Source organism: Metabacillus sediminilitoris (genome assembly GCF_009720625.1).
In the GTDB taxonomy this organism is placed as follows: Bacteria; Bacillota; Bacilli; order Bacillales; family Bacillaceae; genus Metabacillus; species Metabacillus sediminilitoris.
The window spans coordinates 2874359-2932029 of the sequence record NZ_CP046266.1 but is presented as its reverse complement, the minus strand read 5'-3'; the positions used below and the strand labels follow the sequence as shown (position 1 = coordinate 2932029).

The window sequence follows — 57671 nt, the reverse complement described above, 5'->3', positions numbered from 1 at the left end:
CTCGCAACGATATAAGATCCATTCCAAGGCACTTCATTTGAGTTAGTTGGTAAACCCCCGAGGCCGCTCACTATCCTTCGCAGCTTCTGCTTGATCTTCGGGAGAAGCATTATCTAATAATTGACTGATAAGTGAACAGAGCATCTCGACATGTCCTATTTCCTCTGTTCCGATATCCATAAGCATATCCTTGTACTTTTCTTCTCCACGACAGTTAAAACCTTGAAAAAGATATTGCATCATGACGGTCATTTCTCCAAATTGCCCTCCTAATATTTCCTGAATCTGGCGGGCAAGCATTGGATCGGGGTTGTCTACCTTTACTTCAAACTGCAATTCTTTTTGATGTCTAAACATATCAAATTCCTCCTTAAGGTATATTTCCTTTCCTAATTATCTTCATTTTTAAAACTACTAATATCAAAAAACAGATGAATTTGAGTGTTTACATAGCTAAGGTCTTTTTAATAAGTAAAGTCTATGTATTTCTTAGATCCATATGTAAGGTACCTCCTTTTTTTTATATGAAATTTTCTAACTATGTCTTTCTTTTACCCAGCAATCTTGAAATAAAACAAATCCAACCAATTCAATACGATAGAACTATGTGTTCAAACAAATTTAATAAATTGTCTAAGAACTACTAAAATTAGTTGTGAAATAACAAATTAAAAGAAAATAGTTAGCTGTATTGCTTGGCACGCAAAAAAGACTGTAGTCACAACGATAAAAATCGAATTTGACTACAGTCTTTAGTACATAATATGGAGTTCCATTTGAAATCTAATTTATTTTGACAATGATGAAATAGAAGATTCCGGAGATGTTACCTTGTCATAGAAATCTACAAATTTGTCACGATCATCACTGTTGCGATAAGCCATGGCAACTCGAGGATGTTCATTTAATGTACCAGAGATCATGTAAGGAATGATATAACCCCACTCCCACTTTTGACGCATTTCCAGCATGTGCTCCTCTATTACTCGAAGAACTGGTTTAACCTCATAGCTTGGTTTTTGTATGTGGGTAACGAGAAGCTCTGTGTGACAGTTTCCAGCTGCACGACCCATACCATAAACAGAAGAATCAAGGAAAGATACGCCATTTCGCATTGCTGTTAATGTATTAGCGAAAGCTAACTGCATGTTGTTATGAGTATGAATACCAAGTTGTTTGTTAGGAAGCATCGCTTTAAACTTTTTAACCTGATGCTCAATATCCATTGGATCTAAGCTTCCAAAGGAATCAACGATATAAACAACATCTACAGGACTTTCCTTCACCATTTCGAATGCTTCAATCAACTGATGTTCAGGAACACTTGATAAAGCCATAATATTAAGTGAAGTCTCATAGCCTAAATCATGGAACATTTTTACAAGCTCCAGACCTTTATCCACTTCACGGATGTAGCATGCAATTCGAATCATATCTAAAACACTTTGTTCTCGTGGCAGAATGTCATTTGGATCAACTCGTCCAATATCCACTAAAGCGGACAGCTTTGTGAACTTTTTTTCAGGGATAATTTCTTTTAAGAAGTTATCGTCAAGAAATCTCCATGGATTAGGCTCAGTGGCATTAAGAAGCTTTGGTGAATTTTTGTAACCAATCTCCATATATTCTACACCAGCTTCACTCAGTCCATTATATAGGTCTTGCACAAAACTCACACTGAAATCCCAATTGTTTACCAACCCGCCGTCACGAATGGTACAGTCTATAATTTTGTTACGATTTTCCATGGTCGTCACTTCCTTCTGTTTATCTTCAAATCATATTTTTAACCTGATGCTTTTTCGCTTTTATGCTTTTATGTACTAAAATGTATATAATATGATTTAAACACGGTTCGTATGAAAGTGTCAATCAATTTTACAAAAAATCATTATTTTCAATTTCATTAGTAAACAAAGAATATCATTTTAGGACTAACTCAATCAACTTTTAATTTTGTATTCTCTCTTCTTTTTAGATAAAATAGCTGATTTAGGAGTTATTGAACTAATTTTTAAATTGATAAGCATTCTTCTTGAATGAATTATTACAAGGAATATTGTTCAGACAGAATCAAATTATTTCACCTTAGGCAACCCAAGCTATAAAAATACTGTTGTCGTTAGTTATAAAAAAGGGCAAATGTTATCTGCTTCAGTTCTAGCATTCCTTAATATGGCAAAAGAGGAATATAAGCAATTTTAATAAAGAAACCTTCCATCGGTAGGCATCACTTGCCTTAAGTGTAATTTATATACCTAAATTGATTTTAATTGGTCCTTTTTCTTTTAGAGCTATCTCCCCCCTTGGAGCAGATTTATACAACTTATTGACCGTGTTTTTATGTTCACCATAGCCCGTCAGCGATATATACGATTCTGAAGCAGCTTACATAAGATCAATAGTATCTCTTTTGACAAAGTGATTGTTTCAGGGAACAATTGATAGTTATATTAATCTACACTAATGCTCACAGCATACTACTCGAACAAGTTCATGTAAGACGTAAAAAAGAGTTCAAGATCTGTAATTTTGATCTTCAACTCTTACGATATGTCTTTTTATTTTCGTACGAGAAATCCACTCTTATCTTTAATGAATATTTTCATACACTCGTTTCTTCTGACTTCTCTTTAGATAAAAACCAACCACCTAAAGCAATAAGAAGCATAACACTCCAAAAGATTGTATTCCAAATAGGTCCTTCAACAAATTCGTGGGAAATGATGTGAACTGCTGGATGTGCAAGAGTATGCATTAATAACTTAACCCCTACCCAACCAACGATAAGCATTGCGGCCGTTTCTAAACTAGGTCGTTTTGTTAATAACTTAACGAAATATCCAGCAGCAAAACGTATTACAATTAAACCAGCGATAGCACCTATTATAATAACAATAAATTGAGCACCATCCATACCGCCAATTTCATTCATTGGTGTATCCGGTAAGGCTATGACAAGAGCTACGGCAGCTAAAATAGAGTCAACAGCAAAAGCGATATCTGCTAAAGCTATTTGTGCGATGGTCATACGATAGCTTTTCCCTTTTTTCTCCTCTTCGCCGTCTTTCTTCTTTAGTAAATGTTTTAAAGCAATAAAAATTAAATAAGCAGCCCCAATCGCTTGGACTTGCCAAACATGGAATAGGTACGAAATAATAAATATTGCGCCAATTCTAAAAATAAAAGCTAAAAGCAACCCAATATTAATTGCCTTTTTTTGCTGTACTTCTGGCAAATGCTTCGCCATGATTGCTAAAACTAAAGCATTATCAGCAGATAATAACCCTTCCAAAAGAATTAGAATAAGTAAAACCCAGCCATACTCTAATAATAAAGATAATTCCATATTTTCCCCCTTAATAATTTAAAGCTTTAAAAACCTAGTGGAAAAGAAATGTCCATATTCAATCAATATATTTACATAAAACCCTACATAAATTTTTATCTTTTTCTAGTCTTGTATTATTCCATTAAACCTAAATGGTTATTCAGCTTCTCTCCCTTTTCCTTTATTCTTACTAGTAATACCTATACATTCTCTCAATTTTAGTATCAATTCCTTCATATATACATTGTGTTTATTTAATTATTCTTAAATACATAAATTTTCAAAAATAGTCTAATAACTGCTTGTTCTTATTTTCAAAACTGACATAAATAAATGAATAAGGACATATATTATATCAATCAAATAGGAAGGAGGGGAAACCAATGGATAATCGGATTTTCTTATTCCTTGCTTCGATTTTAGCTGGTTTTGCACTTATTAGGGTTCCTTTAGCTGATTCATTTCTTGAAAGCGTTTCACCAATTACTAATATACTTGGCATACTAACTGTTCTCGTCTTCTCACTCGTCTTAATTTATAAAGGAGTACGTGGTTTGTTCAGTAAGTAAATGAGTTTAATGGAAAGCACTCATAAAGGGTGCTTTTCTTTTTTTCTTATATAAAATTTCACAACTTTTGTACATGCGGAAAAACATTGAAGCAACAACCATCCAATAAGAGTGAGTTATTTCTGATTGTATGTATTATTTTTGAAGAGTATTTAAATGATATCGTGTATTACCGTTGTATGCTTTACGCTTCGTGTAATAATCAAGACAACCTAAAAACTCATTAACTTGCAGCTGCATTACCTCCAGATCTTCAGTCTTTACAGCTGGGTCACGATGGTCCCATTTTATAAATTTGATAAAGTAATATTGTTTTATTGGGTAAAAAACTACTTTAGAAAGAGGAAATTTATCAAACATAAACTCGATAATTCCCTTTCGCTTGTAAGAGTAGCTTAAAATTTCCATAATAAGATCTTCCCCCCTCTTCTATCTGATTTTTCAATCAAATACTTATATTTTTATTACCCACTCATAGAGTACTTAAACGAAATGATTAAACGCACTGTGAAAAAATAACTTGCTTGATAAGAAAAAAACTCATTAGCATGAAAAATTTAAGTATTAATGAATACTACGTTTCTTTACCAACAGTTTCATTCCAACAACTAATTGCTTCAGATTAACTCCCTATTTCTCTTCCAGTGTGAAAGAAGCCAAACCCACACTTTTCTTTTTCAAACTCAGTCCTAAATAGTATTATTATTGTGTTAGAATAGCAGATTGAACAATTAAAAAGATTATCTCATAGGATAAATTATCTGAAGCGGAGGTAATTTATTTGAAGAGATGGTTAAAAGGAGTTATTTTAACATATCTATCCTTATTGTTTTTTGGCAGTTTTATTATGGTTGGCATGTTGTGGACTGGTACTTTTGAAAGTAAGATTCCACTCATTGCTGAAATAAAAATCTTTTTGTATTATTTCTTCGCTGGAGCTATTGGTGCATCCCTTCGTCATCTTTACATGTTTTGTTCACACTATATGAAAGATGAATTAAATAATTATAGAGAATGGATAATGTACATTTTTTATCCGATTTTTGCAACTGGGACAGCAATAATTGCAGTCACCCTAATTGAAAGCGGCATCTTATTGATACAATTCACAGACTATGAGGATACCCCATTTGCACAAATAAGCATTGCTTTCTTTGTTGGGTTTGGTTTTAACAGGTTTTTAAATAAGCTTAATGCAGTATCAAAAAATTTATTTAAAACAAACGACACTATTCCAAACAAACAAAATAAATGAATTCACTAAAAAGGTATTTTTCTTTCCTGTGTATGTCCCCTTTTTTACCTTGGGGGCATATTCTCTAGACAAAGACAGTCATAACGAGTCACAATAATGAATAGGAAGTTACCTGCTTTTTCAACATGATTCTTTTCAAATTGAGTTTGACAACATGCTATCGATTAAAGGAGTGAATGTTTTTGTTGCAACAGTTGTTAGGCGAGTCAAATTATACAGTTGTCTTCACAGGTGCGGGGATGTCTACAGAAAGTGGACTTCCAGATTTCCGTTCTTCTAAAGGTTTATGGAAGGAAAAAGATCCAAGCCGAATTGCTTCTATAAATTCATTGAATCAAAATGTTCATGAGTTTATTGAGTTCTATCGAGAGAGAGTGCTTGGTGTAAAAGAATACAAACCGCATCAGGGCCATTACATACTCGCCAAATGGGAAAAACAAGGAATTATTAAGTCTATTATCACGCAAAATGTAGATGGTTTTCATCAACAAGCAGGCTCTAAGCAGGTAGCTGAATTACACGGAACATTGCAAAAGCTGCACTGTCAATCTTGTGGTAAAAGCTATAGCAGCGATGAATATGTAAACCGTGATTATTATTGTGAATGTGAGGGTATTTTACGTCCGTCGATCGTTTTATTCGGAGAAGCGCTGCCAGAAGATGCTTTCCAATTTGCTTTACAAGAATCAGAAAAGGCAGACTTATTTATTGTACTTGGTTCATCCTTAACTGTGACACCTGCAAACCAATTCCCCTTGATTGCAAAAGAAAATGGAGCAAAACTTGTTATTGTAAATAGGGACAAAACTGACTTTGATCCTTATGCAGATGAGGTAATTAATCACAAAAGTATTGGGGAAGTTTTAAAAGAACTTAATAACAGTTTTTAAACATCAAAAGCAAACTCCATTTTCGTTAACGGAGTTTGCTTTTGAAATTTCATTTCTTATCTTCCATCGACAACTTCTTTTAAGATTTCATAAGAACGTTTTTGTTTATCAGGATCAAATATATAAGACACTGCCATAAATTCATCGACATTATATTTTTCTTGAAAACTTGTTAATTGATCTCGTATTGAATTTTTACTTCCTAATAAAGTAACACTAGACATTGACGATGCCATTTCTTTTTCATGAGGTCTCCAAATGTGCTCCATACTCTCAACAGGCGGTTTTAACTTCATTTGTGAGCCACGAACAACATTCAGGAAAAACTGCTGCATGGTTGTTGATTCAAATTTTGCTTCTTCATCGCTTTCAGCCGCAATTACATTTAAGCATACAATCATGTATGGTGTGTCTAAGTATTCAGATGGCTGGAATCTATTACGATATATTGAAATCGCTTCTTCCATATATTTTGGTGCAAAATGGGAAGCAAATACATATGGCAAGCCTAATTTGGCTGCTAGGTAGGCAGAATCAGTCGAAGAGCCTAAAATATATAGTGGGATATTTGTTCCAACTCCTGGATAAGCCTTTACATAGCTTTGCTTCTCTTCAGGTCCAAAATATGTAAGCAATGAATTGACATCCTCAGGGAATGTGTAGACAGAATCATTTTGTGTTCTTCTTAATGCACTTGCCGTCATCATATCTGTACCAGGCGCACGGCCGAGACCAAGATCGAGTCGATTAGGATAAATGGTTGCCATTGTTCCGAATTGTTCAGCGATTACCAATGGTGAATGGTTCGGAAGCATGATTCCACCTGACCCAACTCGTATATGTTCGGTATGTTCCAATGTATGCTTTATTAAAATGGAAGTAGCTGAACTACCGAGTGTCGGTGTATTATGATGTTCAGCAATCCAATATCGTTTATATCCCAATTTTTCAGTACTTTGTGCTAAATCCACCATAGCATCAATAGCTTCTTTTGTTTGTTGCCCTTCACGGATAGGCACAAGATTTAAGACAGAAACGGGTATTTGTAAATTTACCATTTAAATTTATCCTTCCTTTGTAAGAATACAATTCTATAGTAACAGGTGGAGCTCCCGAAACAAATTTAAATGCTTAGCAGGTAAAAAAAGTGATGGATCATTTGACAATTTATTAACTTATTATTTTCGATATTAAACAAAAGAATTCCATAATAATGTATGGAATCCTCTCATTTAACAGTATTCTTCTTTTTTAACTTTCTATTTATCTCCTAAATGATGATCTTGTTCTGTATCTTTAAATTCCTTTTTCACCCACTGAAAAAATATTTCATAATCGTTTTTAACTTGTTCCTTGTAAGTTATGGCAGAGAAAACAATCTGAGCACAGAATGTATTGAATTCATTTCCAATAGCTTTTAAAATTTCTACCTCACTATGATGTGAAAATAAATCAGCTTGAAAATCAACATCTGAACGAGCGTGAATTTTCGCCGTAATTCTCCCCATGCAGTCAAGCGTTAAATCAATATCTTCTATCGATTTCAGTTGTTGTGCTTTTACTTTCTTTTTATAAGGAGATCGCTCCCGAACATAGAAATGGCGGTTCTCTATTGTCAAATAGCCTAAATAGGGATCTTCGAGATGATGCATAGCTTTTTGTGTGGCAACAACCCGTTCTCCTTGATGTTCATATTTCTGCCAAAATTTTTCCCTGTAGAATAAAAAGTATGCTGGTATAGGCGTACGTACTTCTTTTACTTCTAATACTAAATCATCGATTCCGTAAGATTCTTTTCCACCTTCAACCAAAATATAATAGCGATCAAGTCCGATTGAGGCTGTTCCTGAACCATGTTTACGAGCCACATCCTTTATCGTATAAAAAGAGCTATCCTTTTTGTTATCATCATCTAATGAATGAAAATAATCCTCTGATATAGAGTCAAGTGTTCCACGTTCGATAGCACTCACAGGCTGTATCTCATCAGACCAAGCGAAAACACGTTTGTTTTCTTCATTTATATACGTTATATCTTTTAAAAGATGATTTCGCTGTCTTTTAACTAATTTTTTTAGAATTTTCTGGACAGGTCCTTTTGTATTATCCTTTGTGAACGTCAATGTGAATGGATCATCCTTTGACTTTACAAATCTGTTTAACTGACGATAGTATGATGTAAGATATGTAATGATTCTCTCCTTTTGTTCTTCTTCACTAAGTGATAGTGCGTCACAAAACAAAGCAATGCTTACAGACATACGTAACACATCATATAAATACGAGCCAATATATCCCTCATCAAAATCATTTACATCATATACAATTTCCCCTAGCTCATTTTGAAATGCTCCAAAATTATCCATATGTAAATCACCTTGAATCCATGTTGGTTTATCTTCTGGAGTATGATAAGAAAAAGGAATTTTCGTCATATCATAATAAAATAAATAGGCACTGCCTCGAAAAAAACGAAAGGGACTTTCCATCATTTTATGATATTTTTCTTTTCTTTCCTTTACATCTAACTTCATACACTGATTATCAAACTCATTCATAATTGTTTCGATGATATGTTTTCGCAAGACATTTTTCGTATTTTTTACACGATCAAGCATTAATAGATTCATAATCCTACAAACACCTTCCTGAAATTAAACATAGTAAATTCGTTTTATTGTTTTAATTCTATACTGATATTATCTCATAAAAAAATATTTAGATTTGACAATGCCTTTATCTAACTTATACCCGTTATAAGCAAGGCTACCATTTATCAGGAGAAGAAGCCTGTTCAGTGCTTTTAGAAATAGTAACCTTTAGCATACATGTTAAGGCAAGAAGCATACTCCCTGCAGCTGTATAAAATAAAATCCCAAACCCAAATAAATCAATTAATAGACCTAAAGATGGTGGTGAAATAATAGCTGCTAAAGATGAAACCAAGTAATATAGACCTGTTCTAGTTCCAAAGCTTTGTTCAGTTCCAGTAGAAACGATAAAAGGATATGCATTGATATTAATACAAGCCCAAAAAATCCCGCCAACTAATAAAAGAGCTCTTAAAAAATAGACAGATTGTATTAAATTTAAAAGGAGAAAAATAAAAACCAAACCTATTATGCCAATTAGAATCATTTTTTTCTTTCCGAATCTTGCACCAAGGATCCCGCTTGGTATGGCGGTTAAGACAAAACTTAAAGAAAAAAATGTTAAAGAAAACGCGGAAGAACTATTTGATAGGCCAAGCTCATTTACACCATACAACGTAAATAAAGCCTCCATCCCTTGAATCGCAAAAAACCAAAAAAAGATTGCAGCTAACAAATAAATTGTTGGTGAATTTAATTCTTTTTTGTAATTAATTTTTGGAGTCATTGTCATTGCCGTTGAAATTGTATCTCTTTTTTCGTTAATAGTTTTAAAAACAACCAATAAAGCAATTAAAAAAATCGCTGAAACGGCTAAAAACGGTAAGAATTCTTCAATATCATATAGGAAAGAACCTACACTAAATGCTAAAATTGCCCCACAACCACCCATGAAGTTAATCACACCATTTGCTTTTGTACGTTCAGGTTCTGGAGTAATATCAGGCATTAATGCAATTGTCGGCGACCTGAAAATGGCCATTGATAAGTTCATACATACCATAAAAATAATTAGTGATACTAAATTAAAATGGAATGGAATAAGGGCAAAGAATAAAGCAGCTAATGGCATGCCGATTAGCAAATAAGGCATCCGCCGTCCGAATCGAGTATTTGTTCGATCACTTCGTTGTCCGATGTATGGTTGTAAAAAGAGGGCGAAATAATTATCAATTGTCATCAAAAATCCAATCAATGCCGTACTAGCAAGATAATGATTAAGAAAAAATGGCACAAATCCATTATATAAAGCCCATCCGATACTAATACTGAAAAATCCAAACCCTAACAGCCATATTTTTTTCATCGCAGTACACCTCGCATGTCGATGATACTATAGAAATATTCAATTAAATCGCAGCTTTCATAGCATGTGCTAAAAATTGATTAATTGTAATATGCCATAATCAGTATGGTTATTTGTTTTTTCCAAAAAAAAGAAGTGCTATTATACTATGCGAATTAGCACTCCCTTTTGCTTATTTTATTTTTTATATGTGTTTTAATCTGATTATGATCCTGCGCATCTGATAAAATCTGAAGATAACATCAAGGGTTTTAATAAATAAATTAGCCTACTAAATAGAAAGATTAGTATTATATCAATTAATGATGCCTAGCTTTTCGAAAACCATCTAACACATTTATTATAGCAGTTACGACAAAAATGAGAATGATACCACCAACTAACCATGCTTGAAATTGACCAGCTGTTAAATTAAATAGATCAGTCATATATAATATAAATTCTTGCTGCAACAAGTCAGGATTAATTACTATCACGGTGGTTACAATTGTTGCGATAACCTCGATAACCGCATTAAAAAGTGCAACTTTTTTCGTCCACTGTCCTTTAATGAATTTATAGATAGCTAATGTTATTTCTAATCCTATGACAATTACAACAATTACCCAATAACGAAACAGCACTTCTTGGTTTAATGCTGGAATGATAAAATCTAATCCGTTTCCAATTCCTTTATATACACCTACAAGATGATTTGCATAAAAATAAAGAGTTGCCCAAATAGCTGTCCACAGTAAACTACCAAATACTTCGCATTTTGTAATCGCTTTTTTCTTTGGAATATATGTGATATTTTTTAAATCATCTGGTGTCCATTTATTAAAACTTGTTGTTAACGGTTGATTATCTTTCCTTTTATCAGTGCGTTCAATAATGGCGAAAACGAGCGTTAACCAGAAAAAAACTTGAAAACCAACTTCTAGAAGTCCCCATATTCCTTCACCCATTATGGCAAGAACGACATTGAGAACTGCTTCTTGCCCACTATATCCAATAAAATATTCTGTGATCATTGAGAGTAACACGACAACACCTGCAATCGGTAAGATCATTTTTAATAATGATAGATAGATATCATAATAACGCGGACCTATAAGGTGCAATGGCTGGTCTCGGTAGCCACTGGCTAATGTTACGGGGTTACCTAATTTTTCAAGCGATAATTTTACATCTTCCTCTGTGTAATTATCAGGCAGCATATCCTCAATTGTTGACCGCAATTCAAGCCCAATGTCCTCACGGCTTTTTTCAGGCAGCCTTCGAGTAACTTCTTGGATATAAATCTCAATCAAATTCTGTTTCATCATCTTCCTCCTCTTTTATTAACCCATATAGTTCTTTAGAATTCTTGATCCATTCTTTTTTTAACTGTATAAAAATTTCTACTCCATATTCACTTAAAACATAATACTTACGTGGTCTGCTCTCTGAAGTATCCCAACTACTTGTCACAAGCTCCTGTTTTTCTAAACGGCGAAGTAATGGATATAGTGTACTTTGGTCAATTGTAATACCTGACTGTTCCAATAATTGTACTAGCGAATATCCATACTGCGGAGTACGTAATTGACTTAATACCGCCAATGTCAAAGTCCCTCTTCTAAGCTCTGTTATTAAAGAATTCAGTAATGTACTCATTCACCCACCTCGTTTTCAAATACTATATGTCATACACTATATGGTTTATACTATGTGCCATACAGTAATGTTGTTACAACATCAATTACAATTTTTATAATTTTATTTTTGTAAGGATTATATCCCATGAAAATGGTTGCGAAAGGAAAATATCTATTTTGTGTCTAAAACACTTAAAAACTTCTTCATAAATTATAAACCCGTATGTTTTAAATTTATGATCTCGGGAAACTGATTAGAAAAAGCATAGGAGAATGATATGAATAAAAAAACCAAACAAAATAACAAACATAGTCTTTATCCAAAAAGACAATATTACTTTCCTGAACAAATAATGGAATCCTTTATGTTAAAAGGAAAAGAATCACTGCAAATGACTGGACGAGCTCAATTTATACTCTCTATTTTGGCAGGAGCGTTTATCACCTTTGGTGCGCTTGCTTCAGTGCTATTGTCCATAAATGTTAAAGACGATGGTATTTATAATCTTTTATCTGGAATTGGCTTTGCTATTGGCTATACAATGATTTTCCTTTCAGGTTCTATTTTATTTACGGAAATAAATGTTTTACTGCCTAGTTACATATTTAACAGTAAGGATCATATAAGCAAAAAACTATTTCAGTTTCTATTGATTTGTTATTTTGGAAACTTTTTAGGGGCTATTTTTGTTGGTTTTTTATTAAATCTTTCTGGGTCATTAGATAAAGAATTTTATGAGGGTCTACTTGTATTTGTAGAAAAAAAAATGCACTTTACAGAACGTGGTACATGGGGCTGGTTTCAAGTCCTATTTTCAGGAATTTTAGCTAATTGGCTTATTGGAATGGCAGCTGTTCTGGCCACTGCTGCAAGGGATGTTGTTGGGAAAATTTTAGGGATTTTTCTTCCTGTTATTATTTTTGAAGCAGGTAATTTCCAACATGCTGTAGCTAATATGGGATATTTCAGCATCACATTGTTAGAAGGATTTAACATTAGTTGGCTACAATTGATTTTATTAAATATCATCCCTGCTTCAATTGGTAATTTAATTGGCGGAGCTATATTGGTATCCCTGCTTTTCTCGATTGCCTTCAAAGAAAATATAAATGATGAAGTGACTGAAGAGGAATAAAATCTATTAACTTTCTTTCTACTTAAATTAAAATAGACCAACCATTGAAAGAACAGGTGGTCTATTTTAATTTTATACAAATATAGTCAGGCATTGACTTTCTATCCATTATTCATAATCATGGCATGTGTATGATTTTTCAATTCCTCTTCCATGACTTCGATATCTTTTTTAAATTTCTCCTCAATAATCTTTTTAGAACCGAATATAAAAATTTGATCCCCTTCATGGATTTCTGTATTATAAACATGCTTTTTAATGATCAAATCACCTCTTTTAATAAATAATATAACAAATTCTAATTCTTCATGACCTTTTATTGCTTGATTTAATGTTTTATCTAGCAAATATGACTCTTTAAAAACATGGAGATTTAACACATGATCATTCTCATCTAATAAAAAAACCTCTCGTATCGGTAAATCAATTACTTCAATTTTATTCCGCATTTTTTCGTTAAATAATGTAGATAACTTATTCTGAATAAAAGATAGTTTTAAGATACCAAGAATAAGTAATAATCCTCCCGCAACGAAAAAAATTTCTTTTGTTCTTAAATCATCTGATAAATATGAACTAATTGTTGAAATAATAACAGCAAGTGAAAATGCTCCAAATAGAATAAGAAAAATGGCTAATTTCCTTCGAATTGGATGACCTAAAATTAGTTCAGATTCTCCTGTCGTAAAACCAGTGCCTGTCATCATAGAGATTACCTGGAATCTAGATACCTCTAACTTTAATCCAGTTGTCCAAAATAAAATAGTATGGATTTCAATTACAGCTATGATGATGATGAAATAGATTAATAAAAATAATATATTCATTTTTACACCTCATTTTAGATTTGAATTGTTTCGGAAAGTTACATTTGGAAAGTTACATTTGGAAATTTTACATCCTTATAGTTTACTAAAAAGTGAAAAATCTTCATAAAATTGGTTGGGGTATTAATACCCCAACCAGCATATAAAAACTATACTTTTCTTTGAAGAACTTACTCTATTGCATTCTCTTCTATTTTGATTACTTAATTACATATCACCTATTTATGTCGTAATCTCGTTATATGATCAATACCCTGTTCAACTAATATAAAACATTGTATTTCGAAGAACTGCTATTCATCATCATCAAGATTAATAGAAAAAATATGACTATAAAAAGGTAGCAATGAACTAAAATTAACTGACTGATCTAATGTATACTTCCTTTCTTATATCTGTAGGATTGTATGACTTCCTTTTATCAATAACATCTTTAAATAATGCCAACGGTCTAAATCGATGTTTTACTAAATAATTTATAAAGAGAGATGAAGAACTTTCAAAAAAAGTTTCTAAATCAGCTCATTGTGATGTGATCAATACCACCTTAAAAGGAGGAGATCAAAAGATGGTTGTCATTCATTATTTTGAAGATAAAACTTTATTATTAAGTCAGCTGGTAAAACAAATACCTTCAATTGATGAAAATATAAAAATTAAAGGCCGCAAAGGTAAGGTTTTAAGTGTAAAGAATGTTGAAGGAAACCATGTCCATGTATATGTAATGTTTGAAAAAGTAGTCAAACAGCAAGCACTGTCAAAAGAAACAAAAAAGAAAAAGAGATAATATTTTTATTAATATGCACAACAATTCATGCTCTTTATAAGAAACTGCTACGAAACATGAAAAAGGACTGTCATATTTTAATAGACAGTCCTTCCTTAACATTGTGTTTAAACGAAATTATGAATGTATCATATATCCTTATAGCTGGGGAAACAGGATCCGGTAAATCAACACAATTACGTTCAAACCTTACAAGTTTGATCCTAACTAAGAAACCGAGCGAATTGGAGTTTAACTAGGGGATTAGGAAGGTTGAACATGTGAAGTGTGTGTTAAATAATGTTAAGGATATTGCTGAAATGCTGCATCATATCAAAAGGTAGTTAGATGAAAGAAGCGATTTAACGGAAATATTCGAGGTAAGTCAGATTGATGACCTTCCAGAAGAACATAAAAAACCTTACATCGTGGTATACATCGATGAATTTGTGATGCTGCGTAAAGATGAAACGGTAATGGATATTTTAACGGATAATGTAGCGATAGGAAGAACGCTTGGAGTGTTCGCTGAAGAATCATCTTGCGATGAGGAAGCAGAAGTAACATTTACAAAAGAAGGAACAGTTCAATGGGTAGATGGAGCAGGAACAAATGCAGGAGAATATGAAGAAAATACCGATAATGTATATACATTTAACTTAAATGACCTTGCCTTTACAGCAACTTTAGATGAAAATCAATCAAACCACAATTGAAGTGGGCGGAGCTAATGTCGAAGAAAGTTGTACATTTAAAAAGCAGAAGGATTAACTGATAAAATGTCTTTAGATCACATAAAAAAGCTGCATAAAACCCCACTTTTTTATGCAGTCGCCAGGATTCTTGAGAAGCCAGAAACGTTGATAAATCAACGATGTATAAAATCATGTATAAACGATAAAATCGGCTAAAAGCCAAACCCTTGAACCATCAGGATTTGGCCTTTTTGCATACTTCTTATAGTTGGTTTTATGTTAACTGAGTCTGTATATAATATACATTTCTTTATTTGAAGTAGATACTGTCAGTATGTCCAATCACCTTTTAACTTGCAAAATAAACTACTAATATAAAAGATTAGTTCTAGTCTTTCATGTTGATTCTAAACTAAAAGAAAGGAGAATGAAAAATGGCTAATCCAAATCGTGTTCGAAATGGTGGATTTGAGCAATCTATCACGCTACCAGCCTTGCCTCCTTTTTGGTCGGGAACTGGTTCAACCGAAACTGGTACTCAATTGTTGGAACATACTAATGCACGGCTTAATCCTGGTGAGAATATCTCGCAGGAATTGTTACCTTTACAGGTTGGTGAAATTTATCAATTCCAAGCCGCTTTTAGCATTATTAGCCCTCTTACTGGTACACTTGATATCGGAATTACTGGGCAGCCAGCTCGACGTTTTCAAGCAATTAATATAGAAGACGGCAATGAATATTCCTACTACAATTTTGACTTCACAGCTACTGTGCCAAGTGCAACATTAACAATCGCAAACAACACCGACGCCGATGTGTTTATCGATGTTGTATCCGTAAAATTAACTAATCCAAATCTCGTTCGTAACAGTGGATTCGAGCAATCTATCACGCCAGCCTTGCCTCCTTTTTGGTCGGGAACTGGTTCAACCGAAACTGGAGGCACTCAACTGTTGGGAGATACTAATGTACGGCTTAATGTCGGTGAAAATATCTCACAGGCTTTGTTACCTTTACAGGTTGGTCAGATCTATCAATTTCAGGTCGCTTTAGATACTACTGCTACTGCAGGTACAATTGATATCGCTATTACTGGCATCACAACTCGACATTTTCAAGCTAACATAAATCCTGGAAATTATTCCTACTACAGTTTTGACTTCACAGCTACTGTGCCAAGTGCAACATTAACAATCACAAACAACACCGGTCCGATCGGAGGCGCAGATGTCAAAATCGATGTTGTATCCGTAAAATTAGCTAATCCAAATCACGTTCGAAACGGCGGATTCGAACAATCCACCCCAACGGCCTTAGCTCCTTTTTGGTCAGGAACTGGATCCACCGAAACTGGAGGCACTCAACTGTTGGGAGATAATAATGCACTCCTTAATCCTGGTGAGAATATCTCGCAGGAATTGTTACCTTTACAGGTTGGTGAGATTTATCAATTCCAAGCCGCTTTTGAAACTGGTGGTGGCGGTACTACTGGTACAGTTGATATCGGAATTACTGGCATTACCACTCGACATTTTCGAGCTGCAAGGATGGTAGATGCTGAATATGCCTACTACAGTTTTGACTTTAAAGCTACTGTTGCAAGTCCAACATTAACAATCGCAAACAACAGCAGCGCCGATGTCAAAATCGATGTTGTATCCGTGAAATTAGCATAAATTAGGTTAAAAGGATCTTCCGTTAGGGGGTGTTGACAAATACCTCTTCAAACAAAAAGAAGATGAATCTCTACTAAATGTAGTGTTCATCTTCTTTTTTATTCACTATATTCTGTATCTAGTAATGAGACTCTTTAGTTTGTCAACAGCCCCATTAGAAGATCCTTTTTCAGTTCCGAAAATACCTCATTATGTAAACTAAGTTTGTATATGATATACATTTCTTTATTGGAAGTAGATCCTTTTTTCAGAAAAAACGTGTAAAAGTAAAGAAACTGTCATGACTCGACAATCTGATAAAAGCACAATTTTACAAGAAAATCTATTCATTTTTATAGAAAACTGTTTTTCTCAATCAGTATGTCCAATCATATATCAACTTACTAAATAAACTATTAATGAAGAAAAATTATTTCTCTTCATTTCGATTCTAAACTAAGAGAAAGGAGAATGAAATATGGCTAATCAAAATCGCGTTCGAAACGGCGGATTCGAGCAATCCACACCACCTGGTGTAGGTCCTTTTTGGTCACCTATTGGCGGTGCCGTAAGTGAAACAGGCGTCCAGCTGTTGGGTGATAATAATGGACGGCTTCCTGCTGCCGGAGATAGTATTTCGCAACCATTAAAACCATTAGAGGTTGGTCAGATTTATCAATTCCAAGCTGCTTTTAGCACAGACAGTGCTAGTACTGGTACAATTGATGTCGATATTACGGGCATCACAACTCGAAGTTTTCAAGGAGCGAATATAGAAGCTAGTGAAGAATATGTCTACTACAGTTTTGACTTCAAAGCTACTGTTGCAAGTCCAACATTAACAATCACAAACAACACCAACTCCAATGTGGTAATAGATGTTGTGTCTGTAAAATTGGCTAATCCAAATCGCATTCGAAACGGCGGATTCGAACAATCCGCCCCGCCGGCCTTACCGCCCTTTTGGTCAGGAAATGGTTCAACCGAAACTGGCGGCACTCAGTTGTTGGGAGATAATAATGTACGGCTTAATATGAGTGAAAATATCTCCCAGACATTGCTGCCTTTACAGGTGGGTGAAAGGTATACATTCCAAGCCGCTTTTTTCACAAATGCTACTACTGGTACAATTGATATCGGCATTACTGGCATCACAACTCGAAATTTTCAAGGCTTTAAAGTAAATTCTTCAGATTATTCCTACTACAGTTTTGACTTCAAAGCTACTGTTGCAAGTCCGACATTAACAATCACAAACAACACCGACTCCGATGTGACAATAGATGTTGTATCCGTAAAATTAGCTAATCTAAATCACGTTCGTAACGGCGGATTCGAACAATCCACACCGCCGGTCTTACCGCCTTTTTGGTCAGGAAATGGTTCAACCGAAACTGGCGGCACTCAGTTGTTGGGAGATAATAATGCACGGCTTAATGTCGGTGAAAATATCTCGCAGGCATTGTTACCTTTACAGGTTGGTGAGATTTATCGATTCCAAGCAGCTTTTGAAGTTAGTGGTGGTGGTACAGTTGATATCGGAATTACTGGCATTACAACTCGACAGTTTAAAGGTGATAGTATGGTAGATGGTAATGAATATGCCTACTACAGTTTTGACTTCAAAGCTACTGTTGCAAGTCCAACATTAACAATCACAAACAACACCCTAGCCGATGTGATTATCGATGTTGTATCCGTGAAATTAGCATAACTTAGGTTAAAAGGATTAGATGTTTTTAAACTATCTGGTGCTTTAATTGAAGAAGCAGCATAAAAGGATGTATAGGATATGCACTTATTTTAAGTTTAACTATTTTTCTCAGTCAGTATGTCCAATCACTTTTCAACTTACTAAATAAATTACTAATATGAAAGATTATTTCTCTTACTAGCCTTTTCATGTTGATTCTAAACTAAGAGAAAGAAGGATGAAAGATGACGAATCCAAATCGTGTTCGTAATGGCGGATTTGAACAATCTGCCCCACCTGCTTTACCTCCATTTTGGTCAGGAAGTGGCGAAACTGAATCCGGTGGTACGCAGTTGTTGGGAGATAATAATGCACGGCTATCGCCAAGTGAAAATATCAATCAGGTTTTATTACCTTTACAGACTGGTGAGCAATATCAATTCCAAGCCGCTTTTTTTAGGATTGGTCCAGTTTCGACTATTACAGAAACAATTGATGTCGATATTACCGGAATCTTAACTCGGAAATTTCAAATAGTCAACATACAATCAGACGACTATATCTTTTATAATTTTGACTTTATTGCTACTGGTACAACTGCATCACTAATCATCACAAACAATTCAAACGTAGATGTGAGAGTCGATGTTGTATCTGTAAAGAGGGCTAGTCCAAACCGCGTTCAAAATGGTGGATTCGAACAATCCATTCCACCAAATCTAAGTCCCTTTTGGACAGGTACTGGTCAAACCTTCACTGGTGATCATGAACAGCTATTAGGAGACAATTATGCAGTTCTTTTTGCGAATGAAAATATTTCTCAGGTATTGCAACCTTTGCAGGTGGGTGAGACCTACACGTTCGAAGCAGCTTTTAGCTTTAATGGTCCATCAGTTGGAGCAGTTGAAGTCAGTGTTACTGGAACCCCCCTTCGAAGTTTTCAAGCAGCTAATATCATAACCACAGCCTATGCCTACTACAAATTCGATTTCGTAGCTACAGTTGCAACTCCAACATTAACAATCACAAACAATTCTGGTGTGAATCTAAATATTGATGTTGTATCTGTTAAATTAGCATAACAGAGGTTAAAAGAATATAAAAAACAAGTAGACATGCCTGCTTTCTCAGATTTTGTCTAAAAACTGAAAGGATCTTCATTTGAAGATTCTTTTTCCTTTAAAGCATGATAATCAACAGAATTATAAAATAAATATCTTTGGCAATGTAGTAGTGGTAAATATAAGGATCAGAGTTTTAGTCAGGAATGTTAATTAAAATATCTAAGCCTTTCAAATGATAAAGAAACAAAAGACGTTTTTAACAACAATAAAAACAAGGTTTCAATTTAATCTTTGCTACCGAGGGTGTCTCGAATTTTATGGAGAGCTGTTAATTAGCGGATCAGGAACAATTGTAAGTAATAATGGAATTTTGTTAGGAGATGGTACATCCTTAATGTGTATATCGTTTAGAGAACAAACTAGTATCTAGATGATGGTTTAATAAATCAGAAAAGCCATGATTTTACCTCATGGCTTTTTAGCAATTATTTTTTAATTGATTTAATAAGCTCTTGTAGTTCAGGATTAAACCCTTTAACTGCTTTCTCTCCAACAACTGTTACGGGTACACCCATAAAACCAAACTTTTCGACTTCTTGCTGGTATTCTACACTTGACATAACGTCTCTTACTTCAAATGGAATTTCTTCATCAGTTAGCATTTGCTTTACGAAGTTGCATTCTACACAGCCTTGTGTGGAATAGACGATGACTTTGTTGCTCATACGTTTAGAGCCTCCTTAATGGAATCTTTGGTAATCTTCCAATGAGAAGTATTCCAGCGAACTTCTCCATCTTCAAATAACAATATTTGTGGAGATTCATGTTTAATCGCAAATTCCTCAGCAATATGATTTGATACAGGTCGATCTTCAATGACCAAGACCATGGCAGCTGAAGCTGATTCATTTTCATTCATATATGCTTGGAATTCTTCATTCGCTTTTGCGCTTATCGGGCACGTTGTACTATGTTTTAATAGTAAGTGTTTCCCTGGTTGTTGAACAAATTGATGTAAATCCTCAATACTAGTAAGTTGTTTAATTGCCATATATGACACCATCCTGCTTATAAAATAGATTTTCCGATTACTAACTTTATCACAAGTTTTAAAATATTACTAAAATATTGCTTATTTTTACTAGGATAATGAAAAGATCCATTTAAATGAAAGGCTGTTTTCGTAAACTTTGTTGCTTTTAACAAAGGATTAGGCGTTGTTGATTTCTGCTCCAGGCTGCTCGCTTTCCGCGGGGCGTGCGGTAAGCCTCCTCGGCGCCTGCCGCCTGTGGGATCTCACCTGTCCCGCTTCTCCCGCAGGAGTCTCGCACCTTCCGCTCCAATCAACTTAACAATGTCTGCTGATCAAAACCTATTTATAAAACAACAATCTTTTAGAAAAGAGCGAAACGAAATGATTATTGAAAATACTCACCAATTTCCATTTCCATCGCTCTTTCCTTTTGCTTATCTGAAACATGTGTATATTTTTGTGTTGTATTTAAATTGGTATGACCTAGTAATTCTTGGACTGTTCGTATGTCTGTTCCCCCTTGAACTAAATGTGTTGCAAATGAATGTCGAAGTTTATGACTTGATATTCTTTTTGTTTTGTAGGTGTCAAACTCGCTTTGTGTTTCTAGGTTTTCGCGGATTCGTTCAGTTATCTCCTGAATTCTTCTTCTTGAAATACGCTTTCCTTTTCGTGAGATAAATACCGCATCTTCATGGCCTTTCATCGGGAGTTCTCTTTCATGCTCAATATAATCGATAAGTTGGTTGAAAAGAACTTGTGGTAAAGGGAGGTATCTGGTTTTATTTCCTTTTCCTACTACCATGATGCCTTTTTTTTCTGTATTTATGTATGAACAATTAAGATGATGAATTTCTGTCACACGCAATCCAGCAAAAGCCATTAAACCTAACATTACTTTATTGCGAATAACATGTCTTGATTGACTAACATGTTCAATTTGGCAGAAAAACATTTTAAGTTCATCTTTTTCTAAATAGATCGGTAATGCCCCTGTTCTCTCTTTTGCACTATCTAATTCTGCAGCCGGGTTGCGACTAACAAGCTCGTATGATAATAAGCATCTGTAAAAAGATCGGACTGAAGTCAATCGACGATTCCTTGTTGTTGCACGATTTCCTCTCTTTGACTTCAACATATTCATATACAGAGTTATTTGCATTTTATTAACATGATCTAGGTCTTTTTTTGTTTGCTGGTTTCGTGTAACAAACTCTAAAAACATAATAACATCCCGCAAGTAGTTGTCGATTGTAAAAGGCGAGTAATCTTTATTATCCATATCTGTTTGGAATATCGCTAATTCTTCTTCATACCAGGATTTTACTAATTCCTTACTAGTCTCCATGATGATCCCCCGAATAATTCAAAATTCAATGATTTTAGTATACTATGAATATCAATAAACCGCACATAAGAGATATTATGCGCGGTAATGCTGTAAGAAGCATTTTAAGGACATTAGATTAAATAGATTGGGTAAAGATCCATTTCTTTCATTATACAAAAATAGGAAATTAGTGGTCTGTTTGATAGAAACTTATGTTCTATAAAAACTTGCAATTATAAAACTAACCAAATCAGTAAGAATTATTTTTATTAAGAAAGGAATAAAAGTCTATGTTATGGTTATTAGAAGTATTAGGAGATCTTGGAAAAACAATGAGTGGCTTCCTGTTAAAGATGCCATTAGAGGAAAAAATAAATAGAAATATTGAAAATTTAAAACGACAAGCTCGTTTCAAGAGATGTTAACTAAATACGAAGAATTCTTTTTAAGGATGAAATCGTATAGGAGGGACAAATAGAGAGAAAAGATTAAAATGTAATAAAAGAATGAATAGATTATAAGAGAAAATCTTAGATGTTGTGAAAAATCATTAAGATATGAAAAAAAGATTAGGATTTCTATTTTTAGAATTCCCAATCCTTTTATTTAGATCATTAACATTTCCCTAATGTCCTCTTCAGTCAGAGTTGACAAATTTTTCTCTTCTGAATCTATGATTTCTTCTACTAAATGTCTCTTTTTGTCTTGAAGGTCATTCATTTTTTCTTCGATTGTCCCTTTGGCAACTAGCTTAATCACTTGGACATTATTTTTTTGTCCGATTCGATGTGCACGATCTGTTGCTTGCTCCTCGACAGCGGGATTCCACCATGTATCAAATAGAATAACGGTATCCGCACTCATTAAGTTAAGTCCTGTCCCTCCTGCTTTCAATGAAATAAGGAAGAAATCTCTTTCTCCTAAATTGAATCGATTGCAGATTTCTACTCTTTCTTCTGAAGGAGTTACACCATCAAGGTAAAAGTAAGGCATTTCTATTTTCTGTAACTCTTGACCGATGAGCGCAAGCATACTTGTAAACTGCGAAAAAATCAACACTCTTCTTCCAGAATACTTTGCTTCCTCTACAATTTGCAGCAGCTGATCAAGTTTCGCAGAACTTCCTTTATACCCATTTATAAACAGCCCAGGATGACAACAAATTTGTCTTAATCGAGTGAGTCCAGCCAATATTTTAATGCGATTTTTTCGTATTGTCTCTTTGTCCAGTTGCTTCAAGGTATCGTGGCGCAGTTTTGCTAAATAAGCAGCATAAAGTTTTTTCTGCTCAGGATGCAATTCAACAGATGCAATTGACTCTATTTTTTCAGGAAACTTTGAAAGTACATCCTCTTTCATTCTTCGCAGTAAAAATGGCCTGATTCTTCGAGCAATCTTTTTCTTTGAAAGTTTACTGAATTCCTTTAATCCTAAGAATAAATCTGGAAATACAACATGAAAAATGGACCACAACTCGACGGGTGAATTTTCAACCGGTGTACCTGTTAACGCAAATTTATGATCTGCTTGGATCTTCTTTACAGCTCGAGCTGTTTGTGTCACTGGGTTTTTAAATGCTTGTGCTTCGTCAAAAAACACAGTATGAAAATTTTGCTTCTCATACCATTTAATATCACTGCGTAATAATGGATAGGATGTAATGACTACATCAATTTCATTTACTTTTTTTTGCAGCTTTTCACGTTCTTTTTTTGAACCATCGATAACAAGAGCTTCGACTTCTGGAGAGAACTTCAGGATCTCATTAAGCCAATTATATGTTAAGGATGATGGACAAACAATTAGGATCGGACTATTATTTTTACGGATTTCAGGAAGCTCTGACACGATGAAAGTTATGCTTTGAATGGTTTTACCAAGTCCCATATCATCTGCTAATATCCCACCATATCCATAATGGGCAAGTGTTTTCATCCACTGAAATCCTAGTTTTTGATAATCTTTTAGGATTGAATCTAATCCTTTTGGAACTGCAAACTCCATACTACCTGGGGATTGAATGGTAGTAAGAAACTGTTTAAAGGATGGCTCAAACTTAAAAACATGACTGCTTTCAACATGATCGAGAAGCTGAAGGCACTTTTCCATTGGTACATGCAAATCATTTGTCAGGTCTTTGTTTTGGAGAAGCGGTGAACGAAGATAACGTTGGATTTCTTCAAACTCTCTTGTCTCTAGTGACAGAAGAGATCCATTTCGCAAACGATAATATTTCCGCTTTTCCTCTAAGGCCTGTAGAACATCTTTTATATGTTCATCACGTATGCCATCCAATTCGAATTTAAATTCTAGCCAATTCGTTCTTTCTTTTTTAAACTTTACCCTTATTTGCGGCTGTACATTTCCTCTGAAAATTCTCATTCTTACCGCTGTTGTTGCATATATTTGGACAAGCTTTTGAAGTTTAGGCACAGTATGATACAAAAATTGATACTCTAATTCTTCATTGTGTAAGAAATATCCGCCATCTGTCATCGTTAACGAGCTTTCATTCATCAAATGGAGGATCACATCTTCTTTTTTTATATCCCTTATCAATAAAGAACTTGTTTGGGGATCTCTATTTTCCAATGGGTTTATCATGATATTTCCATAATGAAACTCAATTCCTACAAGCAGGCGATTCTTCACCCTATCCAAGTAAAGCTTTGCATTCAGCGGTGTATGTAATAATTGCTTAGATATAGAGCCAGGTATATTGATATCGCCCAGTCTCTTTAAACCAGGAACAACTTTTTCGAGAAAAAAACCTATTTGTTGCTTTGATATTGGAATTTGATTTGTTCCTGAAGTTTTAATCATCTGTACTAGTTCTGAAAGTCTTTTACTATCTTGACTCTCCAACTTGATTATCTTTCCCTCAAATAATACAGATTGATAAGCGTTTAAAATAACAATCTGATGTAAACCTTGAATCTTAAGTTGATATTCTCTATCCTTCTTTTCTTCAAAATCGAAAAGTAAAGGGAGGGGTTCATCTGATGCATATAGCCCGGTATAGCTTTGTTTTTTATACTCGACTTTTACATGTGGAGCTTTTAATAGTAAAGGAAAAAGCCTATGCCATGATGATGGTGGAATGACTAACATTTGGTTCCTAATAGCTGTTTTCTCTTGTTTAGTGTCAATATACACTGTTTCATCATGATTTACTTTGATGAGTTCCTGAATAACAGCATCTGTCTCTTTTTCAAAGCATTGTATTCTTTGATCATACGTAAATGAAGCGGAAAGTGAGTAAGGTAAACCATCTCTTACATTTTCAAGAAAGGCTTTTATATCATGAATTTTCATTTGATCTATTCTAATTTCTACACCTAGCATGTTTTGCTCGTTAGATACGTTGACAGGATGGAAAATAAACTCTGTATCAAGGACTTGTCTATGTTCAAAGTGTGACTGATATCCACTTGATCGAACAGGGCGAGTATTGAAAAGAGTAAACAAACCTTCTGTCAGATCATGTTTGATTGAAGTTGGATGATGAGGATCGCTTCCGTGTTGTTGATGAGCATAAATTGTCAATAATGCAGCTGCAATATGCTGACAATCCTTATCAAATGAAGCAAGTTTTGGACAGCTGCATTTCGTGATAATTTGAGCACCTGATCCTTTCTCAATGGTAACGTGGAATTCTTCGGACCCAACCACCCTTGCTGTACATTTAGTACTACTATATTGATCAAACAATACTTTATTTGCACGATAAAAAGAATCTCCTCTTTTGAAGGAGACTGTACCACACATTTCTTTAATGATTTTATGACTTAAATTTATATTCAAATGTCAGACTCCTTCCTTGAGGCATCGTGGTATTTAAAATTGATTAGATTTAATTAAACGTTTGTTTAAAAAGTTTTTATACTATGCATCTTATTAATCATAATCCTTCATTTAAAATATAGCAAAAATTCCTCTTTACCTACTACAAGTGGATTATTCACAGACTATAACTTGTCTAACAAAATTCGCTTTTTTAGCCTCGCAACGATCTACTATTTTAAATTGTGCTTGTTCAATGATTGAATCAATAGGTTCAATCGTGATAATGACCACTTTTTTTGCAATCCGGCGTGCACTTTCTAGCATGTCAAGTTTCTCTTCACTAGAAATAACAGAACATAGATTATATGGCATATCGATAATAGCGACATCGAACGTTTCATTGACGTTTTGTATTTCTCTTAATATTACTTCTCCTTTAAGACCGAAATGTGCTATGTTTTCTCGAGCTTTTGTACAAACAAGTGGATTCCTGTCACTTCCAATAATATCGATTCCCATTGATAATGCTTCAATTAGTACTGTACCAATTCCACAGCAAGGATCAATTACTTTAATTTCTTTGTTGTCAGGTACCGCAATATTTACAATAGCTCTAGCTACTCTTGTACTGAGTGCTGTAGAATAACCTTGGGGCTTCTTTTGATGATGTAACCAAATGGCCTCACTTTTGCAATATTCTCCAAAAACCCAGCCTTCCTTTGTTTGCATGATTCCAAATAAAACCTCAGGTTGCACTAAGTCGACTTCACCCTTAATTTGTAAACCAAGTTTGCGTTCAATCATTCGTCTTGCATCAAAACCTACTTTTTCACTTTTATCCAATTGACTATTTTTTATAAAAATGACTTTGTAAGTTGAGTTCAATATCGTTAACGTCTTCACTTGCTCGACAATTTCTTCCAATGTATGTCCCTTATACATCACAGCAATTCTTTCTTTTATAAACGGACTTCTACTTGGATCAATTCGTATTGAGCTTTCTATCATCAACTCTTGAGTATCAAAACCAAAAAATGAGCGCATTTCCAGTTGACACAAAGAGAGTTCATCTTCATTAAAATATGAATAAGTATATAAATAATGCATATGCTGATTGTTAAAGTCCTCCAAGCCCTTCCCACCTTCTCTTGACTATTTCACTTTGAAAACAAATAAAACTGAAAACAGGTTTATTATATTAATCATCAGTTGTAATCGTCGGTACTATTCCTAAGATAATTTATCATGCTATGTCAACATAGTATTGATTACTTGCGATCATTAATCAAAACGATGATTAAGAAAAAAGTGCTGAGCCTCCAATATGTGAGGTAATTAACACACATCGGTTCTCAGCACCTATCCGGACTATTATTTATAATAGACTTTGTCTACATTGTATTTTGCTTTCAGTGTATTAATCATGTATGTTTCGTAAATATCTCTATCCATTGGTTCTTCTACGATACAAACATCAATTCTGTTTACTTCATCGCGATGATCTTTTAGTGGTGAGACTGTGTCTTCTAAATGCTTCTTAACTCGTTGTCTTAGTTTTCTTGCTTTACCAACAAAAAGCAGTTCATCCTCTTTATTGTAAAACATGATAATGCCGCCCTTATCTCTTGGGATTTTGTGAAGATCAATAAATCCTTCAATCGACTTTATTACTGGCTCATTTTCACTTGGTGATTGCTTTCTTTCAGTGATTGAAACATCCACTGTTGGTAGATCAATTTTTATCATCAATTGTCACGTCCTTTTTTTCGTCCAAGGTAAATAGTATCACATGTTCTGAATAAATACTATAATACTTATGTTTAACAATAACTCTGTTTTTATTTGAGAATTAGCAATTTCTGTTTTCCTACCTTTTATTTACACAGATAAAAGCACGGGATATTAATATTTTTAAATAGATGCAAATCAGTTAGTGTTCCGTCATTACATTTTGACTAATAAAATGATAGAACTTTAAAGTTTCTTCATTAGAAGGAAAGCCAGCTTGAGCTGATTTATCATTTCCTCCTCCTTTTCCGTTAAATTTGTTGAGGTTTACCTTAAATAAATTCCCACATTTCAGTGATTTTGTACCATTGTGCATCAAGACAATTTTGTTTTCAACTGTTGATGCAAACAAGATTAGGAGATCATTTTCTTTTACTAGTTTACTTGCAAGATGTTGCAACTCTTTAAGCGATTTATCTTCAAAGATATGTGCTAAAAAATGATCACTTGCTTTATTAAGAAGTTCTTTTGCTTGATAGGAATGCAGCTGTTCTTTCAGGTTTTCTATATCATTTTCAAGCTGTTTATGTTCTTGTTCCCATTTACCAAAACGATCAAGTATGTCACTTCGCCCAGTATTGAATTTTGATGCAAGAGTTCCTAAAATACGTTGACTTTCCATAAAATCATTAAGAGCACGGTAACCGCATTTAAAGTATATTCTTGTAGATCCTTTTTGTTTTTCTGCTTTTATTAATTTAATGATACCAATTTCGCCTGTTCTAGTTACATGTGTGCCGCCACAAGCGTTGTATTCAATTCCCTCAATCTCTACAATGCGAATATTTCCCGTTACTTTTGGCTTTTTCACTAGAACTATCTCTTTTAATTTCTCATTCGTAACAAAATAACTATGTATACTTCGATTTATATAAATTTGCTTATTTACTTCTTGTTCTATCGAAGCTAATTGGAATTGGGTTAAATCAGGTTGATCAACATCGATACTTGCAAATTCTTCTCCAAGATGAAAGCTAATCGTCTTAGCATGAAAGAGGTTTAGACATACAGCTGAAAGCAAATGTTGTCCACTATGGTGCTGCATATGATCAAACCTTCTATTCCAATTGATTTGACAAGTAACATCGTCATTTTTAGGCATATCCTCAAGTTTATGAAATACTTCATTATCTTCTATAAAAACATCTAGAACAGCAATTCCGTTTATATATCCAGTATCACAGGGTTGTCCTCCACCATTTGGATAAAACGCTGTTTCTTCAAGAACCACATAGTATTCTCCATTTCGATCTAATATATTAATAATTTTTGTTTCCCATTCAGTTGTGTATGATGAAGTGTAATATAGTTTTTTTGTCATCATGTTTCCTTTCTTTACATTGCTAAAATCAATGATATCTGCTGTCGATTTTTAACTTAATCAGTAAAATTAATAACAGCAGATGTTAGTAATGTGCCTTTTATAAGATAGTATTTTGATGTGTTTTGCGTCTATAACTACAATTGAGAAAACTGTATGTAAAAGAAGTATTTTAAGGAACCTAAAAAGTATAACGTGAAAATAAAAAGGTTAAACACTTAACATGAAATGTTTAACCTTTCTCTACTATATCAATATATTTGCAGGCAGTAAAATCACTATTTCATTTATAAGTAAATGGCTAATTCAGCCTCAATATGAGTTCTAATTAAATCTAGACACTCTTCAGCTGTTTTGGCAAAAATTCTTTTTCCATTTACAATTGCATATGGTCGTTTAGCACACATTCCACAGAAAGAAAGACAGCTATTTTCAAGTACTGATACCTCAGGATATTCGGCCTCTAATATTTTTTCTATATCAATTTTGTTGATTAAACTCCCGTCACATATTTCTACTACTACAATTCCCATAGATTTTGACCTCCCATCAATATTCATTCGGTTATCTATGATCGTCGTAAAAAAGCTAAAAGGTACCTATCAGGCACCTCTAAAAACTTTTTATATTAATAGGTATAAAATGTGCTTATATTTTACATCATTACATTGTAAAAAGCAATGAATTCAAAGAAATGATCTCTTCCTTCCAACATTTTATACTATATTGTATAATAAACATATTATGTATGAAGTCACATAGTTCCAATAATAAACGCACTACTTTTTATTTTATACTCTTAACTATCCTGTTTAGAATCGGGGTGCTGATCATAGAAAATGTAAAAAAATCAACAAAAGATAAGATTCTTGAATTGTTAAAAAAAGATGTATCCTTATCAGTTAATGATCTAACTGAACGTTTATATATTACTCATATGGCCGTACGAAAACATCTTAACATCTTAGAAAAAGATCATTTAATAAAATCAATTGAAGTAAAACAGCAAATGGGAAGACCATTGCAACTTTACTCTTTAACAGACAAAGGAGAGCGTCTTTTTCCTAAAAATTATGAAGGGCTAACAGTTGATTTCCTGCATGATATAAAAGAAATACATGGTGAAAATTCGATCAAACAGTTATTTAAAAAACGTGAACAACGTTTGATAAATGAATATTCTCCAAGAATTGTTCATGAACATACACCTAGTGAAAAAATAAAAGAAATTGTTAATATCCAGAATGAAAAAGGATATATGGCAAATGTAACAAAAATTGATGAGAATACATTTGAACTAATCGAATATAATTGCCCTATTCTAGCAGTAGCTAAGGAATTTAAAATTGCCTGTCAATGTGAAACTGAAATGCTAAAAGATGTTCTACAAACAAAGCAAGTAAATCGTATTTGCTGTAAAACAGATGGTGATGATCATTGTAGATTTTTTATTAGATTTTAAAGCAACTCGATTATATGCCTGTTAATTTTTATAAAAAATAGTTCGGAGTATCCTCCGAGCTATTTTCTTTTATTAAAACATTTGTTTGTTAATAAATTCACTACTTGTCATAACCCTTATGTGGTTAATCACCAATTTTTACGTTTACATAAGGAAGTTATATGTGCTAGATGATGATTACCATGCCATGCGTAAATGCCTATATTTTTCCCCACTGATATGACACCTGAATCAGGATGAATAAATGTCTTTTCAAGTTCTACTGGACTAAGATTACGTAAAAGAGCAACCCAGCGTTTATGTAATGCTTGAAGAAGAGATAATGAACTTTCAATTGGTAATTTATAATCCGGTTGTTCCGCCCATTTACCTTCTTCATAAGGCTTGATTACAGGATTTTCTTCTGTAAGAGCTAATTTACACCGAATGTAAGCATTCATATGACTATCTGCAAGGTGGTGTATAACTTGACGAATAGTCCACCCTCCAAAACGATAAGGAGTATCAAGTTGTTCATTATCCAAGTCTCTTACAGCATCTTGTAATAATCTAGGTAAATCCTCAAGCTCTGCTAGCCATGCCGAAATCAAATCGCTTGTAATCTCGTCTTTAAAATGAAATTCTCCAATAGGATATTTTTCTGACATTTTATGGGCTCCTTCTGATTATTTTTTACTTTTAATATATCATTCTATTACAATTTATATGAATAAGATATCAAATTAAAACCTAGACATCATCATTTTATAGTATGAAATATGCTTTCCTTTCTAATATATATATCATTTCAATAGATTTTCAAATCCATTTTCCTCTAATATTGTTAATGCTTTTTCTGATTGCATATAGTTATAAAATATCAAAGCCTCTTTAGGATTTTTACTCTCTTTAATAATACCTAATGGATAAATAATTGGTGTATGTGTGTCCTCTGCTGCTTTTACTTGAACATTAACTTTAGAAGACTTCAATGCATCTGATTGATAAACAATTCCCGCATCAACATTACCGGTCTCTACATAGGTCAAAACTTGTCTTACATCTTTTGCATATACAATATTATTTTCTACATCACTCCATACACCAATTTTTCCCAACGTTTCTTTTGCATATTTTCCAGCAGGTACTGTTTCTGGAGATCCAATTGCTATCCGAACATTATCTTTCAAATCATTAAAGGAAATAATTTCTTTTTCGCTATTTTTTGGCGTAACTAAAACAATTTGATTTCCAACTAAATCGATCATGTTCGCATTGTCGATCAAACCTTTTTCTTGCAATGTATCGAACATATCCTCTGCTGCTGAAAAGAAAATATCAATAGGTGCACCTTGTAAGATTTGTTGTTGCAATGTTCCAGAACTTCCAAAGTTAAATGTTATGTGAATTGTAGGATATTCTTTTTCAAATGAACTTTTAATATCATTTAAAACATCAGTCAAACTTGCTGCGGCTGAAACAGTAATTTCGGTTCTCTCATGTTTGTTTTCTTGTTCTTTATTTTTAAGCTCTGAACTAGAACATCCAATAATACAAAGCAATAATAAAAAAATGTGTGTTAAATATATTAATTTTTTCATTTAAACTTTTTCACCTCTTATACTAGTTATATCTAAATATATTTAATTATAACGAATCATAAAATAGATTTGGTAGATTTTATTACATAATATAATGCGTTCTAACCTTAGCTTTAAATGTATAAGTACCTAAAATTACGGTATAAATAAAAATTGGAAGGCAATGAGAGCGAATTTAAAGGATTTTGATTTATTTGTTAATGGGAGAATAATACAAACGTCAGGCTTAGATCTTTCCTCTATCTAGAAATAATTCATTTTATAAGGTTGATATCAAAAAACACCTTCTATACAAAGAAGGTGTTTTTTAAGTGATTAATTTTTTAAGCCTTAGCTGCACGAAATAGATTGTTAACTTCATTCCAGTTGATTACTTGATAAAAAGCAGAAATATAATCTGGACGCTTGTTTTGATAATTTAAGTAATAGGCATGTTCCCAAACATCAAGTCCTAGAATTGGTGTTTTCCCTTCCATTAATGGACTATCTTGATTTGGTGTGCTAATGATCGATAATTGTCTATTATCAACTACTAACCAAGCCCAACCAGAACCAAAGCGGGTTGTGGCTGCTTTTGTAAATTCTTCTTTAAACTTATCAAAGCTGACGAAGGCTTGATTAATTGCTTCTGCTACATCTCCAGAAGGTGCTCCTCCACCGTTTGGTGAAAGGATTTTCCAAAATAAACTATGGTTAGCGTGCCCGCCACCATTATTACGAACAGCTGTACGAATATTTTCAGGAACAGCATCAAGGTTAGAAATTAACTCTTCAACGCTTTTGTTTGATAAATCGTCATAACCTTCAAGTGCAGCATTTAAATTCGTAACATATGTTGCATGGTGACGATCATGGTGTATGATCATTGTTTGCTCATCAATATGTGGCTCTAAGGCTTTGACATCATATGGTAATGCTGGAAGTTCATATTTAGACATTTAATCTTCCTCCTAATATGTAATGTTTACAATTTTAATTTTAAATTAGATAAGATACTTTTTCAACTAAAAAGTATAAAAATAAAAAATACTAAAGGGTAAATACTATTTGGAGTATTTACCCTTAGTCTAAAATATCATTTTACAGCATTTTCTAATTCAAGTTGTTTTAGTTTCTCTTCAACCTGTTCTTCTGTTAACCCATGTTCTTGTACATATAAATTACGTGGATGAACCCTGCATTCGTGTGAACAGCTACGTAAATATTTATGTTCATTTTCTTCAGTAGAAATATATCGTTTATCACATTCAGGATTAGCACAATTTACATAACGTTCACTTGGTTCACCAGTATAATAATCTTTACCAACAATTACATGTTCTTTTTGATTAATTGGGACAGTGATACGGTCATCAAATACATAACATTGCCCATCCCATAATTCACCTTTTACTTCAGGATCTTTTCCATATGTGACAATCCCGCCATGTAGTTGGCCAACATCTTCAAACCCTTCTCTCACTAACCAACCAGAAAACTTTTCACAACGAATACCACCAGTACAATAGGTTAGTACCTTTTTTCCTTCGAGCATTTCCTTATTAGTCTTTATCCATTGAGGAAGTTCACGAAAAGCTTTGATATCTGGCTTGATGGCTCCTCTAAAATGACCAATATCAAATTCATAATCATTTCTTGCATCAATAACAACTGTGTCAGGACTTTTCATTGCTTCGAAAAATTCCTTTGGACTCAAATAATTTCCTGTCACTTCATTTGGGTTTATATCATCTTCCAAATTTAATGTAACAAGTTCTTTTCTATAACGGACATGCATCTTTTTAAATGCATGAGATTCTTCTTCATCTACTTTAAATACCATATCTGTAAAACGTGAATCTTCCTTCATCGTTTTCATATATTGATCTGTTTGGTCAATCGTTCCTGATACAGTCCCGTTTATTCCTTCGTCTGCTATAAGAATTCTGCCTTTTAGTCCAAGTTCTTTACAAAACTTCAAATGTTTTTTTGCGAACTCTTCAGCGTTTTCGATTGGAACATACATGTAGTAAAGTAATACTCTGTATGGTTTCATTTCTGTCATTCTGTTTTGTTACCACCTATCTAACGTATATTTGCAAGATATATGTGAATTTTGGTCGGATAAATCCACTCATTTTTGTATTATAACATGTTTATTATCGGTTCGCAGAGATAATAAATACAACATTAATAAAACCACATTTCAACAAAAAGCTGAAATGTGGCAGGATCTTATCATTTTTTATGAACAAATTATTCCTCACCAATAATTTTTACTTCTGTTTCTAGATTAATATCAAAATTTTGTTTAACCGTTTCTTTCACATGCTGAATTAACATTAAGTAATCAGTTGATGTGGCATGATTTACATTCACGATAAAGCCTGCATGCTTTTTAGATACTTCAGCACCGCCTACCCTTGTACCTTGTAAACCACTATCAGAAATTAATTTCCCAGCAAAGTGATTTGGCGGTCTTTTAAAGACACTGCCGCATGAAGGATATTCAAGTGGCTGTTTTTCCTCACGAAGAGCTGTAAAAGTATCCATTTTCTCACGTATTTCAGCAGGATCTGAATTAATGAGCTGAAACGTTGCTTCTAAAATAATATAGTTTTCTTTTTGGAAAATACTTTTTCGATACCCAAATTCAAATTCTGATTCATTCAATACTAGGATATCGCCTGATAACGTTATAGCTTTTGCATTTTTAAGCACATAAGATATTTCTCCGCCATATGCACCTGCATTCATGACTAATGCTCCACCGACACTGCCTGGTATGCCACAGGCAAACTCTAAGCCTGAGAGGCTATGCTTTAAAGCTGTTCTAGATACATCTATTATACTTGCCCCGCATCCTGCTATAATTTCATTTTCATTTACAGTTATATCGTTTAAGTATTCAAGATTCATAACGATTCCGCGAATACCTTTATCCCGAATAATAACATTCGTTCCAAATCCAAGTACTGTTAGCGGTATTTCATTCATCTTGGCATAACGGATAATCTTCTGAACATCATTAATATGCTTTGGTTTTATATAGATATCCGCAATTCCACCCGTTTGAATAAAAGTATGATTTTCCATTGGTTCTGAATACTTTATATAGGTTTTCGGACATATTGCTGTCAATTCATTATATTCTTTTAAGTAATTCATGTTGATTAGTTAACTACTGTAAGTAATCATTACAAACAGAGTTAGTTCCTCCTTCGAAAATGGCTTTTATTATTTATAAAAGGTTAAAAATAGATCTAAATTTTTCATAATAACTATTTTATTTTGAGCAAAATACATAGGTGCCTATTTTTTGTTTTTCTTTTTTACCTTTTTCACAGCAAAAATTAATATTTTGCTACATTTCTTCATATAACTGTTTTAGCTTATCTAACAATTCTTCCGAGCTTTCAGCATCTATAAAATTACCATCAACGATCGCATACGGTGATTTTATACATTCCTTACATTTATTTTGACATTCATATTCTTTATAAATAATATTTCTTTTATTTAAAAGCGATTGGTACTGTGAAAAAAGATCATTTGTAACAAAGCGATCAAGATTTTTTTCACAAAAATCAATCTTCATTTTTTTATCCTTCGAAAAAAACTTTGTAAGTAATTTCATCTTAGAAACACCTTTGTTTTAAATGGAATAGATTTATGATTAGATTGCTTTTTATAGAAAACTAGAATTTGATGATAGACACTTGTGTTAGAATACTCCTTATATATTAATTTAAAGTTTTTAACAAATCAAATCTAAATATAACTTTCCATCGATTTTAGAAACCAAAGTAGAAAACGAATGATAAAAACCATATTTTATCGATTTTTTTGTAAGCGAATGATTAGACACTTGAAACCCACCCTAGAGAAAATAAGGAAATTTCTTTAATTTCTGAACCACAAAAAAATCCAGTCCATCCTTGTGTCATTTATCTGACATAAAGAAGACTGGAGATTATTAAAGTCGTGTAAAGAAAACAAATAAATAAAAAGAATCATAACTGTAGTAAAGCATACAAGTTATTCCTTTACTATTTTATCCTTAGATCGATTATCGTTTTCATAGTAAAATTGATGAAACAAATAAGAGATGTAAGAGTTTAACTCAAACCTATCTTTATTTATAAAATCAGATAAGGATAATTTAGTATTATTCTTCATTTTCTTGCACTCCCTTTCTTTTAAAATGTTCTAAAACTATTATTCTTTCATATACTAATGGTCAAAATTGTTTTAATTTTGAGTCTGCGTGTTGTTTTATATAAAGTATGTCTAATAATGATTTGATTTTTATTTAAAATCTTATAACTGGCCCCACCTACGCCAGTTACTTTGATAGCCACTTATGCTATCCAACCTATATTCATTATAATCGTAAGCGCTTACATTTTCAAACCTTTATTAAATACAAGTTTCGACAATAACTAGTTTGTTCAAGTTTTTACTTATATTCTTATGGAGGCCGCCTATTAGCTTCTTGCTCTAATATTAAAACCTACAAACAGAGTTTATTTGTAGGTTTGTTAAAGTTCAGTAATTGAATGATAAATTATGACCGTAATGCTTCTTTTTCAACATTTTGCATGAATTCCTGCACCACTATATTGTTGCTTTTCTCACTTCCTAGCTTTAACATTGCTCTGCCAACAAAATTAACTCCTTTATTCTGGCCTTCATAAATAAATTTCGTGTGAGTATCGTCGATTTTTAGCAAAATAAAGGTAAGCGTAATTTCAAATACTTTTCCAAGTACAATGCTTATTTGTTTTTGTTTTTTGTTTTCAAAATCCTCATATACTAACGTTTCTACAATATAGGTTTCAACACGTTTTCCTTCACGATACGACTGCCGATGTTTCGCACCAACTTCTTCCTCTTTTTTTTCAATTAACGTATGTTCCACCACTTTAGGCATGATTTTCTTGATATTTTCATCAAAAAATAAGCTCCATACTTTTTCAATGTTTGTCTCGATCATAATTTCTTTTTTCCATTGAATCAATTATTCTCCTCCTTCCCAGATGCAAGAAAGTCGTCAATTTCTTCAATCTGAAGAAGCAAGTCTTCGATTTGCAGCTGTATTTTCATTCTTTTTTGTTTAATTAATTTTTCTAAGTTTGCAAATGACTCGTCTTCCATCACATAGATCATTTCCTGAATTGTAAAACCAAATTTTCTTAACTTCACTAATAAAATTGCAAGAAAATAACTTCCATCATCGTAATAACGATAGTTATTTTTCGGGTCAATATAAGCAGGTTCAAGGAGTTTAACCTCTGCATAATAACGTAATGTTTCTTTACTTAGGCCAGTCATTTCAGCAAATTGACTAATCTTGTACATCTTTTTCTTTTTCCTCCCACCTCTATGATAAACTGTGGGGTGCACGACATGGTCAATATATTTTTAGTTCATATTTTTTACTTTTTTTCCCTTTTTCTAACCTCGCCTCTAAAATAACAATCATTACAAATAGTAAATTTAAATGTAGTTGAGAGATGTTTGCCACAACTTTTACATGATTTTGTGGCAATTTGTACTCCTGACTTCAATTTATCGTGGATTTTGTCACTTATTTTTTCACGGACTCTTTCCCAATAATGTGCTTCCGTATTTTTTCCTAGTTTGTATAAGAATAATAGATGAAGACCAACCGATTTATAGGATAATTCGAGTTCTTCCAACCCAGCTTCTTTTATTAACGGTTCAGGTATTTCCTTACCATCGACAAGTGCTTCTAGTTTTTGTTTCCATTGCGCTCTTAACGAAGGCTCGTTTGTTGCAAATGGTAAATGCAAAAAATTGTAAAGATCAGTTATGGAGAGTTTTGCTTCAATTATTGAGTCTTCAACCATGTCATATAATAGCTTTTCTTCTGTAAGACTGGCTTTTTTTGTACCCTTGGGACTTTGAAATTGATCCCATAAATAAAAGAACAATCCAAGTTTGTGGGAGTATTTTTGAAAACGTTCAAATATATTTGCTGTCGGAGCAATTGCAAATCCTTGTAAGGGCTCATCCTCTTGTTCAAGAAGTCTAGTCATTGTTTTAACGTTACTTGTAAATGCCACTCTACCAATATTATAGATCCCTTTTCGTCCTGCCCGTCCTGCAATTTGCTTAACTTCTTGGGAAGTTAGTAATCGTCTCCTTGTCCCGTCAAATTTATCATTTTCCAAGAAAACGATTCGCCTAATCGGTAGATTCAATCCCATACCGATCGCATCAGTTGCAACAATAACAGATGTTTCACCATTGATAAATCGCTGCATTTGCTTTTTTCTTGTCTCTGGCGGCATACTTCCATAAATCATACTTACTTGTAGTCCGTTTCGTTGAAGCTCAGAGGCAGTTTCTAGTACACGCCTTCTTGAAAAGCAAACGAGGGCATCCCCTTTACGAGTATGATTAAGTCGAAAAAATTGCGATTCAACCTTTAATGGAATCTCTCTTAGATATTCATTAATATGTATATCTGATTCACCTAGTAGTTGAAGAATCATTTGTTTCGCATTAAAGCTGCAGATTATATGGACTTCGTTAGCATTTGCTTTTGTCATTGCCTTATACCATGAAAAACCTCGATCCTTATCTGCGATCATCTGTGCCTCATCAATAACGACTACTTCATAAAAATCCTTTTCATAAAACATTTCGACAGTACATGCTATATGAGCCGCACCCGGCACTGTCTTTTCCTCCTCACCTGTTTTTAAAGAACAGGGAACTCCTTCTTCATTTAATTTTTCATAAATTTCAAGGGCTAATAAGCGGAGCGGTGCTAAATAAATCCCGCTACTTGCATCTTTCATTCGTTTGATTGCTTGAAAGGTTTTACCGGTGTTTGTTTCTCCAACATGAAGAAAGTACTTGATATTTCGACCAACAGGCGGATTATACTCTCTAGCGAATATATCCTCAATCATACGTGCTTCTTCTTCATTTTTACGTTTTACTTCTTCTAAATCTTCAACAATCTTTCGTTCTCTCTCAGAAAGATCTTTAGCGAATATCTCTTGATGTACAGCAAGATCAAATGGAATATCAATCAGTTTGATTAGATCAGAAATGAATTCCTCTAACAAATCACTAAAAAACTCCTGACTGAGTTCCGCAAAAAGGTCAAATGCTGCTTCGTTTAAAAAAGAGTCTGTCATCATCTCAAGATTAGTCCGTATATATTCATCAAAAAGGTGAGAAGGAAGATGATCTTTTAGCCAGTTTGGGCCAAAGTCAAATAAATAATTTGCAATAAGCTGTTCATATCTTTCAAACAAATCTTCATTGTAATGTTTTTTACTAAAGTGTAACTCCTGTTCACTTGATAAATAGGAAGAAAAGGTTATTTCATCAGCTGGCAGAATGACTTCTCTTTGCTCAATATCAATTGCAAGTTGGCAACCAATTAAATATCTTACATATAAGTAAAGATCTTCATAATGCTCACCTATTAATTGTTCTATATAATACTCTACTTTTAATTTTAGCTTTCTTTTCACTTCTTTTTGCAGCAGAGTTCTCTCTAATTCCTTTTTTGCTACTCTTGCTCTATCATATAATTGATGCCACTCTTCTGTTTGTTTTCCAAATTTACGATCCAGCCAGCCTAATACATTAAATGGTTCAACCTCTCTTATTTCATTGCGAAACATTTGGTTGATCAGTTTTTTTCCCAAACCTTCAATTTCAAATCCTTTTTCTAAAAGATAAGATTTCTTTTCAGCATATGTTGCATGGCTTGTTGTTGTATTTAACCAAGAGTTTACCCATAGCTGATCTATGTATTGCCCTCGTTCTCTGCTATATTGTTCATAGGTGGGCATACTCTCTTTTGTCTCTAAAAATGTATAGATATCTTCCAAAGCCATCCTTTTTGTGCGTTCGATCGCTTCATTATAATAATTTTCAAAGTTCTCGTTCATGTTAAAACACCTCTAATTAAGCATTATGTTATTTCATTTAGTTTTCTATCGTTTAATCATAAACATGTATAAAAGTTTTTACTATCATTTCTCACAAAGTAATTAAAAAACCAGCATGCAATTTAACATACTGGTTTAAAAATTGTAATTTGAAAACTCAGAGGCTGATTTTCTTTTGGGGATGTTGAGTTAGTTTTTCTTTACGACGGATCAATAATTCTTCTAGCGATCCTGAACCAAGAATTACCCCTGGAACAATTAATAAAAGACCTATAAAATGTGAAGGTAATATTTCTTCTTTAAGAAATAGAGCTGCTCCAATTAAGGAAAAAAACGTGCTTAAGTTTAAAAATATTGATGTTTCAGCTGCACCAATTTGACCAATCACATAATTATAAACCATATTTCCTAAAGCAGTAGCAAGAACAGCAGAAAAAATAAACATCAACCAAATAAACGGACTGCCATGCTGAAGACTAGCCAAACCATTAGGTTCTATTAATAGGCTAGTTACAAATAACATAGCCGAACCAAACAAAAGCATATAGCCTGTTAATAGAAGTGGATCTAACGTTTCAGAAGCTTTTTTAATGAGTATAAAACTAAATGCTTGTGATAAAATTGCAAGAAAAACTTCAAAGTCACCGCTTGAAGCATTGTGAATGCCGCCGCTGCCTGCTAAAACTGTAAAACTTACACCAACTCCCCCAAGCAAGAAGCCAACTAAACGTATTATTGATGGCTTTCTTTTTAATAAAACAATGGACAAAATAGCGGTTAGCATTGGTCCCAGTCCTAAAATTAACCCGCCATTTGCAGCCGAAGTTTTTGCAAGACCTTCTGAGATAAAGTAATGATGGACAAAGATACTAAGAAACGCACCTAGTATAATGTATAGCCATTCTCTATTCTTAGGCTTTCTTACTTTTTTCAAAGGAAAGAGTATGAAAAAAACGATCATTGCAGCTACAAATATTCTGATAGACGTGATTGTTACAGGCATAAAATCACTCACTAATAATTTGATCGCTGATACGTTCATTCCCCAAAGGAACATAACGCCTATTAATACAAAATAAATTTTTATATTATTCAAAGTCAGCAGCCTTTCCCAGAAGAGTAGTTAAACTTTTTAGATAAAATTTTAAAAAAGTGACCCATAAAAGTTGTATTTATAAACAGCTTTCATAAGTCACTTATCATTATATTACTGGTTTAGCATAATTATTTAGCAAATTGTTCTGCTTCCAAACGACCTGCCCCATATAGACGATATGCTCCATGCATTGTTGGACCGACATATTCATTAAGCTTCCAGCCATGTCGAATCGCTTCAGTAATAAAATCTTTTGCAATATCAATTGCTTCTAATACAGATTTTCCTTTTGCTAATTCGGCAGTTATAGCAGCAGAGAACGTACAACCTGCCCCATGAATATATGTAGTATCAATTTTATCATTTTCATACAGTTTAAATTCCTGGCCATCAAACAATAAGTCAACTGCTTTTTCATGCTGTAATTTACTGCCGCCCTTAATTAATACATATTTGGCACCGAGTTCATTTATTTTTACAGCGGCTTCCTTCATTTCATCAATTGTTCGAATTGGACCAGTCTTTGCTAACTGACTTGCTTCAAATAGATTTGGTGTAACAATTGTTGCAATTGGCACCATTACTTCTCGTAAAGCGTCTGCCGTTTCAGGATTAAGGACCTCATCTTCCCCCTTGCAAACCATAACAGGATCAATCACAATATTAGAAATTCCTGATTCTTTAATCCTTTTTGCAGCTGTTTCGATTGTTTCAACTGTACCAAGCATGCCTGTTTTTACTGCATCAATACCTACTGAAAGTGCTGTATCTAATTGTGCTTCTAATGCATCAATCGCAATTGGAAAAACCTTATGGTGCCAATGGTTTTTAGGATCCATTGTTGCTATTACAGTTAATGAGGTCATACCATATACGCCAAGTTCTTGGAATGTTTTCAAATCTGCTTGTATACCTGCTCCTCCACTTGTATCTGAACCAGCGATAGTTAATGCTTTTTTCATTGTCAAATGATGTTCCTCCTAGTTGTAACGATACTGAAGAATCGTATAAAAATTTTGTTGTTTTTTGAAGAATTAGTATGATAATATCACAGTTTTCCCACCTTATATAAGGAAATTCTACGGTCTGTGAAAAAATAGGCACCATTATTTCAAAGGAGGGTAAGCTTTGTTACTTATTTCCAAAAATAGAATCAATTTTTTGGATCTCTTCATTTGTTAGTTGGACATCTAGTGTTTTTAAATTATCAAGTACTTGATCTGCTCTTTTTGCACCAGGGATGACCACATCAATCGAATCACGGGTTAAATACCAGGCTAAGACAACATGTGCGACATCTGCTTGTTTAGATTGAGCAATTCCCCTTAATTTTTCTACATTTTCTAGGTTTTGTGCAAATTCTTCCCCTTGTAAATGCGGCATTTTTGAACGAAGATCGTTAAAAACCATGTCCTTATTATATTTGCCAGCTAACAAACCAGCTGCAAGCGGAAAGTATGGAACAAAAGAAATTTGATGTTCCGCAGTATACGGAAGTAATTCTTTTTCAGCTGATCGTTGCAATAGATTATATTCACCTTGATATACATCTACATATCCATCTTGATTCGCTTCTTTTAACTGGCTAATCGTAAAGTTTGAGACACCAATTGCTTTAATTTTTCCTTCATCCTTTAATTTCTTCAAAGCACCGACAGCCTCATATTTAGGAGTATTTTCATCTGGAAAATGTATGTAAAATAAATCAATATAGTCTGTTTGCAGACGCTTTAAGCTATCTTCAACTGATTTTTTTAAAAAAGATGGAGAGTTATCGATCACTACTTCATTGCCAACGAATTTATGCGCACCTTTTGTTGCTAGGACAATTTTGCTGCGATTTCCAGTTTCTTTTACTACTTCACCTACAAGTTCTTCTGAACGTCCAGGACCATAAATAAAAGCTGTATCAAGGAAATTTACGCCATTATTGATCGCGTCTCTCACTAATTCTTTTCCAACACTTTCGTTTAAATTAGGATAGAGATTATGTCCTCCAACTGCATTTGTACCAAGTCCAATCGGGTTTACAAAAAGTTCTGTTTTTCCCATTTGTGTTTGTTTAGTCATCTTTTCAATACCTCTTTTCAATACCTCTTTTCGATATGTTTTATTCCAATTGTTAAACGTTCCAAGTTATAAGTTTTCTCATTAGATGTCTAGTGACAAGTCTTTTGTTAAATATGTTAATCTCTTATCATATTGAACGAAAGATGGAAGTAGCTATGCAGTGATTACAAATTTTCATCAAAACCTGTAAAATATTTTTTGTTATAAATATCCAATATCTTATTCTATCTTAAATCATCAATCAAATATGAATCAATAAAAGTGCCTTGATTTGTTTAAGTAGGTGTACTTTAACTTCCGTTCATTACTGGCATAAGATTTTTTGTTGGACTAGGCGATGGAGCAGGATCAAGTGTATTTTACTGAAGTGCAAGATTTTGTAAAACAAAAAAAGCAAAAGAAATCATAAGAATTCCTTTGCTTCTTTCGTGTAAAGATTAATTAAAATAAAATAGCGTCTAATGAATAACTTCCAGCACCAGTTAATGCAGCACCCAATGCAATAACTATATATACTAAATTTAGTTCATAACCATTATTAGTAGCCCAAAGACCATTTGCACCGTGAACTTTAATGATCGCTATCAGCATAGTAAAAATAATTAGAAGTGCTGCAACTGGAGTTAGTAATCCTGCTGCAAATAATAAACCTCCGCCGAATTCTGCTAAACCAGCTAACAATGCCATTGTTACACCTGGTTTTACACCAATTGACTCAAAGAAACCACCTGTTCCTTTAATCCCATGTCCACCGAACATACCAAATAATTTTTGAGCACCGTGGCCAACAAAAAGCAAGCCGATTACTAAACGAACGATTAGTAGACCTAAATCTAACATACGATTCATCTCTCCTTTTAAAATAATATTTTGAATTCGAGATAAATATCTAAAAAAATGAAATTATGGCAAAATACGTCTAAAATTTTCTTATCTCGAAATTATTTATCTTGAATTCGAGATTAATTATATTAGCTTATGAATCATAAGTCAACAAAAAGCTTTATAAATATTTATCTATTTCTTTTAAGCGTTTTTAATGATCGGCAATATTTTTTATTTCTCTATGTACCTTACTATTTTATTGTTATAAAAATTAGAAATGTTTACCATACTGTTTAATACACTTTGAAAACATCTTTATTAACTATTATTAATTTTTCAGATGAGGTGAAAGGATATGACAATACAGCGTACATTTATAATGGTCAAACCTGATGGAGTAAAGCGTGGCTTAATAGGAGAGATAATAAATCGTTTTGAGCAAAAAGGATTTACTTTATTAAATGCTGAGCTTATGAATGTTGATCGACAAAAAGCTGAATACCATTACATGGAACTTAAAGAAAAGCCTTTCTTTGAAGAGTTGGTTGACTTTATTACGTCAGGTCCTGTTTTTGCAATGGTTTGGGAAGGAGAAAGTATTATTGAGGTTTCACGAATAATGATTGGAAAAACAAGTCCTTTAGAAGCTATGCCTGGTACAATACGTGGAGACTTTGCATTTTCAAAAGCTGAAAATGTCATCCATGGTTCGGATTCATTGTTAAGTGCTGAACGGGAAATTGCAAACTTTTTTGATCCACTATCAATTTGTTCAGCAAGAGACAAAGATTATCCATTTGATGAAAGAAAATCTGTTTGAGAGGTATTAATAGATAAAAAAATGTCTTTTATCGTCTGTAAATTTTTGGACATAAAAGACATTTTTCACTTTAATAAATTTTAATAACATTAATACACAAATTGTAACAGCATACAATTTTAATCATTTAAAAAACTTATTTTTATAATGACTTAAAGCAAGTAATGGGAAGAGATATTCATAACTATGGTAATGCATATAAAAACCGTTTGGTAACCCCTGCCCTTTCGGATATGTTGTTGTCCAATCATTCTTATGAGATGACTCAAGCAAATAAGTAATTCCCCGGTTAATTTCAACAGTCTCTTCATTTTCTGCACTTATTAGAGTATCTAATGCCCATGCAGTATGAGTTCTCGTACTTTCATTTAAAGATATATACTTTTTATGAATGTCACTTTTACAAGATTCTCCCCACCCGCCATTTGGATTTTGAATGCGGTATAACCAACGAATTGCTTTTTGAATGGCAGGATGATCATTTCGTGTATTAACTGCCACTAAACCAGTAATTGCTGCCCAAGTTCCATAAATATAACAAATTCCCCATCTTCCATACCAAGAACCATCCTTCTCTTGATTACGAAGAAGCCATTCAATCCCTCGTTTAATGAATGGATGATTTTTATTTAATCGAGTGAAATTCCCAAAATATTCTAATGTCCTTCCAGTCAAATCTGCTGTTGAAGGATCTAATATCATTGCAGTTCCTCCTTCAACAGGAAGCCAACTTAAAAAAGATTTATTTACATTTTTTTCAAATGCTGCCCAGCCCCCATCATCATTCTGCATCGAAATGATCCAATGATTTGCACGGTCCCATGCTTGTCGATAGACTGGATTTGAAAGGATAAGTGATCGAATCGCTCTTAATGATGCAGTTGTATCATCAATATCAGGATGCATTGTATTTATATCGGCAAATCCCCAACCTCCTGGTAATGCATGTTGATTATGGATCGCCCAATCACTGTATAAATAATGCTGTTTAGATATCAAATATTGCTGTGCTTTTTTAATCGTTTCTGAAGAAGAAGAAATTCCCGCTTCTTGTAAACTATAACTAATCAACGCAGTATTCCATACAGTTGCTTTTGTATACTGAATATGAAGATGATCATCAATTCTGGTTTGATTTGATTTTAATCCTTTAATTGCCTTTGTGATGATTGGATGTTGTTTCGAATAACCATGAGCCATTAAAGCAAAAATCATTAAAAATGTCGAACTGAAATAACTGTAAAAAGTTCCATCCGACTCGATTCTCTGCAACATATACTGCTCAGCATGGTTGAGTGCGATCCTATGCAGTTCATGAGGCAAACCAATCAAACTTTTTATTCCTATGTGAATTGTTGAAAGAAATGATCTCCATTCATTTATCTCCTTCTCCCAATCATCATCTCCTCTTTGTAAGAATAATTCCGATAAATCCGGAGTACGTTTCGTCTGCATGCTAAATTTATAATCTGCAGCAATGACAATCGGAATGAAATTTACTCGTGCATACACAGAAAAGTCAAAGAAATTCACCGGGAAAGAAAGTGGCAAAAGCACGATTTCAACTGGAATCGGAAAATGTTCTGGCCATTTATATTGTCCAGTTAAAGCTAACATGACTTTTGTAAACATATTTATTTCTTTTAATCCACCGTTATTAATTATAAAGTTTCTTGCTAGACGCATGTTTGAATCTGTTTTTGTGCAATAACCTGAGTATAAGAGAGCATAGTATGCTTCAACTGTTGCGGTAAGGTTTCCTTCTTCTTCATCATAAAATAGCTTCCATGACCCATTTTCATCTTGTTTACTGATAATCCTATCTACTAGCGATTGAATGAAATCTTCATCATTTATTTCTAATGTGCGTAATAAGATGATCATATAACAATCAGTAGTGATTCCTGTCTCAAATGGATAAGTCCATGATCCATTTGGCTCCTGTTCCTTAATAAGAATGTTAACTAATCTGTTTATTTCAGTTTCAATCTTATATTTCATATAACGATTTTTCCTCTCTTTAATAAAAACAGTTTTTTTCATATACTTATTCCTTTCCCCACAAACGCATTCCAAGGATGGGAGGAAAATGAATGGCAATAACTCCTTTCAAAAATAATAAGATGCCGATAAAATCATATTTTGAAATAAAAGAAGATTTGAAAAGAAAAATAAAAAACAAACAAAATTCATATAAAAACGTAAAACTAACAAAAGAGGATAGAAACCTCATAACTGAAATAAAAGAAATGACCAAAAAACTTAATCTGAATAATCTCACAAGAACACAAGCATATTTAGATTTTTTTATCGAGCATCCTGACATCCACTGGGCTCTATTAGGTCATATGGTTTCTCGCAATGGTGGTTGGAATATGACTGATTTAAAAGGAGATCTCGTTAATAAGTTTTTGTCTGAAAAGGAACAAGTAGATTTCTTTTTATTTTTGGAACGCGGTAATTGGTTAATCTTCCAAGACGTTTTCCCACAATTTTTACTATATAAAAAAAGTTTAGAAAACAAGAAGAATCTATTTTACCTTCTGCCTTTCTTAGGTGTTTCACTCTTTATGGAAACAATGTGGAATTATTATTGGGTGCATGGAGACTGTTATCTATTAGCAATCGCCACAATAATTAATGAACAAAATTATTTAGAAAAAAGGGTTATTAAAAATCATCATTTCAAAAAAACTGTCATTGATACGATTGGCTTTAAACTCTATGATTTTTTGCGTTTTAACCATATTATTTTCCCCTTTTATAAAAATGAAAATAATGAAAAACCTAACATAATAGGGAATACGATGAAACATTTTGATTCACTACATGAACGAATCCTGTTAGGGAAAAAATCATATTCACTTTTATTTCATGAAAAAACTGTTTATAAGGGAGTTTTGTCTTGGGCTAGAAACAATCCTCATACTGCATCCAGAAAAGATTATTGGACTCATTTGTTTAATAATGTGAATGAAACACCGCCTAGTTCGGGATACAGACGAAGAACAAAGAGGTGCTCGCTAAAAAAAGGAGCAAATCGTATATATAGTCCCCCATTACAATTTGCGTGGAAAAATATTTCTCACCAAGATGCAGAAGATGGGGACTGGTGTGATAACTGGAGAATCATCGACTATTTAATAGAAGAAAAATACACAGGTGGAGAAATTTATGAAGAATACTGTAAAACGATTGAAAAAATTGAACTCGCAATTATCGCAAAAAAAGCGTTCTTTCTTAGAAAGGAATAAAAAACTAAATAATTATTTATTCATTGCATTGTTCTCCTCATTTGTGGGGACTTATTTAGATTTAATGTTTGTTGGAATGGGAAAATATGCTTTTCCAACTAGACTATTTCCTGAAATATTCTCAATCAATATTGTTTTTACCTTATTTATTCTTCCTCTATTCTCGATTTTCTTCTTAATTGTGGCCAATCGGATTCAGCCTTTTGCTCGGTATGTGATGATCATTATGTTAGGTGTTGTTATTTCAGTTATTGAAAAAATATCAGAACATTTCGGCTGGTTTATACACCTCTCGGAATGGAATCATGCTTATTCAATATTTGGATATATTATCTTTTTTATCGTTATTTGGAAACTTTACCTTTTACTTCAAAGAACATAAAAACCGACAAATTTTAGAAATAAAGATTGCGTTGATGTATGGGGTGTTGATTATTAACAAGAATAATTGGGAGACTTATTGAGATAAGGTTAAAGGAGAATTGCAATTAATCACTAATCTAATTACTGCTATATTAAAGTTTAGACTAATTCGTTTATACATTCGTATTCTATATATTGTAATTCCAAAAACCCCTCGTTTGATTGAAAGTTCAAGTTCAAGCGAAGGGATATTTGGAGATAAAAATAAAATGAACAATACATACACTCAAAAGTGAAGGTTTTCAAAAAAATAAAGAAAATATAGAAGATTGAAAAGAATATCCGTCCATAAGAAAGTAAAATTTAGTGACCAGATGGACGAATGCCCTTCTCATTTAAAATTTGAAGAAACGAGCTAATTTAGGTAATGGTACCAATTTAGATAAATTTACACTACTGGCATTTCCCTTACTTTTGACTCTTCCAAAGAACGTACTTAGGAATTCCTCCCAGACTGCAGTTATTGTTTGCTTATTCTTTGCATCTTCCTCAAGCATTTCAATAGATAAGTTCAAAGCCTCGTCCAAGTGCAGCAGTGATTGTTTCAACTGTTGTATGATCTGTTTATCTTTTTCAGACACACACTCCCCTCCTCTCATCATTTTCACGACTATTCAGCAAGATCTTCAACCATTTCATTGTACTCAATTACAAATTGATGATTTACATGTCTTTTCATGCGTTCAACTTTCGCCTCAGCCACCATGTCCTCAATTCCTTCTTTTGCTGAAACGATGAAGAAACGCATTTGACGTGAAACTTGTCCTACGAGTGGTTTTAATGTTTCTTTTGCAACAGGCAACAATGTTGATGCAGCAACAATAATGACAGAGCCAACAATGACCCGATGGAGATTACTTTGCAACATGATAGTTCCTCCTTACTATTATTTTTCTAGGCAGCACATTTAAGCTGCCATAGCAAGTTGTTCTTTTTGCAACAATTTCTTTGGAGCTTGAATAACCTTAATGACAGCTTTTCCAAGGAATGCGGACACGCCAGCTACAAAAATGATTGGTAGCCAATTTGTCATTGGTATGGCACTTGTTTTAAATACCGTGCTTAAACCTGGAATATAGATTGAAGACAATAGCGCAAGTGCAGATACTCCTAAAGCTCCAATCAAAAAGCGGTCTTTAGTCCAATCTTTTACTGATTCAGTTTGACCTTCTTGCCTCCATGAAAATGTTTGTATAAGTTGTCCTGTTACAAGTGCTGCAAAAGCAGTTGTTTGAGCAACAGCAATTGATGTACCCATTGACAGGCTTGCTACAAACAATCCTAATGAACCTAGCCCTAACAAAAGTCCCCTCGTAATAACTTGTTGATAAAGTTCTTTATCGGCAATTTCTTGTCGTTTTCTTTCCTTCGTTTTATTTCCAGGATTCACTGCAAGCACCATAGCTGGTAATGCATCAGTTATTAAGTTCATTAGCAATATTTGAATAGGAACGATTGGAAGTGGAAGCCCTGCTATGACAGCAGTACTTGTTACAATGATTTCAGCTAAATTTCCACATAGTAAACATCCTAGTGCTTTTCTAATATTACCAATGATTGTTCTCCCTTCTTTTACACCATCAACAATAGAACCAAAATGATCTTCTTTAAGTACGATATCAGATGTTTCTTTTGTTAATTGTGTTCCAGATCTACCCATAGCAATTCCAACATCTGCCTTCTTTATAGCTAGTGAATCATTCACCCCATCACCTGTCATAGCTACTATATAACCTTTATTCTGTAAAGAGGTTACAATGCGCAGCTTATGATTTGGCGTTACTCGTGCATATATACGAATATCATCTATTATATTCTCGAATTCTGAATCACTAAGCTGATTTAAAGCTTCTCCTGTAAGCACTTGATCATATGAATATCCAATTCCAATTTGCTTCGCAATCGATAATGCGGTTATTGGATGGTCTCCTGTAATCATGATTGGAGTAATACCAAGACTTTTAGCTTCTTGAATGCTATCTTTAACTTCTTCCTTTGGAGGGTCTATCATTCCAACCATTCCAATGTAAGTCAAGTCATTTTCCATGTCATCATTACACTCTTCATCTTTTCTCAGCTTACGAATGGCAAACCCTAAGACTCTTAGGGAATCATCAGCATATTTTTCTGCTTGTTGTAATACAGACTCTCTCATTGAATTAGTTAGCTGAATTTTCTTCCCGTTAACTTGTACATTTTTACAACAAGCTATTATCTTTTCAACAGATCCCTTAGTCAATACATAGCAATCTTTATGTTCCGGTGTTTGACGGCATGCAACGGTCATCATACCTCGATCTGAATCAAAAGGTAATTCATATTCTCGCTCCCATTCTGAGAGACTCTCAACTAACGCAGGGTATTTTTTAGCAACAGTAAGCAAAGCCCCTTCTGTTGGGTCCCCTTTTACAATCCAGTGTCCATTTTCCTGCTCTATTGAAGAATTATTACACAATACTCCAATACGTAGGAGATGTTCTAAATCTTGATTGGAATTATCTTCGCTTATTTGAATTTCACCATCAGGGCAATATCCATCTCCAGTAACATCATATTCGTGTTTCAACGTTGCAATTTTCTTAACTGTCATTTCATTTTTAGTCAATGTACCAGTCTTGTCTGAGCAAATGACATTGACACGCCCAAGTGTTTCTAGAGCTGACATCTTTCGAGTTAAGGAGTCTTTCTTTGCCATTCGAAGGATCCCCGCTGTAAGAGCTATTGTGATGGTAACCGGCAGTCCCTCTGGTATTGCTGATGCTGTTAATGCTAGTGAGGTTGTCATCATACTTGTTAAAGGAATACCACGGATTAAGCCAGCTATGAAAACAATACCTCCAATAACAAGTGCACCTTTCATAAAGGCCTTGCTGATTTGAGTAACTTGCTTTTGCAATGGCGTTTCTTTCTCTTCATGATCAGCTAACATCATAAAAAGACGGCCAATTTCAGTTTGATTTCCTGTCTGGACTACAACAGCTTTTCCTTTTCCTCTTGTTACATGTGTACCCATATACAGCATATTGGCACGATCAGTAATAGGAACTTTCTCATCAATTGGCCGTATGCTCTTCTGTACAGGTAGTGATTCTCCTGTTAGCGTTGACTCATCAACTTCTAAATTCCATGTCTGTATTATCCGCAAATCTGCTGGTACTCGTTCTCCTGATTCAAGTTCAACGATATCTCCTGGAACAAGTTCCTCTGCAGATACTTCAAAAGTTTCACCGTTTCGAATAACTTTGCAATTTGGTGGAACAAATTTCGTCATCGTCTGAACTGCCTGCTTTGCTTTACGTTCTTGAAAAGTACCAATTCCCGCATTTAATAACAAAATTGTGCCCATCGCAATACCATCAAACATATGTCCCGTAAAAATACTAATAAGAGCAGTTATTCCTAAAATGGCCATAGCAAATTCTTTAAATTGGCTTATATATGATTTAAACCAATGCTCAGCCTGTTTGGCTTGTAGTTTATTTTTCCCGTATGATTTTGCCCATTTTTTTATCGATTTATCGTCTAATCCTGACAAAGGGCTAGATTGAAAACGATCATAAATTTCCTCTGATGTATATGCATGCCAAGGAATTTCTGGGTGAAGCTCTTTATTTAATTCATGAGTTTTTTTCTTCAGCATCAATTTTTCACTTTTATGTTTTCCATGTACTAAAAAGCTTAATATTAAGCTATCGGCTATTAGGGCAAGTAATGGGGCTGAAACAAAGGATGTTAACGCAATAGCAGGCCCAATTAAATTCCACGCCCTGGTAGTATGAACATGTTTCTTTATCATAAGCTTTATCTGATGCGATATTTTTAAACTCTCAGATAAATCATTTAGCTTCCTTACATCAATTGATGGGTAATAGTAAATTAATTTTTGTTCTTTTGGAGACTTATCCCCCTGGATAACTAATACTTCTTGTGGTGCTTTATGTTTTACCTCCTCTAAAGATAAAACATTTATATGAGGGAAAATCCCCTCTATACTTTTATTAAGCATGCCATGTGAAACAGCTATGTTTGACCCTTTTGGCAAGCTTTCTATAAACGATGAAACATTTTTATTCATCGTTCCATTCTTTTCGTAGAGCAGGTTATCTTCCTCAAGCAAAACAGTGTTAATTTGGGATAATTGATACATTGATCCATTATGAGGGCTCACCAATCCAGCTTCTTGTGCCATCATTTCTGCCTGACTCCAAGAATATTCAGCAGAAACAATTGCGGGTCTAGGATTAGCCGTTAATAATATACCTAAAGCTACAAGTGGATTGCGAGTAATAGCCAATGTTGCAAGAGAAGCTATGATTCCTAACGCTCCAGCTCTTTTCGTATATCTATGTATCTCAGGTGATACAGTTGGTTCATCTAACCAGTTATTACGGACTTCATCTCTTCTTTTCCAATTTAAGTATTGAAGCAGTGACAGCCCTGCTAAAACAACAAGATTTTCCCGTACCAGGGCCAATGCAAGAGAACTAGCACCTAAAACAAAATCTACTAATGCACCTTTCCTATTTTGCATTTGTTGAATTCCTCGGCGAAAAAACGGGTACCCCGTTGCAACGGCAAATGCGCTGCTCATATAAAAAAGAACTGGATGGCGGGCTAATGCTGATCGACCCAAAAACAGTTGCTTTAACCCTAAAGCACCCAAACCAACTACTGACAACGTTAATGGCAAAGGAACATTATCCTTAGGCACTTGTTGTTTAGGCATGTTTGATGTAAAAGGTAGTACATTTGCCATTTCTGAAGTAGCAGCAACTTGTGCTTCTACATCTGGATCAGTTTCAAAACTAATCCCCTCTTTATGTTTATTATCAAGCTTCCATGCAACTTCCTCAAACTTCATTAACAATGGTAAAAGGTAATCAATCGAGATGAGCTCTTCATTATAATTAAGAAGAATGCATCCTCTAGATATTGATGTTTTAACTGAGGTAACACCTTCTATCGTAGAGAAAATCTCGATAAATTTTTCAGCTCGTTCAGGATTTTCATAGATACCATAGAGTTCCATACGAACACGACCTGAAGTTATATGGTAATATCTTTTCTTCATTTCAAGAATCATATCAGCACCCCCTTTGTAAATTTATTGTAAATTTATACTTTTGCATAAAGTATATTTTAGACATTTATGAGGGGTTTATACGTAAAAAACCTATTTTTTTTGGGATAAAATCACTTAGTGTGGTAATAATGTAAATTAATTGTTAATATTTTGGAGGTTACAGACAAATGAAAAAATTCTTACTTTCTAATCCATTAGGGATTGTCATTACAGCAGCAACATTAATCCTAACCGTTTCGCCTGAAGCAAGAAGAGGAACAAAGAAATTATTGATTAAAGGGGTTGGCTCTGCATTAGCATTGGGAGATCAAATAAAACATCTATCAACTGGTGCTAGGTTGCAATTATCCTCTATTATGGAAGAAGCAAAGCATGAAAAAGAGACAATGGAATTGCCAAATATGAAAGATGCTATGTTTGAAATGACTGAGAGGGGAATGGAAAAATCAAAAGAAACAATTCATCAAGCAAAAGAAACTTTTGGTAACATTTTTTCTGATGAGAAAGAATCACATACTATACATTCTTCCACACCTTTTAATGTTATGAATGACAATTCCCTTAAACAAAAGATGAGTGAGATAGAAAAACAATTACACTAACTAACTTACTTTATCCCCTCTAACTAATAGGAAGATTGAATCCAAAAAATAAAACAGCCTGAGTACGAATATTGAATGTACTCAGGCTGTTCTTTTATTATTGAATAATTTGTGCAGCAAAAATAACTACAATTTTTATCTTATTAAGACGTGTCCGATTTGATTACCTATTTGGCACCCTATTTGCCAACCTAAGAGACCACCGATCAGTGATCCAATTATTGTCCCCAATCCAGGAAGAATACTTGATCCTATCGCAGCACCGAAAGATAAACCAGCAGCAAAGCCAAAACCACCTGATATATTTCGTGTTGTAGCCCTACTGTATTCTTTTAAAGTAATTGTCCCTCTTACTAAAGAAAACGTATCTTCAATTTGTGCTAAACCACCAGATAAAACACCTGACATAGTATTAGCCACCACCATATTATTCACCTGCCTTTTTAGATAGAATTCCCATAAATCGAGATTATTAGTATGCATTAATTAAGTTTTACTTCATTTCAAGTAAATTGATGTCCTTAGAAAAAAATCCGATTGTATATTAATTTTACATTAAAATAATACTAGTCTTAATTATCTCATTAAAGGTAAATGCTGGTTTGGATAAAATTATCTTCTTTTAAGGATGGGTTATTGCAATGGAAGAAACTTTTACTAGGGACTCCACTAAAAAATTAGAAGACTACTCTAACTATAATAATCGTGAATTAAGTTGGTTAGCATTTAATCAACGTGTGCTGGAGGAGTCAATCGATGAAAATAACCTTTTACTAGAAAGATTTAAATTTCTTTCTATTTTCAGTTCCAATTTAGACGAATTTTTTATGGTTCGGGTTGCAGGATTAAAAGATCAAGTCAAAGCAGGATTTAATAAACCTGAAAATAAAGTTGGTTTGACGCCAAAAGAACAATTATCACGGATTTCAAAAAAAACGCATGAATTAATTGAATTACAATATCGAACATACAACGAATGTCTTCTCCCTGCGCTGGAGGTTGAAGGTGTTTCCTTTATATCAATTCATAAAGCAAGTAAAGAGCAACTTGATTTTCTAGAAGCAAAATTTGACGAAGAAATCTTCCACGTATTAACACCTATGGCTATCGACGCCTATCATCCATTTCCAAAATTGTTAAGTAAAAGTTTAAATTTAGCAATTGTTATTAAGGAAAGTAAGCAATATGGAATGAAAATTGGCCAATCAAATGGAAAACTGGCGATCGTACGCGTACCTGCATTATTAGGGCGTTATGTGGAATTGCCAAGTCACCTTGATAAAAGGGAATTTGTTTTATTAGAAGATGTCATTTCACACTTTATCCATAAATTATTTAACGGGTTTTTATTGAAAAGTGTCACCCCCTTTCGCATTACAAGAAATGCGGATCTAACAATTGATGAAGAAGGGGCAAGAGATTTATTAAATGTCATCGAAATAGAATTAAAAAACAGAAAATGGGGCGATGAAGTACGTCTTGAAATTCAAGATCATAATCATGACCAAGATGTATTGAAATACTTACAGGAAGAGTTGGAAATTCACGAGAAAGATACGTATGTGATTGATGGTCCATTGGATTTAACCTTCTTATCATCATTCTCTAAAAGCATTCAAGAAACACATAGTCATCTTGTTGATGAACCATTTGTTCCGAAGATACCCCAAGAATTAGCAACAGGGAAAAATATATTTGAAGAAGCAATGAATCAGGATATCCTGCTTCATCATCCCTATGATTCGTTCGAACCTGTCATTGAGTTTGTTTCCTGTGCTGCCAATGATCCAAGTGTATTAGCTATTAAGCAAACCTTATACAGAGTTAGCGGGGACTCGCCTATTATTAACGCTTTGAAACATGCTGCAGAAAATGGGAAACAGGTAACCGTTTTAGTAGAATTAAAAGCACGTTTTGATGAAGAAAAAAATGTGCAGTGGGCAAAAGAATTGGAACAGGCAGGCTGCCAAGTCATTTATGGAATGACGAACCTAAAAACCCATAGTAAAATTACCCTTGTCGTTCGCCGCAAAAAGAATCGCATTGAATCATTTGTTCATTTAGGCACAGGGAATTACAATGATGTAACATCAAGGATTTATACAGACGTGGGATTAATTACAGCGAATCGAAAGATCGGGATCGATGCTGCCAACTTTTTTAACTATTTAAGCGGTTATATGGAAAAGCCTATTTATCATCATTTGTCAGTGGCACCCTTTGATATTCGCAAAGATTTTATTTCCTTAATAAACCATGAAATTGAATTCCATAAAGCATATAAAAATGGGCATATTATCGCTAAAATGAACTCTTTAACGGATAAAACATTAATTATAAAGCTGTTTGAAGCTTCAAATGCTGGTGTGAAAATTGAGTTGATTATAAGAGGCATATGCTGCTTGAGGCCTGGCATTAAAGGTGTTAGCGAAAATATTAAAGTACGCAGTATCCTTGGCCGTTTTTTAGAACATAGTCGAATCTATTACTTTCATCATAATGGTGAAGAGAAAATCCTTTGTTCATCTGCTGATATGATGACACGAAATATGGAAAATCGCGTTGAAATTTTATTCCCTATTTTTGATTACCGTCTGAAAATACGAGTTAAAAAATGGCTTTCCCTTTGGTTGGCTGATAATGTTAAAGCTCGTGAACAAGACCAAGATGGGAATTATCATTATGTAAAACAGAAAGAAATGGAACCTTTAATCAATAGCCAACTGGAAATTAATGAGGTTTAAATAAAGGAAATTAACTAACGTCTTCTAATGGATAATACTGTTTCGAATAAGGATTCATTATTAAATCATAATAATCCAGTACCATTGCTTAAATTATTTAATTTAAGCAATGGTATTTATCTTTTCACACTAAAAAATCAATTATTATGAAAGATTCATATAATTTAAATATCGAAAAAACATAGCTATCCTTAAGAATTACTCTAATAATATAAATTACAATTTAAAAAACTCACAAATTATGAGGTTTTTCAACTTGATTCAAATAAGACTTTGTACAATATTTTAACATTATTTTGTCATGTAAATTAAAATAGCTAATTTGACATCTTTCTACATCATATCTTCTATGTCAATTTGAGCTGATCTTTTTTCCTCTTCTAATAGATTAACGACCTAAGATACTCTGTATTTTTTTTCGGCGTATATCACTTTGTTTATTCATATATAAAACGGAAGTATAAATGATTAGAAATAATACCATGACAATTCTTGAAAACAAGATAAATTGATCAATAACTCGTTTTTGCAGCGACTTTTAGAAATCTTGAAGTAACACTATTTAGCATATCATTCAACACAATAAATTCTCTTCTAAATAGAAATCTAAAAACTCACAAATGTTATTTCCCCTATTCTTTTCATACTATGATTAACTTAAAATGGTATATTGCTCACTTCCCTAAAATACAAATCAGAAGATAAATTAAAAGGTATATGATAAAATATGGAAAACGCACTATTTCTTAATAATTAATAATACTTAGCTAAAAAAGCAAACCGATCAGGTTAAAGGAGTGATATACATAATGAAAATAATCTATAACGGAATGTTAACAGAAAGATCACAAATAAGCATTGATATAGAAGATCGCGGTTATCAATTTGGCGACGGTGTGTATGAGGTGATTCGAGTATATAACGGTAAATTGTTTACAGAAGATGAACACTTGCAGCGTCTTATTAAAAGTGCTGAAAGTATCCAGATAAAGCTTCCTTACACTATAGTTGAAATGAAGAAGCAGCTTTTTAAGCTGGTTGAGGAAAATAAGCTTACTTTTGGAATAGTTTATCT

General features: G+C 33.5%; 53 protein-coding genes and 1 pseudogene (2 of these 54 running past the window's edge). 18 read left to right on the top strand and 36 right to left on the bottom strand.

The features are described from left to right. The 3 genes and pseudogenes from GMB29_RS13850 to GMB29_RS13840 form a co-directional block, all read right to left on the bottom strand. Positions 1-357, bottom strand: a pseudogene (locus GMB29_RS13850) (manganese catalase family protein); it reaches 442 nt to the left of the window's first position. Between the two features lie 431 nt (positions 358-788). Further along, the gene (locus GMB29_RS13845) at positions 789-1748 is read right to left on the bottom strand and encodes an aldolase catalytic domain-containing protein (RefSeq protein ID WP_136354498.1); all 960 of its coding nucleotides are present in this window, start codon (positions 1746-1748) and stop codon (positions 789-791) included. Between the two features lie 857 nt (positions 1749-2605). Then, positions 2606-3349, bottom strand: a complete 744-nt coding sequence (locus GMB29_RS13840) for a TerC family protein (RefSeq protein WP_136354496.1) — start codon at positions 3347-3349, stop codon at positions 2606-2608. A 365-nt stretch (positions 3350-3714) separates the two neighbouring features. Between GMB29_RS13840 and GMB29_RS13835 the strand changes: the two genes are divergently transcribed. Further along, on the top strand, positions 3715-3900 hold the full coding sequence (locus tag GMB29_RS13835) for a hypothetical protein (RefSeq protein ID WP_136354494.1): 186 nt from the start codon (positions 3715-3717) through the stop codon (positions 3898-3900). Between the two features lie 135 nt (positions 3901-4035). On the opposite strand, the gene GMB29_RS13830 is transcribed toward GMB29_RS13835, so the two are convergent. Then, positions 4036-4308 carry a hypothetical protein gene (locus GMB29_RS13830; RefSeq protein ID WP_136354492.1) on the bottom strand — a complete coding sequence of 91 codons (273 nt, stop codon included), beginning with the start codon at positions 4306-4308 and terminating at the stop codon, positions 4036-4038. Positions 4309-4681: 373 nt separating this feature from the next. Here GMB29_RS13830 and GMB29_RS13825 point away from each other — a divergent pair, with 373 nt between their 5' ends. Both GMB29_RS13825 and GMB29_RS13820 read left to right on the top strand, forming a co-directional pair. Beyond that, positions 4682-5155 (top strand): hypothetical protein, encoded by a 474-nt coding sequence (locus tag GMB29_RS13825; RefSeq protein ID WP_136354490.1) that lies wholly within the window; start codon positions 4682-4684, stop codon positions 5153-5155. 182 nt (positions 5156-5337) lie between these two features. Then, positions 5338-6045, top strand: a complete 708-nt coding sequence (locus GMB29_RS13820; protein WP_136354488.1) for an NAD-dependent protein deacylase — start codon at positions 5338-5340, stop codon at positions 6043-6045. Between the two features lie 56 nt (positions 6046-6101). Here GMB29_RS13820 and GMB29_RS13815 read toward each other — a convergent pair whose 3' ends face one another. From GMB29_RS13815 to GMB29_RS13795, 5 genes are all read right to left on the bottom strand, one after another. Continuing rightward, positions 6102-7103 (bottom strand): LLM class flavin-dependent oxidoreductase, encoded by a 1002-nt coding sequence (locus GMB29_RS13815; RefSeq protein ID WP_136354486.1) that lies wholly within the window; start codon positions 7101-7103, stop codon positions 6102-6104. A 201-nt stretch (positions 7104-7304) separates the two neighbouring features. Then, positions 7305-8675, bottom strand: a complete 1371-nt coding sequence (locus GMB29_RS13810; RefSeq protein ID WP_136354484.1) for a DUF2252 domain-containing protein — start codon at positions 8673-8675, stop codon at positions 7305-7307. Between the two features lie 136 nt (positions 8676-8811). Next, the gene (locus GMB29_RS13805; protein ID WP_136354482.1) at positions 8812-10002 is read right to left on the bottom strand and encodes an SLC45 family MFS transporter; all 1191 of its coding nucleotides are present in this window, start codon (positions 10000-10002) and stop codon (positions 8812-8814) included. Between the two features lie 299 nt (positions 10003-10301). Beyond that, on the bottom strand, positions 10302-11306 hold the full coding sequence (locus GMB29_RS13800) for a hypothetical protein (protein ID WP_136354480.1): 1005 nt from the start codon (positions 11304-11306) through the stop codon (positions 10302-10304). Beyond that, on the bottom strand, positions 11287-11640 hold the full coding sequence (locus GMB29_RS13795) for a PadR family transcriptional regulator (RefSeq protein WP_136354478.1): 354 nt from the start codon (positions 11638-11640) through the stop codon (positions 11287-11289). Before GMB29_RS13795 ends, GMB29_RS13800 begins: the two co-directional genes overlap by 20 nt. 259 nt (positions 11641-11899) lie before the next feature. Here GMB29_RS13795 and GMB29_RS13790 point away from each other — a divergent pair, with 259 nt between their 5' ends. Beyond that, on the top strand, positions 11900-12757 hold the full coding sequence (locus GMB29_RS13790) for a formate/nitrite transporter family protein (RefSeq protein ID WP_136354476.1): 858 nt from the start codon (positions 11900-11902) through the stop codon (positions 12755-12757). Positions 12758-12858: 101 nt separating this feature from the next. Here the strand turns inward: GMB29_RS13790 and GMB29_RS13785 are convergent, their stop codons facing one another. Beyond that, positions 12859-13584, bottom strand: a complete 726-nt coding sequence (locus GMB29_RS13785) for a hypothetical protein (protein ID WP_136354474.1) — start codon at positions 13582-13584, stop codon at positions 12859-12861. A 568-nt stretch (positions 13585-14152) separates the two neighbouring features. On the opposite strand from GMB29_RS13785, the gene GMB29_RS13780 reads away from it, so the two are divergent. The 6 genes from GMB29_RS13780 (at position 14153) to GMB29_RS13755 (ending at position 19478) form a co-directional block, all read left to right on the top strand. Then, positions 14153-14371, top strand: coding sequence for a hypothetical protein (locus tag GMB29_RS13780; RefSeq protein WP_136354472.1), 219 nt, complete (start codon positions 14153-14155; stop codon positions 14369-14371). Between the two features lie 56 nt (positions 14372-14427). Continuing rightward, positions 14428-14610, top strand: a complete 183-nt coding sequence (locus GMB29_RS28095) for an FtsK/SpoIIIE domain-containing protein (RefSeq protein WP_136354470.1) — start codon at positions 14428-14430, stop codon at positions 14608-14610. Between the two features lie 216 nt (positions 14611-14826). Continuing rightward, a complete protein-coding gene (locus GMB29_RS13770) occupies positions 14827-15066 on the top strand; it encodes a hypothetical protein (RefSeq protein ID WP_155443894.1) in 240 nt (79 codons plus the stop codon). Positions 15067-15479: 413 nt separating this feature from the next. Beyond that, positions 15480-16724: a hypothetical protein gene (locus GMB29_RS13765; RefSeq protein ID WP_136354466.1), complete on the top strand. Its 1245-nt coding sequence runs from the start codon at positions 15480-15482 to the stop codon at positions 16722-16724. Between the two features lie 457 nt (positions 16725-17181). Beyond that, the gene (locus tag GMB29_RS13760; RefSeq protein ID WP_136354464.1) at positions 17182-18417 is read left to right on the top strand and encodes a hypothetical protein; all 1236 of its coding nucleotides are present in this window, start codon (positions 17182-17184) and stop codon (positions 18415-18417) included. A 224-nt stretch (positions 18418-18641) separates the two neighbouring features. Beyond that, positions 18642-19478 (top strand): hypothetical protein, encoded by an 837-nt coding sequence (locus GMB29_RS13755; protein WP_136354462.1) that lies wholly within the window; start codon positions 18642-18644, stop codon positions 19476-19478. A 467-nt stretch (positions 19479-19945) separates the two neighbouring features. Here GMB29_RS13755 and GMB29_RS13750 read toward each other — a convergent pair whose 3' ends face one another. The 3 genes from GMB29_RS13750 to GMB29_RS13740 all read right to left on the bottom strand — a co-directional run bounded on the left by GMB29_RS13750 (position 19946) and on the right by GMB29_RS13740 (position 21841). After that, positions 19946-20185 (bottom strand): glutaredoxin family protein, encoded by a 240-nt coding sequence (locus tag GMB29_RS13750; RefSeq protein WP_136354460.1) that lies wholly within the window; start codon positions 20183-20185, stop codon positions 19946-19948. After that, positions 20182-20511: a bacillithiol system redox-active protein YtxJ gene (ytxJ, locus tag GMB29_RS13745; protein WP_136354458.1), complete on the bottom strand. Its 330-nt coding sequence runs from the start codon at positions 20509-20511 to the stop codon at positions 20182-20184. Before ytxJ ends, GMB29_RS13750 begins: the two co-directional genes overlap by 4 nt. Before the next feature lie 367 nt (positions 20512-20878). Then, on the bottom strand, positions 20879-21841 hold the full coding sequence (locus GMB29_RS13740) for a tyrosine-type recombinase/integrase (RefSeq protein ID WP_136354456.1): 963 nt from the start codon (positions 21839-21841) through the stop codon (positions 20879-20881). Positions 21842-22113: 272 nt separating this feature from the next. Here GMB29_RS13740 and GMB29_RS27705 point away from each other — a divergent pair, with 272 nt between their 5' ends. Continuing rightward, positions 22114-22248: a hypothetical protein gene (locus tag GMB29_RS27705; protein ID WP_264766575.1), complete on the top strand. Its 135-nt coding sequence runs from the start codon at positions 22114-22116 to the stop codon at positions 22246-22248. 181 nt (positions 22249-22429) lie between these two features. Here GMB29_RS27705 and GMB29_RS13735 read toward each other — a convergent pair whose 3' ends face one another. The 5 genes from GMB29_RS13735 to GMB29_RS13715 all read right to left on the bottom strand — a co-directional run bounded on the left by GMB29_RS13735 (position 22430) and on the right by GMB29_RS13715 (position 29251). Further along, on the bottom strand, positions 22430-25627 hold the full coding sequence (locus GMB29_RS13735) for a DEAD/DEAH box helicase (protein ID WP_136354454.1): 3198 nt from the start codon (positions 25625-25627) through the stop codon (positions 22430-22432). Between the two features lie 153 nt (positions 25628-25780). Next, on the bottom strand, positions 25781-26716 hold the full coding sequence (locus GMB29_RS13730; RefSeq protein WP_136354845.1) for a TRM11 family SAM-dependent methyltransferase: 936 nt from the start codon (positions 26714-26716) through the stop codon (positions 25781-25783). 264 nt (positions 26717-26980) lie between these two features. Then, positions 26981-27355: a nucleotide excision repair endonuclease gene (locus GMB29_RS13725; protein ID WP_136354453.1), complete on the bottom strand. Its 375-nt coding sequence runs from the start codon at positions 27353-27355 to the stop codon at positions 26981-26983. Positions 27356-27539: 184 nt separating this feature from the next. Further along, complete coding sequence (locus GMB29_RS13720; RefSeq protein WP_136354451.1) at positions 27540-28718, bottom strand: alanyl-tRNA editing protein; 1179 nt, start codon at positions 28716-28718, stop codon at positions 27540-27542. 287 nt (positions 28719-29005) lie between these two features. Further along, positions 29006-29251 (bottom strand): YuzB family protein, encoded by a 246-nt coding sequence (locus tag GMB29_RS13715; RefSeq protein WP_136354449.1) that lies wholly within the window; start codon positions 29249-29251, stop codon positions 29006-29008. A gap of 290 nt (positions 29252-29541) precedes the next feature. On the opposite strand from GMB29_RS13715, the gene GMB29_RS13710 reads away from it, so the two are divergent. Continuing rightward, on the top strand, positions 29542-30180 hold the full coding sequence (locus GMB29_RS13710) for a helix-turn-helix transcriptional regulator (protein WP_319941352.1): 639 nt from the start codon (positions 29542-29544) through the stop codon (positions 30178-30180). Between the two features lie 128 nt (positions 30181-30308). On the opposite strand, the gene GMB29_RS13705 is transcribed toward GMB29_RS13710, so the two are convergent. The 13 genes from GMB29_RS13705 to GMB29_RS13645 form a co-directional block, all read right to left on the bottom strand. Then, the gene (locus tag GMB29_RS13705; RefSeq protein ID WP_136354445.1) at positions 30309-30827 is read right to left on the bottom strand and encodes a YfiT family bacillithiol transferase; all 519 of its coding nucleotides are present in this window, start codon (positions 30825-30827) and stop codon (positions 30309-30311) included. A 135-nt stretch (positions 30828-30962) separates the two neighbouring features. Beyond that, positions 30963-31760, bottom strand: coding sequence for a molybdate ABC transporter substrate-binding protein (gene modA / locus GMB29_RS13700; RefSeq protein ID WP_136354443.1), 798 nt, complete (start codon positions 31758-31760; stop codon positions 30963-30965). 323 nt (positions 31761-32083) lie between these two features. Further along, positions 32084-32698 carry a superoxide dismutase gene (locus tag GMB29_RS13695; RefSeq protein WP_136354441.1) on the bottom strand — a complete coding sequence of 205 codons (615 nt, stop codon included), beginning with the start codon at positions 32696-32698 and terminating at the stop codon, positions 32084-32086. A 137-nt stretch (positions 32699-32835) separates the two neighbouring features. Then, positions 32836-33804, bottom strand: coding sequence for an oxygen-dependent tRNA uridine(34) hydroxylase TrhO (gene trhO, locus GMB29_RS13690; protein ID WP_196305185.1), 969 nt, complete (start codon positions 33802-33804; stop codon positions 32836-32838). A 191-nt stretch (positions 33805-33995) separates the two neighbouring features. Further along, positions 33996-34907 carry a UDP-N-acetylmuramate dehydrogenase gene (murB, locus tag GMB29_RS13685; RefSeq protein ID WP_136354439.1) on the bottom strand — a complete coding sequence of 304 codons (912 nt, stop codon included), beginning with the start codon at positions 34905-34907 and terminating at the stop codon, positions 33996-33998. Positions 34908-35103: 196 nt separating this feature from the next. Next, complete coding sequence (locus tag GMB29_RS13680; protein ID WP_136354437.1) at positions 35104-35376, bottom strand: DUF1450 domain-containing protein; 273 nt, start codon at positions 35374-35376, stop codon at positions 35104-35106. A 930-nt stretch (positions 35377-36306) separates the two neighbouring features. Further along, complete coding sequence (locus GMB29_RS13675) at positions 36307-36759, bottom strand: SRPBCC family protein (protein WP_136354435.1); 453 nt, start codon at positions 36757-36759, stop codon at positions 36307-36309. Further along, positions 36756-37100, bottom strand: a complete 345-nt coding sequence (locus tag GMB29_RS13670; RefSeq protein WP_136354433.1) for a MerR family transcriptional regulator — start codon at positions 37098-37100, stop codon at positions 36756-36758. The genes GMB29_RS13675 and GMB29_RS13670 overlap by 4 nt, the downstream gene beginning before the upstream one ends. Before the next feature lie 77 nt (positions 37101-37177). Next, positions 37178-39679 carry a DEAD/DEAH box helicase gene (locus GMB29_RS13665; protein ID WP_136354431.1) on the bottom strand — a complete coding sequence of 834 codons (2502 nt, stop codon included), beginning with the start codon at positions 39677-39679 and terminating at the stop codon, positions 37178-37180. A gap of 157 nt (positions 39680-39836) precedes the next feature. Beyond that, positions 39837-40775 (bottom strand): DMT family transporter, encoded by a 939-nt coding sequence (locus GMB29_RS13660; protein WP_136354429.1) that lies wholly within the window; start codon positions 40773-40775, stop codon positions 39837-39839. Between the two features lie 128 nt (positions 40776-40903). Then, positions 40904-41737, bottom strand: a complete 834-nt coding sequence (gene pdxK, locus GMB29_RS13655) for a pyridoxine/pyridoxal/pyridoxamine kinase (protein ID WP_136354841.1) — start codon at positions 41735-41737, stop codon at positions 40904-40906. 169 nt (positions 41738-41906) lie between these two features. Continuing rightward, the gene (locus GMB29_RS13650; RefSeq protein ID WP_136354427.1) at positions 41907-42845 is read right to left on the bottom strand and encodes an aldo/keto reductase; all 939 of its coding nucleotides are present in this window, start codon (positions 42843-42845) and stop codon (positions 41907-41909) included. 441 nt (positions 42846-43286) lie between these two features. Further along, positions 43287-43685 carry a DoxX family protein gene (locus GMB29_RS13645; protein ID WP_136354839.1) on the bottom strand — a complete coding sequence of 133 codons (399 nt, stop codon included), beginning with the start codon at positions 43683-43685 and terminating at the stop codon, positions 43287-43289. Positions 43686-44025: 340 nt separating this feature from the next. Here GMB29_RS13645 and ndk point away from each other — a divergent pair, with 340 nt between their 5' ends. After that, positions 44026-44490 (top strand): nucleoside-diphosphate kinase, encoded by a 465-nt coding sequence (gene ndk, locus GMB29_RS13640; RefSeq protein WP_136354425.1) that lies wholly within the window; start codon positions 44026-44028, stop codon positions 44488-44490. A gap of 123 nt (positions 44491-44613) precedes the next feature. Here ndk and shc read toward each other — a convergent pair whose 3' ends face one another. Then, positions 44614-46533 (bottom strand): squalene--hopene cyclase, encoded by a 1920-nt coding sequence (gene shc / locus GMB29_RS13635; RefSeq protein WP_227551334.1) that lies wholly within the window; start codon positions 46531-46533, stop codon positions 44614-44616. A 50-nt stretch (positions 46534-46583) separates the two neighbouring features. Between shc and GMB29_RS13630 the strand changes: the two genes are divergently transcribed. Together GMB29_RS13630 and GMB29_RS13625 are read left to right on the top strand one after the other, a co-directional pair. After that, positions 46584-47744, top strand: a complete 1161-nt coding sequence (locus GMB29_RS13630) for a DUF2515 family protein (protein WP_136354423.1) — start codon at positions 46584-46586, stop codon at positions 47742-47744. Then, the gene (locus GMB29_RS13625; protein ID WP_227551332.1) at positions 47665-48126 is read left to right on the top strand and encodes a CBO0543 family protein; all 462 of its coding nucleotides are present in this window, start codon (positions 47665-47667) and stop codon (positions 48124-48126) included. Before GMB29_RS13630 ends, GMB29_RS13625 begins: the two co-directional genes overlap by 80 nt. A 376-nt stretch (positions 48127-48502) precedes the next feature. On the opposite strand, the gene GMB29_RS13620 is transcribed toward GMB29_RS13625, so the two are convergent. Genes GMB29_RS13620 through GMB29_RS13610 form a run of 3 tightly spaced genes read right to left on the bottom strand, consistent with a single transcriptional unit; the run spans position 48503 to position 53250 of the window. Continuing rightward, entirely contained in the window at positions 48503-48748 is a 246-nt protein-coding gene (locus GMB29_RS13620; protein ID WP_136354421.1) for a hypothetical protein, read from the bottom strand. 29 nt (positions 48749-48777) lie between these two features. Then, positions 48778-49035: a hypothetical protein gene (locus GMB29_RS13615; RefSeq protein WP_136354419.1), complete on the bottom strand. Its 258-nt coding sequence runs from the start codon at positions 49033-49035 to the stop codon at positions 48778-48780. Positions 49036-49074: 39 nt separating this feature from the next. Next, entirely contained in the window at positions 49075-53250 is a 4176-nt protein-coding gene (locus tag GMB29_RS13610; RefSeq protein ID WP_136354417.1) for a cation-translocating P-type ATPase, read from the bottom strand. A 167-nt stretch (positions 53251-53417) separates the two neighbouring features. Between GMB29_RS13610 and GMB29_RS13605 the strand changes: the two genes are divergently transcribed. Further along, the gene (locus GMB29_RS13605) at positions 53418-53852 is read left to right on the top strand and encodes a hypothetical protein (protein ID WP_136354415.1); all 435 of its coding nucleotides are present in this window, start codon (positions 53418-53420) and stop codon (positions 53850-53852) included. A gap of 135 nt (positions 53853-53987) precedes the next feature. On the opposite strand, the gene GMB29_RS13600 is transcribed toward GMB29_RS13605, so the two are convergent. After that, a complete protein-coding gene (locus tag GMB29_RS13600) occupies positions 53988-54260 on the bottom strand; it encodes a glycine zipper domain-containing protein (protein WP_227551331.1) in 273 nt (90 codons plus the stop codon). Between the two features lie 233 nt (positions 54261-54493). Here GMB29_RS13600 and GMB29_RS13595 point away from each other — a divergent pair, with 233 nt between their 5' ends. Together GMB29_RS13595 and dat are read left to right on the top strand one after the other, a co-directional pair. Beyond that, positions 54494-56596 (top strand): RNA degradosome polyphosphate kinase, encoded by a 2103-nt coding sequence (locus GMB29_RS13595; protein ID WP_136354411.1) that lies wholly within the window; start codon positions 54494-54496, stop codon positions 56594-56596. Positions 56597-57402: 806 nt separating this feature from the next. Then, positions 57403-57671: the 5' portion of a D-amino-acid transaminase gene (dat, locus tag GMB29_RS13590; RefSeq protein WP_136354833.1), read on the top strand. Its footprint extends 598 nt past the window's final position; the window shows 269 of its 867 coding nt (coding positions 1-269); the start codon lies at positions 57403-57405; the stop codon falls past the right edge of the window.

Bases quoted from the DNA above. Each gene is read 5' to 3' on its own strand.
- GMB29_RS13845 (WP_136354498.1), bottom strand. From the start codon at position 1,748: ATGGAAAATCGTAACAAAATTATAGACTGTACCATTCGTGACGGCGGG.
- GMB29_RS13840 (WP_136354496.1), bottom strand. From the start codon at position 3,349: ATGGAATTATCTTTATTATTAGAGTATGGCTGGGTTTTACTTATTCTA.
- GMB29_RS13835 (WP_136354494.1), top strand. From the start codon at position 3,715: ATGGATAATCGGATTTTCTTATTCCTTGCTTCGATTTTAGCTGGTTTT.
- GMB29_RS13830 (WP_136354492.1), bottom strand. From the start codon at position 4,308: ATGGAAATTTTAAGCTACTCTTACAAGCGAAAGGGAATTATCGAGTTT.
- GMB29_RS13815 (WP_136354486.1), bottom strand. From the start codon at position 7,103: ATGGTAAATTTACAAATACCCGTTTCTGTCTTAAATCTTGTGCCTATC.
- GMB29_RS13810 (WP_136354484.1), bottom strand. From the start codon at position 8,675: ATGAATCTATTAATGCTTGATCGTGTAAAAAATACGAAAAATGTCTTG.
- GMB29_RS13805 (WP_136354482.1), bottom strand. From the start codon at position 10,002: ATGAAAAAAATATGGCTGTTAGGGTTTGGATTTTTCAGTATTAGTATC.
- GMB29_RS13800 (WP_136354480.1), bottom strand. From the start codon at position 11,306: ATGAAACAGAATTTGATTGAGATTTATATCCAAGAAGTTACTCGAAGG.
- GMB29_RS13795 (WP_136354478.1), bottom strand. From the start codon at position 11,640: ATGAGTACATTACTGAATTCTTTAATAACAGAGCTTAGAAGAGGGACT.
- GMB29_RS13790 (WP_136354476.1), top strand. From the start codon at position 11,900: ATGAATAAAAAAACCAAACAAAATAACAAACATAGTCTTTATCCAAAA.
- GMB29_RS13785 (WP_136354474.1), bottom strand. From the start codon at position 13,584: ATGAATATATTATTTTTATTAATCTATTTCATCATCATCATAGCTGTA.
- GMB29_RS13780 (WP_136354472.1), top strand. From the start codon at position 14,153: ATGGTTGTCATTCATTATTTTGAAGATAAAACTTTATTATTAAGTCAG.
- GMB29_RS28095 (WP_136354470.1), top strand. From the start codon at position 14,428: ATGAAAAAGGACTGTCATATTTTAATAGACAGTCCTTCCTTAACATTG.
- GMB29_RS13770 (WP_155443894.1), top strand. From the start codon at position 14,827: ATGGATATTTTAACGGATAATGTAGCGATAGGAAGAACGCTTGGAGTG.
- GMB29_RS13765 (WP_136354466.1), top strand. From the start codon at position 15,480: ATGGCTAATCCAAATCGTGTTCGAAATGGTGGATTTGAGCAATCTATC.
- GMB29_RS13760 (WP_136354464.1), top strand. From the start codon at position 17,182: ATGGCTAATCAAAATCGCGTTCGAAACGGCGGATTCGAGCAATCCACA.
- GMB29_RS13755 (WP_136354462.1), top strand. From the start codon at position 18,642: ATGACGAATCCAAATCGTGTTCGTAATGGCGGATTTGAACAATCTGCC.
- GMB29_RS13750 (WP_136354460.1), bottom strand. From the start codon at position 20,185: ATGAGCAACAAAGTCATCGTCTATTCCACACAAGGCTGTGTAGAATGC.
- ytxJ (WP_136354458.1), bottom strand. From the start codon at position 20,511: ATGGCAATTAAACAACTTACTAGTATTGAGGATTTACATCAATTTGTT.
- GMB29_RS13740 (WP_136354456.1), bottom strand. From the start codon at position 21,841: ATGGAGACTAGTAAGGAATTAGTAAAATCCTGGTATGAAGAAGAATTA.
- GMB29_RS27705 (WP_264766575.1), top strand. From the start codon at position 22,114: ATGTTATGGTTATTAGAAGTATTAGGAGATCTTGGAAAAACAATGAGT.
- GMB29_RS13730 (WP_136354845.1), bottom strand. From the start codon at position 26,716: ATGCATTATTTATATACTTATTCATATTTTAATGAAGATGAACTCTCT.
- GMB29_RS13725 (WP_136354453.1), bottom strand. From the start codon at position 27,355: ATGATAAAAATTGATCTACCAACAGTGGATGTTTCAATCACTGAAAGA.
- GMB29_RS13720 (WP_136354451.1), bottom strand. From the start codon at position 28,718: ATGACAAAAAAACTATATTACACTTCATCATACACAACTGAATGGGAA.
- GMB29_RS13715 (WP_136354449.1), bottom strand. From the start codon at position 29,251: ATGGGAATTGTAGTAGTAGAAATATGTGACGGGAGTTTAATCAACAAA.
- GMB29_RS13705 (WP_136354445.1), bottom strand. From the start codon at position 30,827: ATGTCAGAAAAATATCCTATTGGAGAATTTCATTTTAAAGACGAGATT.
- modA (WP_136354443.1), bottom strand. From the start codon at position 31,760: ATGAAAAAATTAATATATTTAACACACATTTTTTTATTATTGCTTTGT.
- GMB29_RS13695 (WP_136354441.1), bottom strand. From the start codon at position 32,698: ATGTCTAAATATGAACTTCCAGCATTACCATATGATGTCAAAGCCTTA.
- trhO (WP_196305185.1), bottom strand. From the start codon at position 33,804: ATGACAGAAATGAAACCATACAGAGTATTACTTTACTACATGTATGTT.
- murB (WP_136354439.1), bottom strand. From the start codon at position 34,907: ATGAATTACTTAAAAGAATATAATGAATTGACAGCAATATGTCCGAAA.
- GMB29_RS13680 (WP_136354437.1), bottom strand. From the start codon at position 35,376: ATGAAATTACTTACAAAGTTTTTTTCGAAGGATAAAAAAATGAAGATT.
- GMB29_RS13670 (WP_136354433.1), bottom strand. From the start codon at position 37,100: ATGTACAAGATTAGTCAATTTGCTGAAATGACTGGCCTAAGTAAAGAA.
- GMB29_RS13665 (WP_136354431.1), bottom strand. From the start codon at position 39,679: ATGAACGAGAACTTTGAAAATTATTATAATGAAGCGATCGAACGCACA.
- pdxK (WP_136354841.1), bottom strand. From the start codon at position 41,737: ATGAAAAAAGCATTAACTATCGCTGGTTCAGATACAAGTGGAGGAGCA.
- GMB29_RS13650 (WP_136354427.1), bottom strand. From the start codon at position 42,845: ATGACTAAACAAACACAAATGGGAAAAACAGAACTTTTTGTAAACCCG.
- GMB29_RS13645 (WP_136354839.1), bottom strand. From the start codon at position 43,685: ATGTTAGATTTAGGTCTACTAATCGTTCGTTTAGTAATCGGCTTGCTT.
- ndk (WP_136354425.1), top strand. From the start codon at position 44,026: ATGACAATACAGCGTACATTTATAATGGTCAAACCTGATGGAGTAAAG.
- shc (WP_227551334.1), bottom strand. From the start codon at position 46,533: ATGAAAAAAACTGTTTTTATTAAAGAGAGGAAAAATCGTTATATGAAA.
- GMB29_RS13630 (WP_136354423.1), top strand. From the start codon at position 46,584: ATGGCAATAACTCCTTTCAAAAATAATAAGATGCCGATAAAATCATAT.
- GMB29_RS13625 (WP_227551332.1), top strand. From the start codon at position 47,665: ATGAAGAATACTGTAAAACGATTGAAAAAATTGAACTCGCAATTATCG.
- GMB29_RS13615 (WP_136354419.1), bottom strand. From the start codon at position 49,035: ATGTTGCAAAGTAATCTCCATCGGGTCATTGTTGGCTCTGTCATTATT.
- GMB29_RS13610 (WP_136354417.1), bottom strand. From the start codon at position 53,250: ATGATTCTTGAAATGAAGAAAAGATATTACCATATAACTTCAGGTCGT.
- GMB29_RS13605 (WP_136354415.1), top strand. From the start codon at position 53,418: ATGAAAAAATTCTTACTTTCTAATCCATTAGGGATTGTCATTACAGCA.
- GMB29_RS13600 (WP_227551331.1), bottom strand. From the start codon at position 54,260: ATGTCAGGTGTTTTATCTGGTGGTTTAGCACAAATTGAAGATACGTTT.
- GMB29_RS13595 (WP_136354411.1), top strand. From the start codon at position 54,494: ATGGAAGAAACTTTTACTAGGGACTCCACTAAAAAATTAGAAGACTAC.